At 60.2% G+C, this 57,671-nt stretch carries 50 protein-coding genes (1 of these 50 running past the window's edge); 15 read left to right on the forward strand and 35 right to left on the reverse strand.

The features are described 5' to 3' along the window. From CI603_RS08555 to CI603_RS08610, 12 genes are all read right to left on the reverse strand, one after another. Positions 1-570 (reverse strand): Gfo/Idh/MocA family protein (locus CI603_RS08555; RefSeq protein WP_183122306.1); only part of this gene is annotated, 570 nt, incomplete at its 3' end. 49 nt (positions 571-619) lie between these two features. Continuing rightward, a complete protein-coding gene (iolE, locus tag CI603_RS08560; RefSeq protein WP_220702273.1) occupies positions 620-1,522 on the reverse strand; it encodes a myo-inosose-2 dehydratase in 903 nt (300 codons plus the stop codon). A 27-nt stretch (positions 1,523-1,549) separates the two neighbouring features. Next, a complete protein-coding gene (locus CI603_RS08565) occupies positions 1,550-2,440 on the reverse strand; it encodes a sugar phosphate isomerase/epimerase (RefSeq protein ID WP_121913803.1) in 891 nt (296 codons plus the stop codon). 73 nt (positions 2,441-2,513) lie between these two features. Continuing rightward, entirely contained in the window at positions 2,514-3,383 is an 870-nt protein-coding gene (locus CI603_RS08570) for a sugar phosphate isomerase/epimerase family protein (protein WP_046323108.1), read from the reverse strand. A gap of 27 nt (positions 3,384-3,410) precedes the next feature. Beyond that, the gene (locus CI603_RS08575) at positions 3,411-4,463 is read right to left on the reverse strand and encodes a 3-isopropylmalate dehydrogenase (protein WP_121913804.1); all 1,053 of its coding nucleotides are present in this window, start codon (positions 4,461-4,463) and stop codon (positions 3,411-3,413) included. Between the two features lie 118 nt (positions 4,464-4,581). Next, positions 4,582-5,469, reverse strand: coding sequence for a 5-deoxy-glucuronate isomerase (gene iolB / locus CI603_RS08580; RefSeq protein ID WP_121913805.1), 888 nt, complete (start codon positions 5,467-5,469; stop codon positions 4,582-4,584). 69 nt (positions 5,470-5,538) lie between these two features. Then, entirely contained in the window at positions 5,539-6,081 is a 543-nt protein-coding gene (locus CI603_RS08585; protein WP_121913806.1) for a heme-degrading domain-containing protein, read from the reverse strand. A 93-nt stretch (positions 6,082-6,174) separates the two neighbouring features. Beyond that, on the reverse strand, positions 6,175-6,960 hold the full coding sequence (locus CI603_RS08590; protein ID WP_121913807.1) for a TIM barrel protein: 786 nt from the start codon (positions 6,958-6,960) through the stop codon (positions 6,175-6,177). 76 nt (positions 6,961-7,036) lie between these two features. Then, positions 7,037-8,452 (reverse strand): sugar porter family MFS transporter, encoded by a 1,416-nt coding sequence (locus tag CI603_RS08595; RefSeq protein WP_183122307.1) that lies wholly within the window; start codon positions 8,450-8,452, stop codon positions 7,037-7,039. A 250-nt stretch (positions 8,453-8,702) separates the two neighbouring features. Further along, positions 8,703-9,503 carry an IclR family transcriptional regulator gene (locus CI603_RS08600; RefSeq protein WP_183122308.1) on the reverse strand — a complete coding sequence of 267 codons (801 nt, stop codon included), beginning with the start codon at positions 9,501-9,503 and terminating at the stop codon, positions 8,703-8,705. After that, positions 9,484-10,317, reverse strand: coding sequence for an IclR family transcriptional regulator (locus CI603_RS08605; RefSeq protein WP_121913810.1), 834 nt, complete (start codon positions 10,315-10,317; stop codon positions 9,484-9,486). Before CI603_RS08605 ends, CI603_RS08600 begins: the two co-directional genes overlap by 20 nt. 161 nt (positions 10,318-10,478) lie before the next feature. Then, positions 10,479-11,939, reverse strand: coding sequence for an NAD-dependent succinate-semialdehyde dehydrogenase (locus CI603_RS08610; RefSeq protein WP_121913811.1), 1,461 nt, complete (start codon positions 11,937-11,939; stop codon positions 10,479-10,481). 255 nt (positions 11,940-12,194) lie between these two features. Between CI603_RS08610 and iolD the strand changes: the two genes are divergently transcribed. Further along, complete coding sequence (iolD, locus tag CI603_RS08615; protein ID WP_121913812.1) at positions 12,195-14,069, forward strand: 3D-(3,5/4)-trihydroxycyclohexane-1,2-dione acylhydrolase (decyclizing); 1,875 nt, start codon at positions 12,195-12,197, stop codon at positions 14,067-14,069. 156 nt (positions 14,070-14,225) lie between these two features. Here the strand turns inward: iolD and CI603_RS08620 are convergent, their stop codons facing one another. The 6 genes from CI603_RS08620 to CI603_RS08645 all read right to left on the reverse strand — a co-directional run bounded on the left by CI603_RS08620 (position 14,226) and on the right by CI603_RS08645 (position 22,019). After that, the gene (locus CI603_RS08620; RefSeq protein WP_259465530.1) at positions 14,226-16,868 is read right to left on the reverse strand and encodes an ATP-dependent Clp protease ATP-binding subunit; all 2,643 of its coding nucleotides are present in this window, start codon (positions 16,866-16,868) and stop codon (positions 14,226-14,228) included. Between the two features lie 102 nt (positions 16,869-16,970). Next, positions 16,971-17,975, reverse strand: a complete 1,005-nt coding sequence (locus CI603_RS08625; RefSeq protein ID WP_121913813.1) for a DUF3027 domain-containing protein — start codon at positions 17,973-17,975, stop codon at positions 16,971-16,973. Between the two features lie 68 nt (positions 17,976-18,043). Further along, positions 18,044-18,433: a cold-shock protein gene (locus tag CI603_RS08630; protein ID WP_015022102.1), complete on the reverse strand. Its 390-nt coding sequence runs from the start codon at positions 18,431-18,433 to the stop codon at positions 18,044-18,046. An 86-nt stretch (positions 18,434-18,519) separates the two neighbouring features. Next, positions 18,520-20,334: a HAMP domain-containing sensor histidine kinase gene (locus CI603_RS09205; RefSeq protein ID WP_310886184.1), complete on the reverse strand. Its 1,815-nt coding sequence runs from the start codon at positions 20,332-20,334 to the stop codon at positions 18,520-18,522. 130 nt (positions 20,335-20,464) lie between these two features. Next, positions 20,465-21,223, reverse strand: coding sequence for a response regulator transcription factor (locus CI603_RS08640; RefSeq protein ID WP_121913814.1), 759 nt, complete (start codon positions 21,221-21,223; stop codon positions 20,465-20,467). A gap of 4 nt (positions 21,224-21,227) precedes the next feature. Beyond that, entirely contained in the window at positions 21,228-22,019 is a 792-nt protein-coding gene (locus CI603_RS08645) for a TPM domain-containing protein (RefSeq protein WP_147438307.1), read from the reverse strand. Positions 22,020-22,088: 69 nt separating this feature from the next. On the opposite strand from CI603_RS08645, the gene CI603_RS08650 reads away from it, so the two are divergent. Further along, entirely contained in the window at positions 22,089-22,382 is a 294-nt protein-coding gene (locus tag CI603_RS08650) for a WXG100 family type VII secretion target (protein WP_015022106.1), read from the forward strand. 184 nt (positions 22,383-22,566) lie between these two features. On the opposite strand, the gene groL is transcribed toward CI603_RS08650, so the two are convergent. From groL to CI603_RS08665, 3 genes are all read right to left on the reverse strand, one after another. Next, on the reverse strand, positions 22,567-24,186 hold the full coding sequence (gene groL / locus CI603_RS08655) for a chaperonin GroEL (RefSeq protein ID WP_046323120.1): 1,620 nt from the start codon (positions 24,184-24,186) through the stop codon (positions 22,567-22,569). 318 nt (positions 24,187-24,504) lie between these two features. After that, the gene (locus CI603_RS08660; RefSeq protein WP_015022108.1) at positions 24,505-24,708 is read right to left on the reverse strand and encodes a cold-shock protein; all 204 of its coding nucleotides are present in this window, start codon (positions 24,706-24,708) and stop codon (positions 24,505-24,507) included. A 168-nt stretch (positions 24,709-24,876) separates the two neighbouring features. After that, complete coding sequence (locus CI603_RS08665) at positions 24,877-25,521, reverse strand: LytR C-terminal domain-containing protein (protein WP_121913816.1); 645 nt, start codon at positions 25,519-25,521, stop codon at positions 24,877-24,879. 150 nt (positions 25,522-25,671) lie between these two features. Between CI603_RS08665 and CI603_RS08670 the strand changes: the two genes are divergently transcribed. The 12 genes from CI603_RS08670 to CI603_RS08725 all read left to right on the forward strand — a co-directional run bounded on the left by CI603_RS08670 (position 25,672) and on the right by CI603_RS08725 (position 38,073). Continuing rightward, positions 25,672-26,460 (forward strand): uracil-DNA glycosylase, encoded by a 789-nt coding sequence (locus CI603_RS08670; protein WP_259465531.1) that lies wholly within the window; start codon positions 25,672-25,674, stop codon positions 26,458-26,460. A gap of 36 nt (positions 26,461-26,496) precedes the next feature. Then, a complete protein-coding gene (locus CI603_RS08675) occupies positions 26,497-27,561 on the forward strand; it encodes a MoxR family ATPase (protein WP_121913817.1) in 1,065 nt (354 codons plus the stop codon). Continuing rightward, positions 27,558-28,490, forward strand: coding sequence for a DUF58 domain-containing protein (locus CI603_RS08680; protein WP_121913818.1), 933 nt, complete (start codon positions 27,558-27,560; stop codon positions 28,488-28,490). Before CI603_RS08675 ends, CI603_RS08680 begins: the two co-directional genes overlap by 4 nt. A gap of 50 nt (positions 28,491-28,540) precedes the next feature. Continuing rightward, the gene (locus CI603_RS08685) at positions 28,541-29,020 is read left to right on the forward strand and encodes a hypothetical protein (RefSeq protein ID WP_121913819.1); all 480 of its coding nucleotides are present in this window, start codon (positions 28,541-28,543) and stop codon (positions 29,018-29,020) included. Then, the gene (locus CI603_RS08690) at positions 29,017-30,093 is read left to right on the forward strand and encodes a VWA domain-containing protein (RefSeq protein ID WP_121913820.1); all 1,077 of its coding nucleotides are present in this window, start codon (positions 29,017-29,019) and stop codon (positions 30,091-30,093) included. Before CI603_RS08685 ends, CI603_RS08690 begins: the two co-directional genes overlap by 4 nt. Continuing rightward, positions 30,090-31,118, forward strand: a complete 1,029-nt coding sequence (locus tag CI603_RS08695; protein ID WP_121913821.1) for a VWA domain-containing protein — start codon at positions 30,090-30,092, stop codon at positions 31,116-31,118. Before CI603_RS08690 ends, CI603_RS08695 begins: the two co-directional genes overlap by 4 nt. Further along, positions 31,115-31,666, forward strand: coding sequence for a DUF6466 family protein (locus CI603_RS08700; protein WP_121913822.1), 552 nt, complete (start codon positions 31,115-31,117; stop codon positions 31,664-31,666). Before CI603_RS08695 ends, CI603_RS08700 begins: the two co-directional genes overlap by 4 nt. 208 nt (positions 31,667-31,874) lie before the next feature. Beyond that, complete coding sequence (locus CI603_RS08705; protein ID WP_046323125.1) at positions 31,875-32,201, forward strand: hypothetical protein; 327 nt, start codon at positions 31,875-31,877, stop codon at positions 32,199-32,201. After that, entirely contained in the window at positions 32,198-33,625 is a 1,428-nt protein-coding gene (locus CI603_RS08710) for an alpha/beta hydrolase (protein WP_121913823.1), read from the forward strand. The genes CI603_RS08705 and CI603_RS08710 overlap by 4 nt, the downstream gene beginning before the upstream one ends. 71 nt (positions 33,626-33,696) lie before the next feature. Further along, positions 33,697-35,142 (forward strand): adenylosuccinate lyase, encoded by a 1,446-nt coding sequence (gene purB / locus CI603_RS08715; protein WP_121913824.1) that lies wholly within the window; start codon positions 33,697-33,699, stop codon positions 35,140-35,142. A gap of 2 nt (positions 35,143-35,144) precedes the next feature. Next, on the forward strand, positions 35,145-37,616 hold the full coding sequence (locus CI603_RS08720; RefSeq protein ID WP_183122309.1) for a lysylphosphatidylglycerol synthase transmembrane domain-containing protein: 2,472 nt from the start codon (positions 35,145-35,147) through the stop codon (positions 37,614-37,616). A gap of 169 nt (positions 37,617-37,785) precedes the next feature. Continuing rightward, a complete protein-coding gene (locus CI603_RS08725) occupies positions 37,786-38,073 on the forward strand; it encodes an HU family DNA-binding protein (RefSeq protein WP_015022121.1) in 288 nt (95 codons plus the stop codon). A 98-nt stretch (positions 38,074-38,171) separates the two neighbouring features. Here the strand turns inward: CI603_RS08725 and CI603_RS08730 are convergent, their stop codons facing one another. From CI603_RS08730 to rpoZ, 10 genes are all read right to left on the reverse strand, one after another. Continuing rightward, positions 38,172-39,599, reverse strand: a complete 1,428-nt coding sequence (locus CI603_RS08730) for a proteasome accessory factor PafA2 family protein (RefSeq protein ID WP_121913825.1) — start codon at positions 39,597-39,599, stop codon at positions 38,172-38,174. 3 nt (positions 39,600-39,602) lie between these two features. Next, a complete protein-coding gene (locus tag CI603_RS08735) occupies positions 39,603-39,776 on the reverse strand; it encodes a ubiquitin-like protein Pup (protein WP_395947985.1) in 174 nt (57 codons plus the stop codon). A gap of 54 nt (positions 39,777-39,830) precedes the next feature. Continuing rightward, on the reverse strand, positions 39,831-40,667 hold the full coding sequence (locus tag CI603_RS08740; protein WP_045935548.1) for an inositol monophosphatase family protein: 837 nt from the start codon (positions 40,665-40,667) through the stop codon (positions 39,831-39,833). Positions 40,668-40,757: 90 nt separating this feature from the next. Continuing rightward, entirely contained in the window at positions 40,758-42,266 is a 1,509-nt protein-coding gene (dop, locus tag CI603_RS08745; protein WP_121913827.1) for a depupylase/deamidase Dop, read from the reverse strand. Next, on the reverse strand, positions 42,263-43,825 hold the full coding sequence (arc, locus tag CI603_RS08750) for a proteasome ATPase (RefSeq protein WP_121913828.1): 1,563 nt from the start codon (positions 43,823-43,825) through the stop codon (positions 42,263-42,265). The genes dop and arc overlap by 4 nt, the downstream gene beginning before the upstream one ends. Before the next feature lie 66 nt (positions 43,826-43,891). Further along, positions 43,892-44,866, reverse strand: a complete 975-nt coding sequence (gene fmt / locus CI603_RS08755) for a methionyl-tRNA formyltransferase (protein WP_121913829.1) — start codon at positions 44,864-44,866, stop codon at positions 43,892-43,894. A gap of 45 nt (positions 44,867-44,911) precedes the next feature. Continuing rightward, positions 44,912-45,616, reverse strand: coding sequence for an HAD family phosphatase (locus CI603_RS08760; protein ID WP_110425506.1), 705 nt, complete (start codon positions 45,614-45,616; stop codon positions 44,912-44,914). 101 nt (positions 45,617-45,717) lie between these two features. Next, a complete protein-coding gene (locus tag CI603_RS08765) occupies positions 45,718-48,021 on the reverse strand; it encodes a primosomal protein N' (protein WP_121913830.1) in 2,304 nt (767 codons plus the stop codon). A 92-nt stretch (positions 48,022-48,113) separates the two neighbouring features. Further along, on the reverse strand, positions 48,114-49,334 hold the full coding sequence (gene metK, locus CI603_RS08770) for a methionine adenosyltransferase (RefSeq protein ID WP_121913831.1): 1,221 nt from the start codon (positions 49,332-49,334) through the stop codon (positions 48,114-48,116). Positions 49,335-49,396: 62 nt separating this feature from the next. Beyond that, entirely contained in the window at positions 49,397-49,681 is a 285-nt protein-coding gene (rpoZ, locus tag CI603_RS08775; protein WP_015022131.1) for a DNA-directed RNA polymerase subunit omega, read from the reverse strand. A gap of 178 nt (positions 49,682-49,859) precedes the next feature. Here rpoZ and ilvD point away from each other — a divergent pair, with 178 nt between their 5' ends. Next, positions 49,860-51,719, forward strand: a complete 1,860-nt coding sequence (gene ilvD, locus CI603_RS08780; RefSeq protein ID WP_029678603.1) for a dihydroxy-acid dehydratase — start codon at positions 49,860-49,862, stop codon at positions 51,717-51,719. Positions 51,720-51,804: 85 nt separating this feature from the next. Here ilvD and gmk read toward each other — a convergent pair whose 3' ends face one another. The 4 genes from gmk to nusB form a co-directional block, all read right to left on the reverse strand. Beyond that, on the reverse strand, positions 51,805-52,428 hold the full coding sequence (gene gmk, locus CI603_RS08785) for a guanylate kinase (protein WP_121913832.1): 624 nt from the start codon (positions 52,426-52,428) through the stop codon (positions 51,805-51,807). A gap of 97 nt (positions 52,429-52,525) precedes the next feature. Continuing rightward, complete coding sequence (gene carB, locus CI603_RS08790) at positions 52,526-55,900, reverse strand: carbamoyl-phosphate synthase large subunit (RefSeq protein ID WP_121913833.1); 3,375 nt, start codon at positions 55,898-55,900, stop codon at positions 52,526-52,528. Next, positions 55,893-57,122: a glutamine-hydrolyzing carbamoyl-phosphate synthase small subunit gene (gene carA, locus CI603_RS08795; protein ID WP_121913834.1), complete on the reverse strand. Its 1,230-nt coding sequence runs from the start codon at positions 57,120-57,122 to the stop codon at positions 55,893-55,895. Before carA ends, carB begins: the two co-directional genes overlap by 8 nt. A gap of 196 nt (positions 57,123-57,318) precedes the next feature. After that, positions 57,319-57,671, reverse strand: partial view of a transcription antitermination factor NusB gene (gene nusB, locus CI603_RS08800; protein WP_121913835.1) — the 3' portion only. It continues 352 nt past the right edge of the window; the window shows 353 of its 705 coding nt (coding positions 353-705); its start codon lies off the right edge, out of view; the stop codon is at positions 57,319-57,321.

Here is a 57,671-nt window from a genome sequence, read left to right on the forward strand (position 1 = left end):
GTGGGCGCCAAGATCAAAGAGCGCTCCTCTGGGTTGGTCATGCGTCTTCTGCTCGCGCCAGCCGGTTTCCACATTGGGGCGGAAAGAACCGTACCTGGATTCGACACGTATGATACGGCCCAGGTCCAATTCCTTCAGGTACTTGCTGGCTGTCAGAATTTCTGCATCATGGCGTCGGTTCTGGAAGGCCGCCGCAGGTGTACCGGTAGCCTGAGCCACATCAAGGATCTTGTTCGCCTCCTGACTGGAGCCGGCCACCGGCTTGTCAATGACCACAGGCTTGCCGGCCTGCATGACCCGGGTGGCAAACTCCAGGTGGGTATCGTCGGGGGTGCCTATGCTGACAGCATCGTAACGATCGATATCCTTGAAAAAATCATCGTTATTGTCATAGACCCGGGCCCGAGGATAAAGCTGGTGAACCTGGGCTGTAGCTCGTTCGTTATGTGTTACTACAGCCGACAGTTCCAGCCCCTCAGTCTGATCAATCATGTTGGCGTGAAAGACCCGCCCCACAAAGCCAAAGCCTATAAGGGCAATCTTGAGATTGTGATTTTGCTCTTGTCCCATTATTTACTCCTTCCACACCCTCCCATGATTGCCATGAGACAGAAGGGACTTATACACCGAGATGCTCTCTTAAGTACCGACGTGCAGTAAGGGCGCTCTTCAACGGGTCAGCCTTGGCTGGGTCCTGCTCGGCCTCTACCATGAACCAACCGTGGTAACCCCCATCAAGCAGGGGCTGAAGAACCTTCTTAAAGTCGGTGACCCCATCCCCTGGCACGGTGAACACACCCTCCAAGATGGCCTGGAGGAAGCTCAGCTTCTCGTCCTTGACGCGCTGAAGGACATCAGACCGAATATCCTTCAGGTGGACGTGTCCGACCCTCGAAGCGTAGCGCTTCACGATGTCAACCGGATCCTCCCCCGAAAAGAGCAGATGGCCCACATCGACCAAGAGCTTTACCTTGTCAGGGTCAGTCCCTTCCATCAGGCGATCAATCTCGCTGGTGGTCTGCACACCCGTGCCCATGTGGTGGTGGTAGGAGATTTCCATACCGACGTCATGGGCCAGATCTCCAAATCGATCAAGACCACGAGTCAGTTGATCCCATTGCTGACTGGTATATTCAGGCTTGCCATCGAAGATCGGCGTATGCATTTGGCCCTGAATGGTATTGCCCTGTTCAGCTACATTGATCATCTTTGCACCCAAGGCGTGGAGATAGTCGCGGAAGGCGATGAAACTCCGCTCGTTCTCCTCCCAGGTTTGCGTAGTCAGATAGGCGCTGAACCAGGCACTGGCAATGCTGATCCCCCGCATCTGAAGCTGCTCCTTCAAAACCTTGGGATCCTTGGGGTACTTGTTGCCAATTTCAGTGCCTTCAAACCCGGCCAGAGCGACTTCGCTCAAAATCTGCTGATAGGGAGTTTCGCCACCCAGCTCGGGCATGTCGTCATTGGTCCAACTGATCGGAGCCATGCCCACGCGAATTGCCGTATTCTTGTTTGTCATCATTTCACCCAATCATTCGTCTGCCTGAAGCTACTTGATCATGATGGTCAGCAGGTTTTTCATGGTCTGGGCCACCATGCCCATTTCATGCTCGTTGGCCCTGTCGGAAAACATCTCGGAGCAATACCAGCCGTCATAGCCTGTGGCCTTGATTGCATCAATCCACTCCTGCAGGGGGATGCAACCGCCACCGTTGACCACATTGCGGTGCACATCCTGGTTGGGGACCTCCCGGCCCCTGTCGATTTCCAACCCGTCAGAGACATGGACAGCGGTGATGATCTCCGGCGGTATCTTGGCTACGTCCTCCAGCGTGTCACCGGCAGTCCAGAAGTGCCAGGTATCCACGGTGATGCCGAAGTTGTCCCGGTTGACCTTATCGACAATCTGCAGCAACTGAGAACACCGGCTGATCGGCGCCCAGCAGAGAGGCTCCAGGTAGATGCCCAGCCCGTACTGCTTGGCGATGTCACAGGCCAGCTGAACATTATGCGCTGTTACATCAATGGCCTCCTGCTCGCTTAAACCTAGGGGGCCACGCCAACGCGGATCGTCTTCAGCCAGCTTGCCGGCATTGTAATCCATGACCACGTTCCAATCCACTGGATCCGTGCACATTTGAACGGCTGGAGCACCGATGACCTGGGCTATCTGGCACATCCTTTCAACCTCTTTAAGGTACTCTGCCCGGTCTTCTTCTGACCGCCTGGTGATCCCCTGAATAGCCCCCAGTCCGCTGACCGGAAAACCATCCAGAATTTCAGCTGCATCCTGGGCGGTATAGCCCTGATCGAGAAAACGGTAGAGCTTTGGGCTCTGCATCTCTATGCCGTCGAAGCCGGCCTCCTTGGCAAAGCGTATGTCATCATAAACATTGCCGTAGAAGGTGGTAGTTACGTTCATTGATAATCGTGCCATCATTGACTCCTTTGTTGTGGTGGCTCGGCGCAGGCTTGTCCTGCAACCGTGAGGCTTCCATTGAAGTTCTGGAAACCTACGCTTCCTTGATTAATTGTTCGATGGTCTGACGTTGATACACGGAAGTATCATGGGCGGTCTCGTCCTCGGCGAAGACGTTGGAGACGATCAGGGAATCCTCCCTGTCCAGGAAACCGTTGGTCTTGAGTGCCTGGAAGAGATCCTTGAAATCCACATCCCCGTCACCCACCTTCAGATGCTGGTGGACCCGTGCGTTGGTCCCTGGAGGATTGGAGATATAGCGCAAGCCGTGTGAACGGTTGTGGTCATAAGCATCGGAAATGTAGACCGAACGCAACTTGGTAGATTCCGCCTGGGTGATCTCGTGCACTGCATTCCCGTAGTGGAAGGTGTGCGAGGACACGTAGACGGAACCGACCAGGTCTGAGTTTAGGCCGCGCAGTACGCGATGCGCATCCATGCCATTTTCCACAAAATCATACGGATGGGGGTCAAAGTTGATCACAATCCCCTCCCGCTCAAGCAAGGGTAGTATCTCCTCCATGGTCGAGTAGAAGCCAGCCTCCGACTCCTCATAGCGCTCGGGGATGCCGCTGAACTCACTGTTGATGGTATGGATGCCCAAGATGGCCGCAATCTCGATTGCCCGCTTCCAATTCCGCACAGCCCACTGACGTTCCCGCTCGTCCGGCCATGAGGTCCGGTAGACGGGCAGCAGGGAGACCAGTTCGACGCCGGCGTTCTTGCAGGCCTTAGCCAGATCGTGGACCAGTTCGTCATCAGCCTTAGGGTGGGTGTAGAAGGGCAGGAAGTCATCATGCGGGGCCAACTGCATGTACCGGTAGCCTGCATCAGCCACAGCCTGCGGCAGTTCCAGCAGTTTGTAGTCGTAATAGAAGGGGGTGGGGTCAAGTGCAATCTTCATAAGTATCAGCTTCTTCCTTTTGCCCGCTTACAGGCGGGCAATAATATCCTGAGCAACTTCTTGCGTGGACCTTGACCTGCTTGCATTGGCAGCAACATCTTCTTCCACGGCCCGCTGGATGCGTTCAGCAACCTGGTCATACCCGAAGTGCTCCAGCAGCATGGCTCCAGACAGGATCGAGGCTGTCGGATTGGCGATGCCCTTGCCAGCGATGTCAGGCGCTGAACCGTGAATGGGCTCGAACATCGAGGGGTGTTCGTCAGTGACGTTGATATTGGCTGAGGCCGAGTATCCAATGCCGCCAACCACGGCCCCCGCCTCATCGGTGAGCACGTCGCCAAAGAGGTTGTCGGTGACGATGACGTCGAATCGCGAAGGATCCGTCACCAGAAAGATTGTGCAGGCGTCCGCATGCAGATAGTCCCAGGTCACATCAGGGTACTCCTGCGCCACCTTATCCATGATGTCGAGCCAGAGGGCACCGGCATGGGGCAGGACATTGGTCTTGTTGACCATGGTCACATTGCGCTTGCCCCCACGCTTACGCGCTAAATCAAAGGCATAACGTACCGCACGCTCGACACCGAAAGCCGTGTTAAGCGAGGTCTCGGTCGCGATGGCCTGGTCGGTGCCCCGACGAATATATCCTCCCATTCCGGAGTAGAGGCCTTCAGTCCCCTCCCTGACCACAGCGAAGTCGATCCGTCCTGGATTCTTCAGCGGCGAGTTCACTCCTGGATAGAGTTTGGTCGGTCTCAGGTTGACAGCCTGGTCGAAGCTGAACCTGAGTTTGAGCAGGAGGCCGCGCTCCAGAATCCCTGAACGCACACGCGGGTCGCCCACAGCCCCCAGCAGGATGGCATCCTGCTGCCCGATGGATTCCAGATCCTCATCATTGAGCAGGGTGCCGTCGCGCAGGTAGCGTTCAGCTCCCAGGTCATAGTCCACATAATTCAGCCTTACCTGGTTGCCGACAGCCTTGCCCATGACCGCCTGTGTCTGCGGGGTAACCTCTTTGCCGATGCCGTCTCCCGGGATAACAGCTATATTGATTGTCTTCCGTACGTCATTGTCCGCCATATGCTCAACCTATCATTATCATTTTCTAGTCTAACTAATCAATATTCATAAGTAAACTGTGAGAATCCTGAAAAATCCTATAACATAATTTCGTATAGTGAATTCTCATTCTCATAATTCACTGTTGTTCCTCCATAGGGAGACGCGGATCAAGGGGAAGCGATTCTACCGCCTGGTAGACCCAGTCCTGTCCTGGGTCGATGGTGACCTTCCAGTCACGTTCTCCGCCTCCAGCCATGACATTGAGATAGTAGAGGTCGAAGCCGGGGGCGGCAATAGAGGGGCCATGCCAACCGTAAGGTATCAGGACGGTGTCACCCTGGTGAATCTGGGTGAGAATATCAAGTGGCCTCTCGTCCGAAGCAGACGCGCCCTGGTAGCCAAAGGGCCTCACCCCCGCAGGAGCCCCCGGCAGGGGTTGCATGTCGAAGTAGTAGATTTCCTCCAAAGCAGTCTCATCCGGACCGGCCTGATCATGCTTGTGCACCGGGTAGGAGGACCAGGATCCGCTCGGGGTGATGACCTCGCAGACCAAGAGACGTTCGGCCTGGATATTATCCATCATTCCAAAGTTCCTGGCCTCGCGGGAGATAGGCCCATGGCCGCGCAAGGCGACATCAACATCCTGCGCAGAAACGAATTGGTCCGGAAAATGGAGCGTGGCAGGGGCCGAGGCAACCGCCACCCGACCAGCCTGTACTGCCCGAATGCTCAGGGGGCTGTCACAGCCGATATACACCGTATCTGTAGGGGCGCAAAATACATCATGACGACCACGAAGGTGATAGGTACCCCTGGGAGAGGTCACATCATAGGAACCGCTCAAGGGCACCACCATACGTTCCCAGGCTCCAGCAGGCAGACTCACCTGCTCCCCCTGGTTCAGCCCAGCAACCTGCAGCCCCGTATATTGCCAGCCCAGTACCTCCTGGCTGTCCTGCGCGCCCAGAGAAACTTCCCAGCTCCCCTGCGATGCACTCCCTTTGGGGTATACCCATCGTGTCATATTCATCCCTCCATTGTCTTTTTCGCATATATCGGCTGTGTGCCTGACTCCTGCCTGACTTGCCCGGTCCTATTGGGCTGAGACAAACTCCTTCAAGGTAGCCGTGACCAGGGAATGGTCATAGATCGAAGGCAACCCGGAGACGGCCGTAACTCCGAACACCAGGCCACTGGGCAAAAGGAGTGGGAAAGCTCCGCCATGAGCCGCGAAGTCGTGCGTGTTCCTTCGCGAGCTCACGTCAAAATCCTCCTCCTTCTGCTGGTAGTCGGTGCCCACATAGAGTGAGGCATGGCCATAGGCAAGCACTACATTGCCCTTGCGTTCAGCCCAGGCATCGTTGTCTTCTGCAGCTCCTGGAACGGCCGCGTGGAAAGCCCGCTGCAAACCCAGTCGTATATCGATGGCGACCGGCAACTGGAGACGGTGGGCTACAGCGTAAATGGCGCTGCCTACCTCCCAGGCATCATCCACGCTGAAGTCGCTGAATCGCAGTTCCTTTTCCTGAGACTCAATAAACTGTTTACGCTCGGCAAGCTTGCCCTCATTGGCATCGAATACTGCCTTGTACTCGTTATACCTTTTGACTACTGCGTCAACTGAAATCTGCTTCATTTTTACTCCTTTGACTTTATCTAGGTTGTATTCCAATTCTCATTGGAATTTTGAAAAAGTTGAATTATACAAAGGCCTACTGCTCATGGGGCCTTAATCCCTGCACTGGGCGAAGGCCTTCCCAAAGGCCTGGAGTGCCTTATCGCTGTCGCCTGATGCATACCCCTCCATCCCGATTGGGCCAGTGAAATCGGTCTCGTTGACGGCTTCCGCCACCTGTTCCCAGCGCACTTCCCCGGTGCCCGGCTCGCACCGGCCAGGGACATCGGCCGCCTGGAGCTCACCGATATAGGTGTTGGCCTCCTTGACGGTCTCGATAAGATGGCCATCATCCTCCTGGGCATGGTAGAGGTCCAGCATCAGTTTGAGATTGGGACTGTCGACACGCTTGACCAGGGTCAGCGTTTCATAGCTATGGCAGAAGGGGACGTGCGGATGGTCAACCCGTGAATTGAGATTCTCCAGCAGATAGGTAACTTGGTTCTTTTCGCCCAGCTCGGCAAATCTCGACAAAGTGTCATAGGCGTTGAGCCACATATCCGGAGTGACCCGGTCAATCCACTTGGCCGCCTTGCCATCGACCAGCTCAGCACCGTGGATTACGAGCTTGTCAATGCCCAGATCCTTCAACTCCGGCAGGATCTCTTTGGCGGTCCGCAACATCTCTTCACTGTCATCGGCATAGGCAAGATTGCCATGCACATAGCCTTGAGCACTGTTGATGGGCACCCCGGTAGCCTTCAGCTTGTTCAGGTCATGGCTGTAGTGGGTCCAGATGTCTACCCCGAAACCCATCTGGTCGATGCGCTTGATTCTCTCCTCGATAGGAAGATCCAGGTAGACCATTTCAGCGCATATGGTCAATTGATTGTGAGCCATAGCATTATTCCTTTCCTTATGACCACCCGCCGGCCGGCAGGCGGCCCTGTTCAATTAGAGTGCCCGTTGCTTCAAGTTATGCCGTACGGGCCCTGGCCTCCTGCTCAATCTGCTCCAGACTCTTCCCCCTGGTCTCTGGGATGAAGGCCTTGGTAAAGAAGATGGCTCCGACATTGATGACCGCAAAGATGAAGAAGGTGACCGCTCCCCCGACCGCGTTGAGCAGGGGCAGGAAGAGGAGGGAGATGATAAAGTTTGCCGCATTGATGGCCACATTGGCATACCCCACGCCCTTGCCGCGGACCTTTGCCGGAAATACCTCAGCAATGAGCAGCCAGGTCACCGGCGAGACCAAGCCCTGGGCAAAGGCGAGGTCGAACATGACCAGACCGATAAGAAGCCAGGACATGCTGGTGGACGGGTGGTTGGGGTCAATAAAGAGATAGCAGACCCCCACCAGGGCCAGGAAGACAGAAACCCCGCCCAGACCGACCATCAGTGCAGTCCGGCGGTTTATCTTATCGATAAAACCGAGACCACCGATGACGGCAGCAACAGATGAAACAATCATGACTGGAACCATGGCGATAATCGAGTTATCCGGGTCTATGCCCAAGGTTGAAGAAAACATGGTAGGAGCAAAGAAGTTGATCGCATTGGAGCCGACCAGCTGGTTTATCAGGGCTGCACCAACTCCTGCAATCAAGACCCTACGCAGCCAAGGGGTGGAGAAATTCTCCTTGTCCCCCTCGCTCTCATTCTTTTCCGAAGCCTGGAAGGAGGTAAAGGTCTCCTCCGCCTCAGACTTTGGACGAGTTTCCAGCAAGAGCTTGACTGCCTCGGTTTCCATGCCATGCCTGGCGAGAAAGCTCGGCGTTTCATGGACAAAAACGGCGGTTATGACTAGTAGTACCGCCGGAACCACAGCTGCCCAAACCATGGCATGCCAGTCCGCCTTGACCGCCAAGACAGCGTTGACCAGCGAGGCGAGCAGCTGGGAAATGTTGATCATGACCGAATTGACAGAAACCAACCGGCCCCGCTGTGCGGATGGTGCCATTTCTCCCAGATATATGGGGATCACACAGGATGTCGTCCCCACTGCGAATCCTACGACCATCCGGGAGAAGGCGAAGAAGGCGATATTGGTCGCCAGAGCACACATAAGCGCCCCGACCACCGCCAGGAGTGCCCCGTAGAGAATCAGTCGCTTGCGCCCCAAGTGGTCTGCCAAGTTGCCGCCACAGAAGGAGCCAACAGCACATCCCAGGAGCATGACCGCAGTGATGATGCTCTGATTCCAAGCACTGAGCTGATTATTGGACCCGTCAAAATTCATCGTTACGAGTGCCCCAGACAGGAAGGTTAGCGTATAGCCATACAGTCCCCCGCCGAAAATTCCCACCACGACCATCATGGTGACATAACGTTTGCGGTTGCGGGCCAAGGCTTCGACATCCATGTCTTGGGAGGCCTCTTGAAATGTTCCCATGTTTATCCTGCTTCCCATTAACACCAAATTTGACACCGTTATCAAATTTCGGTCAACATGTTCAGTATACGAAATAGAATGCAAAAAAGAAAATCAAAAAGGCAAAAATCTTATGTTTTTTCAGAAAACTATCCAAAAAGTAGGAATATGGTCAAGACAGTGGGCTTGTTGAGACGGTTTTAACGGCAGAATTAACGGCTGGCAGCCTGAGACGACCTTCGAACGCCACTGCCTCCTTCAGGGCTGGGCATCAGGCCTGAGAATGAGACGAGTTTTCCGAAAGCTGACCTGATCCCAGACGGTCTACATAGGCCGTGAGCTGTCCTGCCAGTTCTTCACAGCGCGGCATCATCGCGTCCGCGAATCCTCCGGTTGATAGGGCTCCAACCACCATGCCATCCTGTTGAGAAAAGATGGGGACACCAATCGAGGCAACACCGATGGTGATGTCCTCATTGGAAATGGCGAATCCTCTCTCCCGAATCTGCTTGATATCCGTACGAAGAGCGCTGGCAGTGACCAATGAGTTCTCATTGTAGCCCGCAAAGGGCGCCTGTTTCAGGTAGTCATTCTGGATCTGCTCATCGGAATAGGCCAGGCAAACCCGGCCAGCAGCACCGGCGAAGAAGGGCAAGGTACCACCCGGCCGCAGGATCAGCGCGTCAATGCTGGGCCCCTGTGCGCATTCCACGCAGACGGTTTCGAAGCCACTGATGACGGTCAGGAAAGTCGTCTGCCCGGTAAGAGTCGTCAACTCAGCCAAGAGTTCATAGGCATTGGGCCATTCAGTCAAGGAGCTGCGCGCCACATCAGAGAGATTGAGCCAGCTTAGACTCAGTGAATAAGTATCATCCTGGTTGGCCTTGACCAGACCGACTTGGACCAATCCATCCAGGATCCTATAGGCGGACGAGCGGGGAATGCCAGAGGCAGCCGCCACTTCCGCAGGCCCGATACCGTTGTTGTCAGCCAGGACGTCGATGATCTTCCCAGCCTTGGAAAGGGCTCCGGTCGGCTCCTGATTGCTGGCCTTACTGCTCGCTCTCACCATCGAACCTTCCCTCTTCGCCATCAACCACATAGCCCAGTCCCTGCGATATCTCCCTAGCAGCCTGGAGCAGGCTGGTCACCTCACGCAAATCGGCACCTGATTCAACCAAAGCCCTACTGGATCGAGACAGCCCGCTATAACAGGCCGCAGCCCTGATGTGACCAGCATGATCGAAGATCGGGGCGGCCAGTGTGAGTGCCCCTGGTACTGTTTGGTCAACATCGTAGGCAAACCCTCGTTGGACCACCTTTTCAGCCATCTGCATCGAACGCTCCCGGAAGGTGGACAGCAGCCCACCCAGGTCAGCGTTGTAGCGATAGTGCTCGATCAGGCGCTCAAAACGCGCTTGATCCAAAAAGGCCAGAAGCACGTTTGAAGGGGCACCCAGACTGATCGGCAACGAATAGCCGATCTGAGGCGAGCGCAATCGACTCTGCCCCAGGAAGGTCATCTGCACGCAGACTGAGCGCACATAGTGGCGGACAAAAAGGCTCCAGCTGCCGTTCGAGCCCTCCTGCCTTTTAAAGACATGCCTGGCGATGCTTTGCACATCCAGCCTCGCCTCGATACGGCCGCCAATGCGCACACAGGCGATGCCCAATCGGTATTCGCCGCGATGCAGGCCATGATCCACCCAGCCCAAGGTCACGAGATTGGACAGCAGGCGGTAGGTGGAGCTGGCAGGCTCGTGCACATAGGCGCTGATCTCATGGATGCTGGAGGGGCCAAGCTGTTCCAGAGCGTCAAGCACCGCCTTGGCCTTAGTCAGGGTGCCAACGCTGTGTCCCGAGTCAGATTCGGTACCCTGCCTCATGGCACCCTCCTTCTTGTCCTAGATAAACCATCCATGCCCAGTGCACATTATATGGTGTCAGCAGGCTATCCTCCTCACAACAGGGCCCACTCCCGATTGGCACTGAGTCGTGCCAACCTGCACCCGACCTCCCGGGTTTGCAAATCGAAAGGCTCAGAGCATCAGGGCACCAGCAGGGTGTACTTGGTAGTCATATATTCAAAGATGCCTTCGGCTCCTCCCTCTCTGCCGACACCCGATTGCTTGACTCCGCCAAAGGGAACCGTGGCATCGGAGAGTACGCCGGAATTGATGGCCAGGACACCGGACTCACTACGGCGCTGCATGAGTTCACTGCGCTTGATCGAACTGGTATAGGCATATGCCGCCAGCCCGTACGGCGTGTCGTTAGCAGCCTGAATGCCTTCCTCGTCGCTGCCAAAACGGCTCACAGCAAGGACAGGCCCGAAGATTTCCTCGGCATATACCCGAGCCTTGCGAGGAACCCGGTCCAGGAGCGTCGGCTGGAAGTAGCGTTCTCCATGCTCATCCCTGTGACCGCCGACAATCAGCTCCGCCCCTTGGCTAACTGCCTCATCGACTAGGCCGCCAATGCGCTCTACGGCCTTGACGTCAATCAGGGGGCCGATATCGGTTGCCTCATCCATGCCGTCACCCACGACCAGGGCCTCAATGCGATCCTTCACCTTGGCCACAAACTCATCGGCAACCCCATCCTGGACCAGAATCCTGTTGGCTGAGGTGCAGGCCTCCCCATAGTTGCGGAATTTGGCCAGCATGACCCCGTCAACAGCCGCGTCAATGTCGGCATCATCAAAGACCACAAAGGGGGCGTTACCGCCCAACTCCATGGAGGTACGCAGCACATTGTCGGCCGCCTGCTTCATCAGCTTGACACCCACAGGGGTGGAACCTGTAAAGCTCACCTTACGCAACCGATGGTCGGCAAAGAGGGCATCTGAAATGTGGGAGGAATGGGAGGTTGTGATGACATTGACCACACCCTTAGGCACCCCTGCCTGTCGAAGAATCTCCACCAACGCCAAGGTGGTAAGAGGGGTCAGCTCGGCAGGCTTGACCACCACGGTATCGCCGGCAGCCAGGGCTGGGCCAATCTTCCTGGTTCCCATGGCCAGGGGGAAGTTCCAGGGGGTAATCAGGTAGCAGGGGCCCACCGGATCGTGGGTGACCAGACCCTTGCGACCGTCTGGCAGGTGGAAAGTCCTGCCATATTCACGCATGGCCTCCTCTGAGAACCACTTGAGGAAGCCGCCTCCGTAGTCCACTTCCCCCAGCGCCTGCTTGAAACTCTTGCCCATTTCCCGGGTCATCAGCTCTGCAAAAATCTCCTTGTTGTCCATCAGGGCCTCATAGGCAGTTTGCAGAATGTTCCTACGTTCTTCGGGCGTTGACTGACCCCAGGACTCTTGTGCCCGGTCAGCACTGTCCAGAGCCGCCAGCGCCTCCTGCTTGTCCCCGTCTGATGCCTGGTAGAGCGTAGAGCCATCGGCAGGGTTTTCCACTGTAAATACCTTGCCACTATCGGCAGCCCTCCACTGCCCGTCGATGAACAAACTCTTTCCCGACTGGGGAAGCACTGACTCGACCTTGTATTTCCACATACCGTCCACTCCTCACTTTCGCCGCTTCTTTGCAACAATTACATTCCTCTGCGCGGATAAGCAACTACAACATACTAAATTTTAGACATTTTGTCCATTTAATGATATTTTTTGCATATGTAGTCAGTAGTATTTGATTCGACAGCCATGACCCAGTCCGGTCCCAGACGGAGGCAGGCAGGGCAAGGACGCCTGCAGGCATGAGCCGGTGGCTATTTGAGGGTATGTATACAAGAAAGCGAAGGATAAAGCGAAATGGTATCAACGATACGATTGACAGTCGGACAGGCCATTGTGCGGTTCTTGGAGGCGCAGCAAGTCACCCGCGACGGGCAGACCAACACCTTCTTCGGAGGTGCCCTGGGCATCATGGGACATGGCAATGTCGGTGGCGTTGGGCAGGCCTTTTTAGAAGAGAAAGAACGAATGCGCTTCATCCAAGGGCGCAATGAACAAGGCATGGGCCACATAGCCGTCGGCTACGCACGGCTCAAAAACCGCATGGGAGCCATGGTCGTGACCACCTCCATCGGTCCAGGAGCCGCCAACCTAGTGACTGCTGCTGGCACGGCAACGGTCAACCATCTTCCCGTCCTCCTGCTGCCCAGCGATATCTTCTCTACCCGTCGTGCCGGTTCAGTCCTGCAGCAGATAGAGGATGAACGCTCCTATGATGTTTCCGGCAACGACTCCCTGCGCCCCGTCAGTCGCTACTGGGATAGGATCAACCGCCCTGAACAGCTCCCGGCAGCGCTCTTGGCAGCCATGGAAACGCTGACGAACCCGGCCAAGACAGGGGCGGTAACCCTCTGCCTGCCCCAGGATGTTCAGGCCGAAGCCTACGACTTCCCCGCTTCCCTCTTCAAGGAACGCATCTGGAGAATCGGCCGGCCCCGAGCGGATGCGGACGCTTTGGCTGCAGCCGCCGAAGCCATACGTGCCAGTAAACGGCCCTTCATTATTGCCGGCGGCGGTACAGTCTACTCTTCAGCCAGCCAGGACTTGACCGACTTCATTGAACATACCGGCATCCCCGTTGGCAGCACTCAGGCCGCCAAGGGGGCTGTAGCCTATGAGCATCCATTGAACGTCGGACCCCTCGGCTCCATCGGACTCAAATATGCCAATCAGCTAGCACGCCAAGCCGACCTGATCATCGGCATCGGAACCAGGTACACCGACTTTACTTCAGCATCGAATACCATGTTCCAGGACCCCTCGGTACGCTTTGTCAATATCAACGTAGCCTCCTTTGATGCCAACAAGGAAGCAGCCATCGCGGTCGTCGGGGATGCCAGGGAGGCAATTCGTGAACTGAGCCGAGCCCTGAAAGACTGGCAAGTACCTTCTGACTACCGCAGGCAGGCGGAGGAGGCTGCAGATGAAGCAAGGGCGGAAGTCGTTCGGCAGACCCAGCATATTCCCGGAGACAACAAGCTCGGTCAAAAGGAGGTGATCGGCATTGTCAACAGTTTCGCCAAGCCTCAGGATGTGGTGGTCAACGCCGCCGGATCCATGCCTAGTGACCTGCAGAAGCTCTGGAGACCAGGATCCCCTCTAGGCTATTCAGTCGAATACGGATACTCCTGCATGGGCTACGAAATACCAGCTGGCCTAGGGATGCGTATGGCTGCACCAGATCGGGAGATCTTCACCTTCATCGGAGACGCCTCCTTCCTCATGTACCACCAGGATGTCCTCACTGCCATTCAGGAACATGAAAAAATCATCATTATTCTGGTCGACAATCACGGGTTCGGTTCCATCAACACCCTCTCCCATCAGGTTGGATCACAGGGGTTTGAAACCCGCTTCTACATGAAGAATGAGCAGGGACTGGAGGACAAGGACCACTACCTGCCCATCGATTTCCCGAAGATATTGGAGGGGTATGGCGTACCCACCTATTGCCCCACTGACGCCGAGGAGCTCAAGGACGCAGTCAAGAAGGCCGTCGATGGCGAGACCATAGCCGCCATCTACGTGACGGTAGACCCTGTTGTCCGCGACAACTCATCCCAGGCCTGGTGGGATGTAGCGACACCCCAGGTGGCCCATATAGATTCCAGCAAGCAGGCCCACCAGGCCTATGAGGAGGTACGCACCAAGGAGCAGAAGCTTTACCTGTAAGTTTCACCCTCTCCAGGTCCAACCTATTGCTGGGCAGAAACCTGGAAATATCAATGATGGGGTGGGGAACACCTTTCGCGTTCCCCACCCCATCATTGTGCTTTACACCTTGGGTCTCTGCTAAACAACCAGAGAGTGCGTCCTTGGCCTTTTTATTTATTCAGCTGAACCTTCTGCCGGTTCATCACCCAAGGGACGCTCTGCCCGCTCTACCTGGGAGGCGTCCTCAGAGAGATCGGCATCTGGGGTGGCAGACACTGGGGCTCCAACCAGTTCAGGCTCCTGGTTCTGTCCATCGGCAGAGCTAGCCGCATGACGGGGTCCCTCGAAGGGCTTGCCCGTGAAGGTGAACTCGCCTAGGATGCCCTCACCTTCTGCGTCAACCTGAACGGACTCGTTGTCCGTAAGTTCGCCCATGAGAATCTTCTCGGAGACCGCATCCTCGATGTCCCGCTGGATGACGCGGCGCAGAGGCCGGGCACCCAGGAGCGGATCGAAGCCCTTCTCGGCCAGCAGGTCCTTGGCCTTGTCGGTCAGATCCAAGGACATGTGGCGTTCGAAGAGACGATCATTGAGCTGAGCGATGTCCAGATCGACGATTTGACGGACCTGAGGCTCGGTCAGCTGCTGGAAGACAATGATGTCATCCAGTCGGTTCAGGAACTCGGGCCTGAACTGCTGCTTGAGCTCACTGGTCACCTGGTCCTTCATCCTCTGATAGGAGGTCTCGGTGTTGCCACTCACGTTGAAGCCGGTGTTTGCTGCCTTGGCGATGTCGCGGGTTCCCAGGTTGGTGGTCAGGATGATAATGGTGTTCTTGAAGTCCACCATGCGACCCTGCCCATCAGTCAGATGGCCGTCGTCCAGCACCTGCAGCAGGGTGTTGAAAATGTCCGGATGGGCCTTCTCGATCTCGTCGAAGAGGACCACGGAGAATGGCTTGCGCCTGACCTTCTCGGTCAGCTCGCCGCCCTCTTCGTATCCCACGTACCCCGGAGGGGCACCGAAGAGACGAGAAGTGGAATACTTCTCCGAGAACTCGGACATATCCACCCGGATCAGGGCATTCTCATCATCAAAGAGGAACTGGGCCAGAGCCTTGGCCAGCTCGGTCTTGCCCACACCGGTGGGCCCAGCGAAGATGAAGGAACCTGCAGGACGCTTGGGATCCTTGAGGCCCACACGGGTACGGCGGATGGAGCGGGACAGGGCGGAGACGGCCTCATCCTGGCCGATGATCCGCTTGTGCAGCTCCTTCTCCATACCCAGGAGCTTCTTGGACTCGGCCTGGGTCAGCTTGAAGACCGGGATGCCGGTGGTCGAAGAGACCACCTCAGCGATCACATCCTCGTCGACAACCATCTTCACGTCGGACTCGCCCTCGTGCCAGGCCTGCTCCTTCTCCTTGCGCTCGGCCTCCAGCTTCTCCTGGCTGTCACGCAGCTGAGCGGCCTTCTCGAAGTCCTGGTCCTTGATGGCCTGGTCCTTCTGGGCGGAGATACGATCCACCTTGGCATCCAGCTCTTTGAGCTCTGGCGGGGCAGTCAGCCTCTTGATGCGCAGACGTGCACCAGCCTCATCGATCAGGTCTATAGCCTTGTCAGGCAGGTTCCTGTCCTGAATGTAGCGTGCAGAGAGCTCAGCCGCCGATTGCAGGGCCTTGTCGGTGATGGTGACGTGGTGATGATGCTCGTAGCGACCGCGCAGACCCTTAAGGATCTCGATGGTCTGGGCGATTGTGGGCTCGGAGACCTGAATAGGCTGGAAGCGCCTCTCAAGTGCTGCGTCCTTCTCGATGTACTTGCGATACTCGTCGGTAGTGGTGGCACCGATGGTCTGCAGCTCGCCGCGGGCCAGCAGGGGCTTAAGCATGTCAGAAGCGCCCAGGGCCCCGTCGGCCGAACCCGCTCCGACGATGGTGTGAATCTCATCAATGAAGAGAATGATGTCGCCCCGGGTCTTGATCTCCTTGAGCACCTTCTTCAGACGCTCCTCGAAATCGCCACGATATCGTGAACCGGCCACCATGGAGCCCAGGTCCAGCGAGTAGACCTGCTTGCCCTTGAGCGTCTCCGGAACATCGCCCTCATGAATCTTCTGCGCCAGGCCCTCGACCACGGCGGTCTTGCCCACGCCAGGCTCGCCGATCAGCACCGGGTTGTTCTTGGTCCTCCTGGACAGAACGACCATGACCCGCTCAATCTCGTTGGCTCGCCCGATGACCGGGTCCAGCTTGCCTTCAGCGGCTTCCTGGGTCAGGTTCCTGCCGAACTGGTCCAGGATGGCCGAACCGGTTTGTCCGCCCTTGTTGGAAACGCCGCCAGCATTTGCCAGATCGCCCTTGCCAGCGTCGCCGCCTTCATGGTTGCCGCGAATCATGTCAATAGTGGCGGTCCGCAGATCGCCCAGATCCACACCCATCTTGATCAACACCTGGGTGCCGACGCCCTCACCCTCACGAATGAGGCCGAGGAGGATGTGCTCAGTGCCAATGTATGAGTGACCCAATTGAAGAGCTTCGCGCAGCGACAGCTCCAAGACCTGACGGGCGTGCGGCGTGAATGGGATGTGCCCATTGGGGACCGCATTGCCCTTACCGATCATCTCCTCAACCTGCTTGCGTGTGGCATCCAGTTCCACGCCCTTGGAGGCCAGGGCCTTGGCGGCAACACCGTCACCTTCCCTGATCAGGCCCAGGAGGAGGTGCTCGGTGCCGATGTAGTTGTGCTGCAGGGTGCGGGCCTCTTCCTGCGCCAGCACAATCACCCGCCGCGCACGGTCGGTAAACCGTTCGAACATACTTGTCCTTCCCTTTGATCCGTAATTCACTCTACAGATTTACGGTGACGTTTATTCTCGGCCCGCCGGTGATTGCGCTCTGAACGCAACGAGGCCTTGGAATCAGTCCTCTGAGCCGTCTTCTGACTCCATCTGCTCCATAAGTTCCACCTCAGGGCGCTCCTCGCGTGGCTTCTGCCTGACCACATCAATATGAAGATCGTCATAGGCCGGCTGGGACTGAACCCAAAGATGGGACTCCTCCTGGGGCTCGATCTCAGAATGCTCACCGCAGCCATGATCCAGGGAGACCACACGCCCGTCGTCCGGGCTCCAACGATTCGCGCACACGCCGAACATAGTCCCCAGATCGCCAGCCAGGGGAATCATGAAACCGCAGGTCTCGCATGCCTTGCCCTTGGCCGTCCGGGTCGATAGGGACTTGGGACCGTGCTGACCCTCGTACCAGCGCTTGGCGGTGGCCGTCCTAGCCTCGGCAGTCATCACGTGCCGGCGGCTCAGAGCGAAGCGATCGACAGCCTCATCCAGGTCGGCGGCAGAGGTCTGTGCATCGAAGGAAACCTGATCATTCGGTTCTTGCTTGTGAACGTCTTTTTCGCCACCTGAGCGGTCTACCAGGCGGAAGACCGCACCGTCAGTCCCCTGACCGGCACCATCAGCATCAACCGAGGCTGATGCTTTCTGACCTTCTTTATTCTCCTCTGAGGTCTGCTCTACTTCAGAATTCTGAGGCACTGCCTGCGCAGGTTTGTATCCGGCTGTCAGCCTGGGATCGTCGGGATCCGTTCCCATGACGTCTGTTACGCTCAGATCCGAGGGCAACAGGCGATCCTTCCAGGGAACCCATGCCGGGGGTTGCAGGGCCGCATCAGTAGGCACCAGCGACGATTCATCCACAGTCCAGGTATCGGCATCCTCATCGCGGTAAAGGGTGACCGACCACTGCCAGCCCTCGTATCCCTTGATGGCCGAGGCGAACCGGTAGTCCCAGACTCCATCCCCAATCGGGGTACGGCCGACCAGTTCACCGACCTCATCGCTGTCGGCAGCCACGCTCAGGGCCACTCGCCTGGCCAGTTCCTCAGGATCCAGGTCCTCTTGAACCATCTATCACACCTTCATCATCAGTGGGACCGGACAAGACCGATCCACATCGGATTCTTCTCGCCGTCCACTCAGTCCGGCACATCAAAGTCATCGGCCACAGCCCTCAGAAGGGTGGCCAGCTTGGCGGATTCGGCCCGACCTGGATAGTGGTGCCGACGCAGGCCATTGCCAGCCGAATCGAGCAGCTTGATCAAATCCTCCACGATGGCGGCCATATCGTCCGGATCGGGTCGTTTGGCGCGCAGGATGGAGGGGGTCGGCCCCACCAGCTTCAGATCCAGGGCCTGGGGGCCCTTGCGGCCCTCAGCCACCGAGAACTCCACTCGGGATCCCTTGCGTATGGTGGATACCCCAGCAGGCAGAGCTGATGAGGGCAGGAAGACATCTCCACCTTGTTCATCCGTGATGAACCCGAACCCCCGCTTGGCGTCGTACCACCGTACTCTCCCGCTGGGCATGCTCTGCCACTTCCTTACGTTGCATCTTGAACAGATATATCCGAAATCAGTCTACCTGACTGAAAAGGGCAGGACGACCCATCTTGTCATGGGCGTACGGGACGGTTGGCGGCAGGATTGGCTTGATCCTCAGCGCCCTCCTGATCCCGCCTGACCCCCTGGGGTATGACGATGGTGAAGGTCAAGCCGCCTCCCTGAGTCTGCGAGGCGCAGATGAAACCTTGATGGGCCTTGACAATGGACTGGACGATAGCCAGTCCAAGCCCCGTACCGCCCTTCTCCCGAGCCCTTGACGGGTCGGCGGTATAGAAGCGCTCGAAGAGCCTGGACCTGGATTCCTTCGGGACACCAGGTCCATGGTCAACCACGCGGATGATGGCATAGTCGGTGCCCACATGGCTGTTTTCTGCCACCTGAATCGCCTCAGTCAGGTGTCCCAGCGAGGACTCAGTGGCATCCAACCTGGTCAGATCCGCTGGAGCGATGGTCGCCTTGACCAGACCCAATCCCACCTGGACCGGCGAATCAGACGGAGTGTAGCGGTGGATATTGCCCACGATGTTGGTAATCACCTGACGAAGGCGGCTGGGGTCGCCTGTCACCTGTACCGAGGGCAAGGGTCCTTCCTGGATATCCAAGCTGACCGATGGACCCAGGTGCCCGCCCACGGTGATTTTCTCCTTGTTGCGTCCCTTGAGGCCTGACAGTCCCTTGCTGGCTGTGGCTGGCATCTCCTGGGGAGCAGGCTGATCCTCGGTATGCAGGCAAACCCTTCCAGTAGCCACCTCTCTTCCCAGATCCAGGGCATGCAGGTCGTCCACCCCGTCTCGAACCAGTCCGGTCAAATCGACCGCCAGGGTCGGGTCGATTCCCCTACCCTCATCCAGGCGAGCAAGCGAAAGCAGATCCGTGACCAGGACCGTCATCCTGGTGGAAGAATCCTCGATGTGCTTGATGGATTTGTCGGCACGCTCCAAAGCCCCTGGATAATCGCGCTGCATCCTGTAGAGCTCTGCATAGCCGTGGATGGCGGCCAGAGGAGTGCGCAACTCGTGACTGGCGTCCGAAACGAACTGCTTCATCTTTTCAGTGGTCTGGCGCTGCTCGTCGAAGGAATGCTCGATTCGCGCCAGCATGGCATTGAGGGATGCCGCCAGGGAGCCCACTTCGGTATTCTCCGGGAAGCTGGGAATGCGTTGGGAAAGGTCGCCGGCCGCTATCTTTGCAGCAGTCTTCTCGATGCGCTTGAGGGGAACCAGAGTGGACTGAATCAGCAGGACCGAAATGATCCCGCCCAGAAGAACAACCACGGCGGAGATGACCATGCAGAAAGCCGTCAGATCGTGCACGGCCTCATCCTGGTCGCTCATGGACAGACCGATGAAGAGCACGCCGCTGATTTCGGAACCGTCCAGTTCATTGCGCAGCTTCCACTGCATAGCCACTACGCGCCAAGATGCCCGGGCACGCTTCATGGTGTCGCGGTCGGGCGAGGCCTGTTTAGAGATCCGCACGTATGCCGGTACCGTGGTCGGCTGGCCAAGGGGTATCGAACCCAGGCTGCCGTCGGCGGGCAGACGCGGGCGGGAGATGACCCCGTTGACCTGCATGGGATTGAGGTCGTCCGAAATGATGTGCAGGTCGTTGTCGCGGATCTGCAGGAAGTAGTCGGTGGGACCCAGGCCGTTCTTGCTCAGATCCTCCTGGCGCAGAAGGGTGGCATTGCGGATGCCCAGGTTGGCCTGGCGGATCAGCTGGGAGTCCGTACGCTTCATCAGATAGTCGTCGGCCATCTGACAGATGGCTACAGAGACGCCCACCGTGCCCACGATGAGCAGGATGAGCATGCTGGCCACAAGTTTGGTGCTTAGGGGAATCGCAGCCAGAGGCGACCTGGGCATGGACCTGCCCCTCGGCTTGCTGGAGTCGGCTCCCCTGCCGGAGTCCGAACCCTTGAACGACCTGGACCTGTCAGCCGACCTCGGGTCGGGAACAGCCGACTGTTCTGTCTTAGGGGTCGGACCCTGGGGACTAGTCGCCATCGCCGCCGTCCGATGCGTTCTGCCTGGGGGCCCGAATCATGTAGCCGATTCCTCGCTTGGTCTCGATCAGCGGGGTGACCTTGCGCTCCCTGCCATGTCCGTCGCTGACGGTGATACCATCCACCTTCTTGCGCAGATAGGAGATGTAGGATTCCACAATGGCCGCATCGCCGCCCCAGTCGTACTGCCAGACGTGGTCCAGAATCTGGGCCTTGCTGAGCACACGACCCTCATTGTCCATCAGGTAGCGCAGCAGCTTGTATTCGGTCGGGCTCAGGTCGATGGGTCGGCCGGCCCTAGTGACGTCGTGGGAATCCTCGTTGATCTCCAGATCGCCTACGCGGATGATCGGGTCGTCCTCCTGATGCTCGCGGGTTCTGCGCAGTATAGCCTTGATTCTGGCCACAACCTCCTCTAGGCTGAATGGTTTGGTCACATAATCGTCGCCGCCCACAGTCAACCCCATGACCTTGTCCTGGGTGTCGTCCCTGGCGGTCAGGAAAAGCACCGGCGCATCGATTCCCTCCTGACGGATACGGGAGGTGACCGTAAACCCATCGATGTCAGGCAGCATGACATCCAGGACGATCAAATCGGGCTGGATGCGCTCAATGACCTGAATGGCCTCGGAGCCGGACGCCGCGGTCTCGACCGCAAAGCCCGCGAAGTGCAGGGAAGCCACCAGCAGATCCCTGATGGACGGTTCGTCGTCGACCACGACCAGTTGTGCTTGCGTCGGTTTGCTCATGGCTTCAGCTTGCCGCCTCTTTCTGGGTATTATCTGAAAGTTCGCTGACTGTCTCGGTCGGACCTGGTTTCTTCTTCACTGAACTGGACCTGCGATGATGAGCCCCGCTTCGGCTGCTACGACGCCACCAAATCGTAACGGCCACGCCCAGAATGACCAGGACCACAACCGTTACCGAAAGAGCGATGATCATGACCCGGTGATGCCTGTGATTTTGCTCAAGAGTCTCCACTTGGGTCATCATGGCCTTGGCCGAGCCCACCCAGTCAGGATTGCGGCTTTTGGTGACCGGCTCCAGAGCAGCCTGCGAGAGCTGATCCACGCTGGATTGGTCCTTGAGCCAGGCCTGCGAGTTGCTGGAGACTGCCACGACCAATTTGCCGTCCTGAGAGGCCACGGCCAGCATAACCGTGTCCTGGGCGGGATTCATTGATTCGAGCACCCGGGATGCCCAGATCTCCGGCTTGACACCCTCATAGAAATGCGGCAGGTAGAGCAGTCGGACCGATACTCCTGTTTGCTCTGCAGTCTCCTTGATCGCATCCTTGACGGATCCCACATCAGAACCCAGCAGATTCTGTGGATCAGTGATCGTGTCGGTCATGGTTCCGGCCCCGGTCTGAGGCTCATCGGCAAAGACCCTGGTCTGTCCAAGGGCGCCTGTCATCAAAACCGTCAAGAGCAGGAAAGCCAGAACCCGCCTCATGGCCGGAGCGCAGCCTGGACTCGCCTTGTGGAGGAAGACTCGTTCGACCACATGGGTCCGTGGACGGGGCAACCGCGTGAACACTGTCATAGTGTCCACAGTAGCGGCTGACGGCATCGGACTCCCCCACCATCACCGCCATTCACGGAAAGGACAACCATGACACGGTTCCAAGTTGATTCAGATCAGATACAGACAGCCTCCGGCGCAGTCAGCGGCTCGATAGGGGCCATCAGAGATGCCGTGGCGGGAATGTACACCAACCTGGACAATCTTCAAAGCGTCTGGCAGGGCTCGGCGGCCAGCCAATTCGCCACAGTGGCCCAGCAGTGGCGCGCCTCGCAAGCCCAGATGGAACAAGCACTTGAAGGCATCCAGGCGGCATTAACCCAAGCTTCTGCTCTTTATGCAGATACCGAAGCCCAGGCCACACGCCTCTTCGCCGGAGCCTGAGCACCGGACCTATGTGCTGGCAGCTCAAAACTATTTGACCACGGCATATCGGGTCCAGATCTGGCAAGCATATGGAAAGACAGACCATAAAAGAGACAGGGGCCTGCGCACCATTCCCGGTGCGCAGGCCCCTGTCCTTGGCGATCACTAGGTTCAGCCGAAAAGCTCAGCCGAACCTCAAGGATCAGTAGCCCATGTCGCCCTGAGGCTGAGCGGCGGCAGGTGCCGGAGGCTCAGGCTTGTTGGCCACGACAGCCTCGGTGGTCAGGAAGAGCCCAGCAATGGAGGCTGCGTTCTGCAGCGCGGAACGGGTCACCTTGACGGGGTCGGCCACGCCGGCCTCCAGCAGGTCCTGGTACTCATTGTTGGCGGCGTTGAAGCCTTGGCCAGCAGGCAGCGAACGGACCTTGTTGATGACCACGTCACCAGAGACACCGCTGTTCTCGGCGATCTGCTTGATGGGGGCTTCGATGGCACGGAAGACGATGGAAGCGCCGGTGGACTCGTCTCCATCCAGCTTGACTTCCTTCTCAGCCTTGGCTGCGGCCTGAACCAGAGCCACGCCACCTCCGGGCAGCAGGCCCTCTTCAATGGCAGCCTTGGCGTTACGGACAGCATCCTCGATGCGGTGCTTACGCTCCTTGGCCTCGACCTCGGTGGCTGCGCCGACCTTGATGACGGCCACGCCGCCGGCCAGCTTGGCCAGCCGCTCCTGCAGCTTCTCGCGATCATAGTCCGAATCGGTGTTCTCGATCTCGGTGCGAATCTGGCCCACACGTGCGGAGACCTCGTCCTTGGAACCGCCACCGGAAACGATGGTGGTCTCGTCCTTGGAGACGATGACCTTCTTGGCAGTACCCAGCACGCTCATGTCGATGGAGTCCAGTTTGAGACCGAGCTCATCGGACACGACCTGTGCGCCGGTCAGGATGGCCATATCCTGCAGCATGGCCTTGCGGCGGTCGCCGAAGCCAGGAGCCTTGACAGCGCAGGAATTGAAGGTGCCGCGGATCTTGTTGAGGATCAGAGTGGGCAGCGCCTCGCCGTCCACGTCCTCGGCCACGATCAGTAAGGGCTTGCCGGTCTTCATGACCAGCTCGGCAATGTGGACCACGTCCTGCTGGCTGGAAACCTTGCCCGAGGTCAGCAGAATGTAGGGATCATCCAGAACGGCGGTCTGATCGTCGTTGTTGGTGACGAAGTAAGGAGCGATGTAGCCCTTGTCGAAGCGCATGCCCTCGGTGAACTCCAGATCCAGTCCGAAGCGGTTGTTGTCCTCGACGGTGACCACGCCATCCTGGCCGACCTTGTCCAGAGCCTCGGCGATCTCATTGCCGATCTCGGGGTCGCCTGCAGAAATGGTGGCGGTGGCAGCGATCTGGTCCTTGGTCTCGACTTCCTTGGACTGGGCCACGAGTTCCTTGACGATGGCGTCAGCAGCCTTCTCAATGCCGCGGCGCAGGGCAATGGGGTTGGACCCGGCGGCCACGTTCTTCAGACCCTCATGCACCAGGGACTGGGCCAGCACGGTAGCGGTGGTGGTGCCGTCTCCGGCGACGTCGTCAGTCTTCTTGGCGACTTCCTTGACCAGCTCGGCGCCGATGCGCTCGTACGGATCCTCCAGGTCGATCTCCTTGGCGATGGAGACGCCATCGTTGGTGATTGTCGGTGCGCCGTAGGACTTGTCCAGCACCACATTGCGGCCCTTGGGGCCCAGCGTAACCTTGACCGTATCGGCCAGCTTGTCCAGGCCGGCAAGCATGCCCTGACGAGCTTCCTCGTCATACTCGATGATTTTTGCCATTGTTGCTTCCTCCGTCATGGCTTGAGGTTTCATGACCCACCGTCGGCGTGGAACGGAACCCGACCGTCAGCTGTCGTGTTATCACTCCCGCACCTCGAGTGCTAATTCAGCAGATTAGCACTCGTCTGGGCCGAGTGCCAACCCGAAGGGAAAATACGCTACAGGCTGTATGTCATATCAGACTTAACGTACCGGCCACGCCTGCAGACAATCCGCACCCTGCACAATCTTGGCTCAGCGTCTGGATATGGGCTGAGGAGCCATAAAAAAGGACCCCGGAATGACCCGGGGTCCCCATGACGAATACAGAAGAGACAATCAGAGCTTGGTGACCTTGGTTGCCTGCAGGCCCTTGGGGCCCTGCTCCACCTGATATTCGACCTTATCTCCCTCATCAAGGGTCTTGAAACCATCGGACTGAATGGCTGAGTAGTGCACGAACACGTCCTCGCCGCCATCGTCAGGATTGATGAATCCGTAACCCTTGCCAGCGCTGAAGAATTTCACAGTGCCTTGTGCCATAACTAACTTCCTTAACATAGGTGCCGCGTCACAACAGATACGAGACTGACCGCATCTGCCTGGTCGGCAAGGTCAGTTTAGGCCTATTTATGAGGCAATTGCAAAACGCCGAGCCGAAATTCTGAATGTTTTGCCGTCATATTTCCTCCGCTGTGCGGCTGACCGGACTCACTGCATGAGGATGGCTTCCACCGGAGTGGAAGCTACAGAGGACTGTTCCACCTGAGTGATACCCAGCAGATTGGCCACCTCTTGGGCAGTGGCCTTGTCGGCCTCGTCACGGTAGCGGACCGTGCTTACGCCAGGCAGTGCATCCTGCGGGTTGGATGCCGTCACCGCAGTGTAACCGGCATTGACCAGAACCTGGCGCTTCTTGCCGGCATACCCGTTGACCCTGGTTCCATTGATGACGGTGACCTGCGTGCCCCGGTTGACCACGGGAGCCGGGCTGCTGCTGGAAGCGCTCGCTGACGGCGACTGGGATGAAGGCTCAGAAGTTTGTTCTTGAGAGGCTTGATCAGTAGCGGTCGCACTGCTTGAAGCAGAAGAAGATGCTGAACGCTTCGGCAGATGGCTGCTGATGACCCGGGATGCTTCGGTATGCGTCTGCTGCCAGGGCAGGGAACCGCTGACCGCAGCCCATACGCCCAGGCCGCACAGCACCGCCAAGACAACCACCAGCAGGTAGGGCAGAACCCTGATCGACAGGGAACGAGGCCCGCGATGTACGCCGACCGGCCCCTTGGGAGGGTTGTCGAACGCATCATGAACCTGAGGGCGCGCCTGCGTCCCATTGTCGCGCGTGCTAGCCATGAACTCTCCTCTGCTCCACCGGATCCTGAACCATTATAAGTAATGCGTCGTCGGGTCAACATTCAACTGACCATTCGACATCCTCCGCCAACCCTGAAATGGCCGAAGCAGTCATGACCGGCCCATATCGCCAAGCGATATAGTGACCTTATGAACAGCAGCCAGCCTATTGCCGCAACCTCCCCTGAGCCGACGAACCGAACCGGTACTAACCCTCCGACCATAGCAGGAGGCCAGGGCCGGCCTCACCGCAAACCTCTGAGCGCACTCGTGGATCCCGGCTGGGCCCGGGCTCTGGCACCTGTCGAACCCAATATTCACCGGATGGGCGACTTCCTCAGATCCGAGCTGGCCCAGGGCCACCGCTATCTGCCTGACAGCAAGAACATCCTGCGCGCCTTTACCATCCCCTTCGACTCCATCAAGGTCCTGATCGTGGGCCAGGACCCATATCCGACCCCCGGGCATCCGGTGGGACTGAGCTTCTGCGTGGACCCTGCGGTCAGCCCCATCCCCGGCTCCCTGCGCAATATCTACGCCGAGCTGAGCTCCGACCTGGGCCTGCCCACGCCTTCCAATGGCGATCTGACGCCTTGGACCAGGCGAGGGGTCATGCTGCTCAACCGCTGCCTGACTGTACGGGTTGGCAAGCCGGCCAGCCACCGGAACAAGGGCTGGGAAGAGATCACCGATGCAGCCATCCGCGCCTTGAACGACAGACGCGACCAGGAGGGCAAGGTCCGGCCCCTGGTGGCCATTCTTTGGGGACGGCAGGCCCAGAGCCTAGAGCCCCTGCTGACCAACGCAGCCATCATCAAATCCCCGCATCCCAGCCCCCTATCGGCCCGGTACGGCTTCTTTGGATCCCGTCCATTCTCCAAGGCCAACCAAGCGCTGGAGGCCATGGGCGCCCAGCCGGTGGACTGGTCCCTGACCTGAGCCCTGCTGGCTGAGTCGTCAGGAAATGCCGTTACCATGTCTGCTATGCCATTATTCCCACCTCGACCCAGTCAGTCCCCATCTGTTCAGCCCGGTAAAGACCGGCAGGTTCCGCCAATCAGCCAGGATGACCTGCAACGTTGCCGTCAGTTGGCCGACCGGATCCGGACCCGCTTTTCAAGGACTCTGGTAGGTCAGGAGAACCTGCGCGAGGCCCTGATCCTGACGCTGGTGGCCTCTGGACACATCCTGATCGAATCCGTGCCTGGCCTGGCCAAGACCACTGCCGCCCAGACCCTGGCCACCTCGGTCTCCGGCAGCTTCAAACGGATCCAGTGCACACCCGACCTGATGCCCTCGGATCTGGTAGGCACCCAGGTCTACGACTTCTCCACACAGCGCTTCTCCACACAGCTGGGACCAATTCATGCCAACTTCGTCCTTTTGGACGAGATCAACCGCTCCAACGCCAAGACCCAGTCGGCCATGCTGGAAGCCATGGCCGAGGGCGCGACCACCATCGGCGGCGAACGCATGGCCCTGCCCCAGCCCTTCATGGTGATCGCCACCCAGAACCCCATCGAAGAAGAGGGCACATACAACCTGCCCGAAGCCCAGATGGACCGGTTCATGCTCAAGGCAGTCATGACCTATCCCGATGCCGACCAGGAAACCCGAATGTTGCAGATGCTGACCACCCGTGGCACCGACATGCCCGGCAAGGACGATCGGGACGCATTGACCATCGCCGATGTGGACTTCCTGAGGCAGAAGGCCCGGCAGGTTCACGTGGCACAGCCCATCATGCGATATGCAGTCGATCTGGCAGCCACCAGCAGGGGTGCTGGTTCGCGGCCCATCCAAGGGCTGGCCGAGCAGGTGAGACTGGGAGCCAGTCCACGCGCCTCCATCGCCTTGGTGCGCATCGGCCAGGCCAGAGCCCTGCTGACAGGCAGGGATTACGTCATTCCCGAGGATCTGAAAGACTGGGCCCATTCGGTGCTCCGTCACCGGATCCTCTTGACCTTCGAGGCCCAGGCAGACGGCATCAGCAGCGACGATATCATCGACCAGATCGTCGACAGGGTGCCAGTGCCATGAGCCGTCGACACCCGTATCGCGACCCGGTCCGCAGACGGATCGAGTCCATGGACACCAGTCTGCGGCTTCCCACGGTACGCAGGGCCTTGGGCCTGTTAGAGGGCGAGCACTCCTCTGGCCGTCGCGGCGGCGGAGATGAGCGTGCCGACTTACGCGCCTATGAATTCGGAGACGAAACCCGCATGATCGACTGGCACGCCAGCGCACGGTTGGGTCGGCCCATGGTCGTGGAGCGCGAACGCCTGGTCACCAGCAAGGTCTGGCTGCTGCTGGATGTCGGCCGAGAGATGTCCGGAACATGCCCTGACGGGGAGCAGGCCATCCAGGTGGCCGCCAATGCCCTGTGCATGTTCGCCTCCCTCTGCCTGCGCCGCAGCGATGAGGTGGACCTGGTCCTGGTCGATTCATCCGCTATCCGCCGCATACCCTGCCAGGGCGGCTTCGCTCGATTCGAGCAGACCCTGGACCGAGCTCTGGAGTCACCGCTGGATCAGCCGCGCAACCTTGAAGCCCTGCTGGGCTACGCCGCTGGCATCCAGGACCGGCAGGCCATGCTGGTCATCGCCACCGACCAGTCGGCATTGAACGTTGACCTGATGCCGACCATCCGCCAGTTGGCCACCACACACCCCTTGAATCTCATCGGAGTGGAGACCATGAATCCTCTGCGCCAGCAGCCCGCTATGGACTCGGTAACGGATGCACCCAGCGGAAGGCAGATTCCGGCCTTCCTGCGCACTGCGAACGGGACACGGGCTGTAGACCTGCACAGGCGCTACCAGATCGAGGCCTTTGGGAGGGAATTGTCCAGAATCGGAGCCTCGCTGATCCGGGCCGACTCCAGTACAACCATGTTTAACAGGTTCATCCACCTGCTTTCAGCCGGCCGGCCGGGCATCCCCATGCGGCGGACGGTGATGGCGGCATGAATGCTGTCGTCCTGATCCCTCTTACGTCCAGTCATGTCCGAATCAGGGTCATGCCTACCATGACCCAACCCACCTGGCTGCTGGCTCTGACGGCGACCGCCGTCATACTGGCCTTGGCCCTGATCACAACGGCCCTTCTCCTGCCCAAGTACCGTCGTCAGAAGGGGGAACATACGGTCCAAGCGAACTTTGACTCCCGCAATGCGTGGCGTCAGCGGATCGATCAGGTGGTGGCCCAGTACGACAGTGGCCGACTGGACCGTGACCAAGCCATGACGGCACTGGCCACCATCGCTCGTGGATTCGCATCCCGTTCCTGGAACAGCGATATGAAAGCCAAGACTCTAGCTGAGATCAAGGCTCAGCCCCGCACGCCGAGCACCCGACAGGGCCTCGACCTGCTTCGGCAGACCATAGATGCCCTTTACCCGCCTGAATTTGCACTCCCCCGGGACAGCACAGGAACCAGCGCCACGGTGAATCAGGCAGCCGATTGGGTAAGGGATCTGATCGAACGGTGGCCGCGATGAGTATAGGCAATCTGTCCTGGAGGTGGCCCTGGCTGCCGGTTCTGGCCTTGGTCCTGGTCCTGGCGTTCGGCCTGCTGGCTTACCCTATGGCGCGTCATGGCAAGCCAGATCAGGAACCGGAAGCTCGGGTCTGGACCTTGAACAGCGACCTCGACACCGAGGAGGGCCATGAGGCCCTTCGGCGCTGGCGGCGATTGAACCGTTGCGCTGCGGTCCTGCTCTCTTTGGCCCTGCTGATGGCTCTGAGCCTTGCCGCAAGGCCCGCCCGGGTCGATCGAACCTTGGAGCAAGGCCATAACCGCGATATTGTTCTATGCCTGGACGTGTCCGGGTCCACCCTGCCCTACGACCGGCAGGTTATCGCCTCCTACCTTGATTTGGTCCGCAACTTCCGGGGCGAACGCATGGCTCTGAGCATCTTCAACTCCACCTCGCGCACCGTCTTCCCCCTGACCGACGACTATGACATGATCACCGCCGAATTGAGCAAGGCGCGGCGGATCCTGGATGGGGTGCAGTCCCAGGACCGCATCGACGCCATGAGCGGACGACAGTACCAGGACATCAGCGATTGGCTGGAGGGCACGCAGAACCGCCGGGACACCACTTCCTTGATCGGTGACGGGCTGGTAGGCTGCGCCGCGCTCCTGCCGCAATTCGCTCCCAAGGACCAGAACGGACCCGCAAAGGCCGGCCAACGGTCGAGCTCCCTGGTCCTGGCCACCGATAACGTAGTCTCCGGCAAACCCACATACACCCTGGAAGAGGCGCTCAGACTTACCTCAGCCGCAGGAATCTCTGTGGACGGTCTCTATTCGGGACCGGACCAGGGCACCAAGGATGAAAGCACCCGGCAGATGCAGCGGCTGATCGAAGCGCAGGGCGGCATCTTCCTGCGACGGCAGGACGGCAACTCCATCAACGCACTTGTCCGCCAGATTGAGCACCGACACGGAGCCGACCCACGTCAACAAGAGCAGTCCAGCCTGGTGGATGCACCCGGCTGGTGGACCTTGGTCCTGGCCCTGGCACTATCGGGATATCTGCTCCTGGCCTGGAGGCTGAAGCGATGAATATACTCAAATCCCTGACCTTTGAGCCTGCCTTGGGATGGGTGGCCGGCGGCCTTCTGGCGGGCCTGCTGTTGCTCCTGGCCATCGCGCTGGTCATCCATGGACTGCGCAAGGGGCAGGATACGGACGCCGATCGCTGGGCCCTGACCCGGCGCACCGCCATGGTCCTGATCCTGGCCCTCATGGTCCTGACTCCCAGCACGGTCAGCAAGACCACTGATAAAGCCATCAACGCCACTGATGTTTTCATCGCGGTTGACGTAACCGGATCCATGGCGGTCAAGGATGCTGGATATGGCAACCAGGAAGGAATCAGCCGACTGGATGCGGCCCGGGCAGCTGTCCACGAACTGACACGCATCTACCCCGATGCCTCTTTCTCGGCCCTGAGCTTCGGCGCTTCGGCCAGCGTCGATCTGCCCCTGACACCCGACGTACGGGCTGTGGACAACTGGGCCAGGGGGCTGGCTACAGAGCCCACATCCCGATCCTCCGGCTCCAGCCTCGATGCTCCGCTGGATCGCCTGAGCCTGGTCTTGAAACAGACCAAGGACCGGCATCCGGACGACCGAATCCTGCTCTACCTGATCAGCGACGGCGAACAGACCGGATCTGATGAACGACGATCCTTCAGCGTCCTCAGGGAAGGTCTGGACGATGCCTTTGTGCTGGGAACCGGCTCGACCAAGGGTGGCATGGTGCCCTTGAGCTCCGATGTCGGCGGAAGCGATGCCGACGGCTGGGTGACGGACCCAAAGACCGGCCAGCCGGGCATCTCCGTCATGGATCCGAAAACCCTCAAGGCCATGGCCGACGAGATGAGCGGCCACTATCAGGCCTTGACCAAGGGGACGACCTTGCGTGAGGGGAGTACGGCTGCAGCTTCCAAGCGCTACCGGGTGACCAAGGTAGACCAGGTCCGCCAGCATGTCACCCCGCTGGTCTGGCCGCTGGCACTGGTGGAGCTGGTCCTGATCCTGATTGAGGTGGGGCTCTGGATTCGCACTTCGAGGAGACTGTTATGAGCAGGAAGTCCCAGCAAGACGCAAGGAGCGGCCGCCGCCTGCGAGTGCGCCTGATTTTGGGTGGCTTGGCCTTGGTTGCAGCCCTGGCCGGAGCCTGGGGCCTGATCAACATCAAAGCCATCGCCACCTATAACGAGGGCACGCGCACGCTGAGCACCAACGTTCGACAGGTCCAAAACCCCCAGGCCGATCCAGCATCCATCAAGGCTTTGCAGGACCAGGCCGAGCATCTCTTTGCCCAGGTCGAACGGCCTGGACCCCTGATTCTGCCACAGACCAGACATGCTGCCGAGGCCAACCGAGCTGCCAACACTGCGCTGACCAGCCGCACGGAGCGTCTGTTCAAGAAGCAGAAAGCCAATAAGGCCCAGGACAGACAGAACGGATCCAACAAGAGCTCCCACTCAGGGCTGACCAAGCAGCAGGAAGCCGAGGTGGAGAATCTGCTCAGACACAACCAACAGCAGAGTCAACCGTCTGCCTCCCCCACGCCGTCAGGCCAGGCGAGCGACAAGAAGGGTCAGGGGAAGAACGTCAAACCCTGGTGACCGGCCGCACACAGCCTTTCGCGTGAGTCGTTCCAACGCCTCCTTTCCAGTAAATCGATCCTCATGCAGACGAACCTCTCTCAGCTATCTGACTGACAGAGTCAAGAATGAGCGGTAAATCCGTCCACAGCCAGATGAATCGGACCTCATTCGACCACATGGCCCTATGGGGATCATTTCAGGATGATCGCTATGTTGTAGTAGAGGCATGTATAGGTCATCCTCATCACTGCCCGCCCTGAGCCCCTTCCTGGAACAATCCTCCTACCTGGCTGATCCGGACTCAGCTGGATCCTGCCCCTGTCATGCACAGGCAGCCCGCTGTCGGACCTTGCTGTCCGACATGGCCCGGCAGTCGCGAGCCACTCTGGTCCATCTGAGTGAATTGGCCGACCAGGCTCTGAGGGTCGACTGGCAAGGGCGGGCCGCTGAAGCCTATCGGGCCCAGGTGCGGGCCATGGATGCCCTCTGCCAGGACCAGCGCGTCCAGGCAGGACGTACCCTAAGCCTGATTGATCAAGAGAGCCGGCCATGAAGCGGACGATAACCGCTGCCCCCGATGCCAATGGCTATACACGCGCCGAACTGGACCATCTGACCGGCATGGCAGACCGACTCAACCAGGCAGGTAGTGCCCTGGCCACCTTGCAGTCCCAATGGGTTCTGACCAATCAGGCCATCCGCAGAACCATGCCGGGACTGCCGACTCTCCCCTGCGCCCAGGCTGCCATGCCGCTGCCGGATCATGCCCATCTGCCCCTGGATTTGATGGTGACCTTCTGCAATAACCAGGCCGAAGCCTGCAGAGATCTGCGCACCCAGCTCCAGTCTGTGGCCGACAAGCTGACCAAGGCCTACGGGCTGTATTCGCAGGCTGAATCATTCATGGACAGGCTGATGAACTCCCTGATGTCCAAAGCCTTGACCGTCTTTCAGCCCATTGCCCCGTTCATGCTGGGATCCATCGGCTTGGGCCTGGGAGCAGCCAAACTGACCGATCACCTGGACGCATCGCAACTCCAGGAATTCCTGGAAACCACGGCCAGCATCCAACAGCCCCTGCTGAACGCCGTCGCATCCGGCCTGTCCTCGGACCATCATGATCCCATTGGCGGATTGGTCACCGGCCCTGGCCTGCTGATGCCTTTGATACTCGCTCATTTTCAGGGTGACCAGATTGCGATGGATACTGTTCATCCACAGGGCAAAGGATTAGGCGAGGCCAATGACATAGCCGGTGCTTTGCACAACCTGGAGACCCTGGGATCCTGCCGGGACGGCATCCCCTATTCCACCATCGCCGTACAGCGCTATCGAAAGGCCGACGGCAAAGACCACTGGCTGGTCTACATACCCGGCACCAGCTCCCATCTGGACTCCCCCATCGGATGGGCCCAGAACATCCAGCTCATGAGTGACAAGGCCTCAGTGCGCGACAGGGCGGCATCCCTGCGTCTAGTAGACCAGGCCATGCAGGATGCAGGGGTGCGCCCGCACGATCCGGTCAGCCTGGTGGGCCATTCCCAGGGCGGCATCGTGGCCGCCACCATGGCCTCGGATCTTTCGGACCGCTACCGCTTTGATCACATCGTGACCGTCGGATCGCCCATTGCCCATCGCCAGATAGAATCAGACACCTGGGTCACCAGCGTGGAGATGCGCGAAGAACTGGTCTCCAGCCTTGATGGAGCAGACAACTCCTCCCGACCCAACCAGCTGACAGTCAGGGGAAGAGCGGGCGGACCTCCCCCTCCAGGCAGCCATCAGACTGGCAGGACAGTGACCACTGCCGGACCCGGCAAGGAATCCACCCACGGTATGGCCTACCAGCAGGCGGCCTGGGCCGATGCCCGAGATCAGAATTCACCGGCAGTAGAACGTCAGGACGACCATTTCGCCCATGCCATCGAGGGCGATCTGCAGGAGACTCGCTACTACCGAGGCAGGCTGCGGCAATGAGCCGGACACGCGCGCCACCAGGAGTGTCCATGCCGTTCCTGCTGGTTGACCCGGTCGTCTAGGCTGGAGGCATGAACCTGAGCCGAATCACCCCAGTCATCCCCCTCAATCCCTTGGACGGACGTTACCGCAGACAGACTGCCGATCTGGTGGAATATCTGAGCGAACCTGCCTTGAACCGCGAGCGCATGCGGGTCGAGGTCGAATGGATGATCATGCTGGCCAACGGCTACCAGGGCAACGGCCAGCATCCGGTTTTACCGGGCGTAGAGCCTCTGACCGAGGCAGAACAGGGCTACCTACGAGCCATACCCGAGGATTTCGATGCCGACGGCATCACCGAACTGGCGGGCATCGAAGCCCAGACGCACCACGATGTCAAAGCTGTGGAATACTACATCGACCGCCGTCTGGAGGCAGCAGCCACAGCACTTGGCCGCGAGTCCCAACTGCCGAGGCTGACACCCCTGGTCCATTTCGCCTGCACCAGCGAGGACATCAACAACCTGGCCTATGCCCGTTGCATCCGAGGCGGAGTCGAACAGGTCTGGCTCCCCAAGGCCACCCGGATCGAGAATCATCTGGCTACCATGGCGGAACAATACCGGGATTTACCCATGCTCGCCCTGACCCATGGCCAGCCGGCCACACCCACTACCCTGGGCAAGGAGATGGCGGTCTATGTCCACCGACTGCACCGGCAGTTGGACCGGATCCGCAATCAGGACTACATGGGCAAGATGAATGGCGCCACTGGAACCTTTGGCGCCCATCTGGCCGCCCTTCCGCAGGTGGATTGGATCGATCTGACTCGGACTTTCATCGTGGAACGGATGGGCCTGGTCTGGAACCCACTGACCACCCAGATCGAGTCCCACGACTGGCAGGCCGAGCTCTTCAGCAACATTGCTCATCTGGGCCGGATCCTGCACAACCTGGCCGTGGATGTCTGGATGTACATCTCCCGCGGCGTCTTCGCCCAGGAACCCGTCAAAGGCGCGACAGGGTCCAGCACCATGCCCCACAAGGTCAACCCCATACGCTTCGAAAACGCCGAAGCCAATCTGGAGATCTCGGGAGCCCTGCTGGACACCCTGGCCACCACCCTGACCGAAACCCGCTGGCAGCGGGACCTGACCGACTCCACCACCCAGCGCAACATCGGTTCGGCCCTAGGATACAGCCTGCTGGCTCTGGACAACCTGGACGGCGGCCTGCAGACCATCCACCCTGACAAGGCCCTGATGGCCCGCGAGCTGGACAGCAACTGGGAGGTCCTGGGCGAGCCCATACAGACGGCCATGCGGGCCGCTGGATTGGCTGGACGTACAGGCATGGATCATCCCTATGAGCAGGTCAAGGAGCTGATGCGGGGCAAGAGGATCGGCCGGGAGGATGTCGAACGCTTCATCGATGGCCTGGACCTGGACCAGGACACGGCAAGTCGGCTCAAGGCCTTGACACCGGCAACCTACACCGGAGCAGCCGGAACCTTGGTGGACTTCGATCGCGACTGACCATGACACCGTCCCAGTCGACCGTTACTCCCGAAGACACTGATTCCGCTGACCCTGTACAGGCAGATCAGGTCGTCATCCGGGATACCCCGCCCCAACGGGTCCATGACGCTGAGGACCTGCTTCGAGCCTTGGCAGCTCTGATCCTGGGAATTCTTGTCACCCTGGCAGCCATCTACTTGAAAGGCATAGCCGCAGGGGTCGAGTCCGACATGCGCCAGGCCGGCAATGCCATGGACTGGCTCATGGACGTACCCACCGCCTTCCTGCAGCAGGCAGTCACGGTGACCGTGGTCCTGGCCGTGCTTATCCACCTGCTGGTCAACAGGGAGTGGGTCCAGGCCATCACTGCCCCCTTGGCCATGTTCTTAGGGTTCGGGCTGGTCATGCTGACCTCCAACCTGATCCTGAAAGCGGGCAACCCCACCCTGATCGCCTCATTCAGCTCCCAGAACGCCATAGGATCGCCCGTTCTGCTGCCTGACTTCTATGCCGGTCTGGCAGCCTTCCTGAGCGCAGCAGGACCCCGTCGACTGCGCAGCTCGGTCAAATGGGGATGGAACGCTCTATACGTCGTGGCCGTCATCATGGTCGCCATATCCTCCAATTCGGCCAGCGGCGTCCTGGTCTCGCTGATCCTTGGACGGATCGTGGGCATGGTCGTCCGATACCTGGCGGGCACGCAGAACAAGGGCGCCTGGGGGCAGGGAGTGGTACAGGCCATAGCCTCCATCGGCATCCATGCCACCAGCCTGGAACGTCAGGATCCCAGCCTGGATGCCGATGGCCAGCCCCTGCCCGCCCTCGACGACGATCTGATTGAGGCCTCCCGCATCTACAGAGCCCAAGACAGGGATGGCCGCACCTACACGGTGTCGGTCATGGACGGCCAGCTGCACACCATGGGCTATCTGATGCAGCTATGGCAGTGGATCAAGCTGTCCGGAGTCTCCATGCGCCGGGACAGGTCGGTCAGAAACTCCATGCAACACCACATGGCTATGCTGGCTGAATTGCGAGACCTGGAGCTGACCGCCCTGCACCCTTATGGCCTGGCTGAGAGCGCGGAATCCTCAATCCTGGTCCTGGAGGATGATGTCCACCTTCGGCCCTTGGAACCCAGGAGCTTGGACACAGACAGGGCCAAGCAACTGATGGACTATCTTCGCCGGGCCAACGAGCGCGGCTTTACACACCGCCGCATACGTCCGGAGACTCTGGCCATGGACCGGTCCGGCTCCATGGTCATCGCCGGCTGGGAGAACGGTGACAGCGCCAGCTCACAGGCCAACATCGCCCTGGACCGGATCCAGCTTCTGGCCTTGATTGCCGCGCTGATCGGTGTAGATCAAGCCATCGAGGCCGCCCGTGCCTCCTGGGGGGCCAAGACCCTGGTGAGCCTGTCGCCCTTCTGCCAGATGGTGGCCATTCCCTCACAGACCCAGGCCCTGCCCGGCTGGGATCGACAGATTCTGACTGACCTGCGCAAGCAGTTGCGGGGCCTGGCTCCTCCTGAGTCGGTGGCGGAGACCAGCCAGGTGACCCTCTCGCGTTTCAGTCTGCGCAGCTTCGTAGCCCTGGCCCTGTTGGTAGTGGCAGTGGCGGTCATCGTCACCCAGTTCAACCTGCCCCAGGTCATCAGTGCCGTCCGCAACGCCAACCCTTGGATGGCCGGACTCTCCTTCCTGCTGGGATCGCTGTCATGGGTGGGCTGTGCCATCACTCTGGGAGTCTTCATCGACCCTGCCAAGCGCGACTTCAGGGGCATCTTCCTGTCCCAGGTCGCCTCCTCGTTCACCTCGGTCTCCATGCCCGCCGGGGTAGGACCGGCCTTCGTCAATTTGCAGTTCCTGCGGCGGGACGGTTATGACAACACCATGGCCACAGCCATCATGAGCGCTGTGGTGGCCGTCCAGTTCGCAACCACCTTCTGCCTGCTGATCGTCATCGGCCTCTTTACCGGCCGCAACACCCTATCCGGTATGATCCCCACCAACACCCTGGTCATCGTCATCGGAACGGTAGCCATCATCGCGGCCCTGATCATGGCCGTGCCTTACACGAGGCGGCTGGTCATGGAGCGGCTGATGCCCATCGTGGCCTCCTATGCCCGCCACCTTGTAGAGATTCTGACTCAGCCCAGGCAGCTGGTGGTGGCCGTGCTTGGGGCCGTGCTGCAGTCTGCCGCCCTGGGTATGAGTTTCTGGGCCGCCCTGATGGCCTTCGGTTGCAGGACCAACGTTTTCGAGACCACCTTCGTCTTCCTCCTGGCCAACACGCTAGGCTCGGCTGTCCCCACTCCTGGTGGCCTTGGAGCCATAGAGGCGGTGCTATTCTCGGCCTTCCGTCTGGCCGGCGTTCCCTCGGGCGTGGCCATCTCGGCCACTCTGGTCTTCCGAGTGGTCACCTACTGGCTGCGCATCCCCCTTGGAGCCCTGGCCATGCGCTGGCTGAGCAGCCATAATCGCATCTGAGGATCCCTTCGGGCAGTCCTAATCCCGTGGACCTCAAAAATCGCTTGATGAAATGTCGGAAACCCCCGGAAAATGCGGTGTTTGGGCCTAATCTGCGGTAATATCAGTCATTGACCGTTGGGCTTTCCCCAAATCAAGCAATGGGAGGCCCCCGAAAGAAGGATGTTCTATGGCATACAACAAGTCTGATCTCGTTTCGAAGATTGCGCAGAAGTCCAACCTGACCAAGGCTCAGGCGGAAGCTGCTGTCAACGCCTTCCAGGATGTCTTCGTCGAAGCCATGAAGTCCGGCGAGGGTCTGAAGCTGACCGGTCTGTTCTCGGCTGAGCGTGTCAAGCGCGCCGCCCGCACCGGCCGCAACCCCCGCACCGGTGAGACCATCAAGATTCCGGCCAGCTATGGCGTGCGTATCTCTGCCGGCTCGCTGCTGAAGAAGGCCGTCACCAACAAGAAGTGAAATCAGCCTTTCTGCAAGGGCCCTGGTATCCATCCACGGATACCGGGGCCCTTCTTGTTATATCAGGCCTGACGAAGCCTCTCACTGCAAACAAAACCTTAGGCACGCGGCTCTGAGGCACTCTTCAGGAAATCCATCAGGGAGCGGTATCGGGACGGGCCCAGGTGGTCGAAGGGGTCGGGCAGGTTCACCTCGACTCGGCGAGAGCCACCCAGGACCAGGTGGCTCCAGTCACATGACCATGTGCGCGTGCCCCGGTCTGCGGCGCGGACGAAGTCGCCACGCAGACGCGCCCGGGTATCCTCTGGAGGTTGATCCATGGCGCGCTCTACCTCGGAGTCGTCGACCGGTGAGCACATGAGCCCATGCCTGACCAAGCCAGGGTAGGATCTTCCCGCGCTCAAATCGTGATAGTCCAAGTCCAGAGCCTGGTCCAGATCGCGCCCGGCACCACGTCGACTCAGCCCCTGGAGCAGCCGCAGCTTGGCGGCCCAGTCCACCCAGTCAGCCAGGTCCTGCCAACGCCCCGCGTCCAACGCATCCAAGGCGATCCTCCAAAGTTGCAAGGCATGCAGAGCCTGGGACCGGTCGATGCCTATATCCTCCTGTTGGTCCACCAAGGCCTTGCAGGCTGACCAATAGGCCTCTTGCAGACCCAGAGCACTGATGCCGCCGGTCTTCGTCGAAGCCTCCAGCTCCAGGTTGACCCGGCCGGTCCGATCCCGGCTGACGGCTCGGACGGCTGCACCAGGATCAGCCAGGGCCCAGTCGGCCAGGTCTGGCCTGCGGCCTTGGCGGCAGGCTTGCTCAATCAGGTTGAGGACCAGGTGAGTGCTGGCCATCTTGAACCAGGTAGCCAGCGGCGACCGGTTGGTATCTCCTACGATCACATGCAGACGCCGCCATCGTTCGGGATCAGCCAGAGGCTCGTCACGGGTGTTGACCATGGGACGGGCGCGGGTGGTGGCCGAGGATACCGCTTCGTCAAGAAAGTCAGCCCGCTGGCTGAGCTGGAACCCATCGGGGCTCAGACGACCCGCCCCGGTGATCAGCTGCCGTGTGACAAGAAAAGGAACCAGACAAGCTCCAATCATGTCCAAGGGGACCCTCCGGTCCAGCAGGTAATTCTCATGGCAGCCGAAGGCATGGCCCTGGGCATCCACGTTGTTGGCAAACACATGAACCTTTACAGGCCCGCCCAGGTTCTCCGACAGGTACTTCCGGGCGCGCTCCGCAAGGTCGGTCATGATTCGTTCCCCGGCCAGCACCTGAGTCAGGGCTGTCAGTGGATCACGGGCCTCTGCCGTGGCATACTCCGGGTGGGATCCCACGTCCAGGTAGAGTCGGGCACCATTGGGCAGATAGATGTTGGTTGACCCGTGCTTCTCAATCAGAGGGCGGAACATGGCCATGGCCACCCTGCCGGCGGCATATGGGCCACCAGCGCCGGTCAGGCTCAGTCCATACTCGGTCTCGATGCCGAATATCCTGCGAAAGTCCGAGTCAGTCCCCTGCCCGTCCGCCATGGATCACTGGCCGCCCTTCTGGACGAAGCCCTGTACATACTCCTTGGCATTGGTCTCCAGGGTGGTCTCAATGTCATCCAGGACGGCATCCAGGTCGGATCCAGCCGCCTGGACCTGTTCCTGTGCCCCAGTCTGCGGCAGATCCTCTTCCTGCTCCTGCTGCTGCCCGGCTGCCATGCGCCGCTCTTGCTGGGATGCCTCAGCCATGGTCGCTCTCCTTCCCTGCGCGGATCAGCGCCCGCTCAGATACGTATTCAAATCCTCCGCGATGAGCCCGTTGGTGGCTACCACGTCGTTGCTGCCCTCCCAGCGCACATGCCCGCCGTCCCAGCGCCAGAGGGTACCCTTGGCCTCTCGGACCACGACAGCCGCCGCAGAAACAGCAGGGATGTCCCAGGAGTGCAGAGCCGGTTCAAAATAGGCGTCGTAACTGCCGTCCGCCACCCGGCACAGATCCAGCGAGACTGGACCGACGCGCTTGATGTCGGCAGGCTTGCCGGCCATGCGCGAGACAATCTGCAGGACCTTTTCAGACTCGTTGGGGAAGTATGACATACCGAAGCTGATTACTGATCCGGTCAGGGTGGTCATAGTGGAAGGGATGATTTTCTCCCGTTTGTCACCCACAATGGTCCGCCGGATCCTAATGGCGCCCTGGCCCTTGGCAGCCAGATAGGTCAGGCCCAGTACCGGCGCATGCACGATGCCCAGAACCGGTGAAGCATGGCCCTTCTCGTCCACGGCAAACAGGGAGATGGTAAGCGTCCATTCGGCCATGTTGCGCACATAGTTGACCGGACCGTCGATGTGGCCCAGACACCAGTAACGGCCGCCTGGACGCCGGTTGCCGGCCTCCTCTTCCCAGAAGCCGTCCATGGGGTCGAGAGCGGCGATCTTGGTTCGGCAGTAGCGAATCAGACGTGTGTCGATGCCCGGCGAAAACTGGGTGCCCTGGCCGATGGCTGAGGTAGAGCGGGGATCGTGGGGGTTGATCTGGTCCTGAAGGGCATGACGGCCGGCCTCCACGGCAATGGTGGCGGCCTGCATGGCCAAATCGCGCAATTCCATACTTCTCTTCTCTTTCAAACGGGTGGTCGAGGCATTGCCGACCGTGGTCCACCGGTGGTCGTCCGGTCGGATATCGGACTATTTTCTGCGCTATGAGCAGTATATGTCGTGGTCATCCCGGCAGGAAGACCGTGTGTGACCCAGCGGATCGGACAGGTCCACAACCCTGGTCCTAGGCTCTCCCTCCGGTCCCTGCTCCTCAAGAATGACACGACTCCAGGAGACGGCCCTGACCGCTTGGGGGCAGCGGTGGAGCAGCTGGGAACGGCACCAGGCCCGGGTCTGCTCCGGCCCCTGGTCCATGGCCTTGGTGATCTGGTCGGGATCCGCCAGTCGCAGGATGGATCCTCTGAGTCGCCAGGGCAGATCACGGCCGGGATCCACCCGTGCCCAAGCCAAATCCAGGGCCGCCAGACGGGGATCCGACCAGTCCAGTATGGCCCGGCGGCGGCGCAGGCGCTCCAAAAGCTGCCATTTGAGCAACCATTCCAATCTTCCTGCCTGATCGGTCATAGCAAGACGGGCCTCGTCGTCGCCCGAACGCACCACAGCCAGATCCTCGAGCACCTGGTCCCAGAGGTTCAAAACCCGGTCGTCGGCACAATCTGGCTGGTCGGCATCCTGTCTGGCCTGGCGGGCCGCATCCAGCAGTGCCTTTTGGATGGTCAGCGCATCGGCGCATCCCCCGTTTGCCAGGGCAAGCGGCTTGGTCAACGTGACATCACGGGAAACCGTGTGCAGGGCAGACACCGGATCATCCAGGGTCCAGCGATCCAACAACTCATCGATTTGGCGGGTCGAATCGCCCTCGGATTCCAAGAGTCCCAGCAGCAGATCGGTGGTCCCCAGCTTGAGAACCAGGGGGGCATCCAGCCGGTTGGCGTCGCCCACAATCACATGGAGACGGCGACTGTCCGGCCCTGCATGCGACTCGTCCCTGGTATTGATGATTGGCCGCCCGAAGGTGGTCTGCAGTCCAATGCGGCTGGTCAGATAGTCGGCGCGCTGGCTGAGCTGGAAGCCGGCCTCCTCGCTCCTGGGTCCCAGGCCCACTCTGCCCGAACCGGTATAAATCTGCCGGGTGACGAAATGAATGGTCATCAGGGCCGCCACTCTGGCGAAGGGCACCGCCCTGTCCATCAAATAGTTCTCATGGGATCCCCAGGCAGCACCCTTGCCGTCCACGTTGTTCTTGTAGAGCGCCAGGCCCCCTGCCCTCTCTGCTGCCTGGGCCATCATCCGATCACCCGCACGGTCCTGGACCAGCGCATCGAAAGCATTCACCGTTTCGGCCGAAGCATACTCGGGATGGGCATGATCCACGTAAATGCGAGCGCCATTGGGGGCTGCCACATCGATCAGCCGTGCACCGGGCGCATCAGTGAGCATGCTCGGCGCGGCAGCGGAACGCGGCAGGCGACCTCCCCTGGCGTCATTTACCGGATCCTCGCCACCGTAGTCCCAGCGGATGTGAGCCAGGTCCGGCCGGGCCGCGGCCCTTACCAGACGCAGGGCCAAAGTACGTGGATCAGCGCCGGGATCCTGGGGGTCAGCAATGGCATATTCCGTCTCGGTGCCCATCACCCGCCCGGCACTCATGACCGCTCCCCTGGCCCATCGACGGGGCGAACCTCTTGGACCTGCCCTGGGCGCAGTCCGGCCAGATCGGCCCAACGGTCCGGGTCCTGGCCGCGAAGCTCTTCCATAGTGTCCTCATACTGCCCATGGACCGCCCTCAAACAGAGCCCACGGTCAAGACCCACCTGTCGACCCTGTTCGATTGAGGCCTTGACCGCCATGGTCTTGACCCGGTCAACCAGGTTATGCAGCATGGCACCGGAGACCACGGACTGAAGGTAGAGGGGCTTCCATCGGCCTGTGGCATCCATGATATTGCCCAGCAGATGGTCATCATCCCGGGCGAAGAGCCCGTCGACCAGCACCTGGATCAGATCCTCCGGACCGGCATCATCCTCCATGGGCATGTCTGAGCCCAGATACTTGCCCAGGATGGCGGCTGACCTGGTTCTGTCGGGGCGATCGATGCGGATCTTGACATCCAGCCGTCCCGGGCGCAGAACCGCCGGGTCGATCATGTCGATGCGGTTGGAGGCGCCGATGACCATGACCTGGTCCAAGGACTCGACACCGTCCAGCTCGGTCAGGAACTGGGGGACGATGGTGGTCTCCACATCCGATGAAATGCCTGACCCCCGAGTGCGTAACAGAGCATCCATCTCGTCGATGAAGACCACCACTGGTCCACCCTCGCCTGCCAGGCTGCGGGCCCGGGCGAAGAGACGGCGGATCAGCCGTTCGGACTCGCCCACGAACTTGTTGAGCACCTCGGGGCCCTTGACCGACAGAAAGACCCCGTGGCCATCGCTCTCCTGAGCCAGGGCGCGGGCCAGGGCCTTGGCAATCATGGTCTTGCCATTGCCGGGCGGCCCATAGAGCAGAACACCCTTGGGGGCCTGAAGCCCGTAACGACGCATCAGATCGGCATGCTGGAAGGGCAACTGGACAGCATCACGGATACGCTCAATCTGCCTGTCCAAGCCGCCGATATCGGAGAAGTCCACGTCAGGAGTCTCCTCCAGCAGCATGTCGGATTGGTCCGACTCAGGCAGAACAGCCAGGGCCATTGAACAGCTTTCGTCCATGAGCAAGGCGCTGCCTGCCTCGATAGGCTGGTCCTGCAGAGATCCTGCACGTGCGGCGACGCGGGTCTGCCCGGAGGGGTCTTCCACCAGCAAGGCACCGGATTCCAAGGTTTCCCGCAGCGTGCGGACCTGCCCAGTCACCGGCTGATCACCCACACGCACCACCACCATATCGGCGTTGAGCAGAACCTCCTGGCCAGCCCTGATCCGCTCGGCGTGGATATCAGACGCCAGGGGCACCACCATCCGCCTGGAACCGTTCAGAATCAGCAGGCGGGCCTGTTGTACCCCCTGGCTGTCATAGGCAACAGAATCAACGCCCAAGGCCAGAGCAACCGTCAAGGGCGGCTGACCCAGCTGGGCCAACTGGCTCTTGGCCTTGGCCAGCTCCTTGGCAGCCCTGGTAAGCGCCGTAGCCAGGGCACGGTTGCGCCGCTCGCCAGCCTGATCCTGGTCATTTGCATCGTCGGCCTGGTCAACATCATCGGACTGCATGGCTTCTCTCCTTCGTCCGTCCCTGGAATTCCCGCTCGGCCTGGACAGCCAGCCTGGCGGGAGGGCTCAGCTGCAGCTGGCTCCCTCTTCCAACCGAGCTCCACGGGCCCAGTCCATAGCCTTCATGGCACGCTTGCCAGCAGCCTTGACCATCTGCAACTCCAGGGGCAGGGTTTTGGTGCCCACCCAGAGGTGGCGACGGTCCATGGCGAGCCGCCCAGGCTCCAGATGCTCAGGAAGCCCGGGCTCGTCCCCCCGGGCCGGTGCCGCCCTGAGCACGGTCAGCCCTATCTGCTTGTCCTGCGGGTCATCGCCTTGCTGATACAGACACCAAGCTCCTGGCTCTGGGCTGCATGCTCGAACCTGCCGATCCAGGGCAAAGACGGGCACGTCGAAGCGCATGTGAGCATCCTGGTGGGTGATTTTGGCGGCCACCTGATAGGCGCCCTGCGTCTGCTCCTTGGGTTGAATCCGACCTTCAGCAAGGGCCTCCAGGCTGGCAGCCAGCAGGTGGGATCCATCCTCGGCCAGCCGATCCAGCAGCTCGCCCGAGGTCTCGTGCGGTCCAATCTCCACCGTGGACTGAGCCAGGATGGGCCCTTCATCCATGCCGGCCGTCAGCCTGAAGACCGTGGCCCCTGTGATGGTATCCCCGGCCCAAATGGCCCTCTGGACCGGCGCTGCCCCCCGCCACTGCGGCAGCAGGGAAAAGTGCAGGTTATACCAACCACCTTCAAAGGCATCCAGGACCGACTGACGCAGGATCCGTCCGTAAGCCACGACGGCCGCACAGCTGGCACCCGTTTCCTGCAACCGCGCCGGAAAATCCGGATCGGATGGGTTGTCTTCAAGAACGGGGATCCCCAGCTTCAGGGCTTCAGCCTTGACTGGACTGGGATGCAGATGCCTTCCACGCCCCTGGGGAGCGTCGGGTCTGGTAAGCACGGCAGCAACCCGGAAATGCTCCTGGTCGGCCGCCAGCAATCTCAGAGATGGCAAGGCGACCTGGGGTGTGCCCGCAAACAGCAATGTCATGACCATATCGGCAATCTCCTTTTCGTCTGACGGCTTTGGACCACTACACTTTCACTGCACCTGAGGAATGTTCACTCCTGCCTCGATCAGGGCGGTGCGCAGCCCGTAGGGGTCACTGAATCTTAGGCTGCGGATGCCGGCCTTGTTTGCACCGACTACATTCATACCCTTGTCATCCACGAAGAGGGCCCTGTCAGCCTGGATTCCGAACTGATCCAGGGCATACCGGTAGATGGCCGGGTCGGGCTTGAGCATGTGGATGGGCCCGGAGACCACCACCCCATCCAGCCTATGCAGGAAGGAGTCGCCGTCCCAGGCGTGATGGAAGAGCTCGGCACTCCAGTTGGTCAACCCCCAGACACCCAGGCCTGCCGCTTTCAGATCCTCCACCAGCATGCGGGCACCGGGCACAGGGCCGGTCAGTGAATCGACGAAGTGGTCACAATAGTAGGCGAACATGTCATCCCAAGGGGCTCCGCAGTTGGCGGCTACCCAGTCAAGGGCCTGGGCGCAGGTGGCTCCGCCGTCCATCATGTTGTTGGCCCGGTAGAAGCCGGAACGGCTGTCGTCCAGCATGGCCTCAATACTCTTGTGCCCGTATCGGGCCACCATGGCCATCTCGGGCTGCCAACGAATCAGAACGTTGCCGAAGTCAAAGATGACCTGTTCAATGGGTTGACCTTGGGCCTGAGCCGCTTCCTGCTCAGCCTTGATCACATCTGCCTCAACCCGGATCTCGCCCGGCCATCCCTTCATGACTTTCCGCCTTTCGTGAATTCGTCCATATGCGCCTCTGCCTGCGCCCCCTCATGAAACCACGCCGCATAGACCCTGTACATATCCGCCTGAAGCGACAATCAGGTCAGATCCTTGGGATCCATCCGGAAGCGCAGCTCTCCTCGCCCGCGACCGGCCACGTATTTGGCCTGAGCCTGCTTGAGATCCTCAGCCAACTTGTCCCGGCGGCTGGTGGGTACCCGAACCAAGGCTCGGACCCTGTCCTGGGTTCCCTCCAGATAGCCGGCTTTCAGCGTGGAGGGCGCAGGTATGGGCACAGGCCCAAGCAGGGCAGGAACAGGTTCAGTGCCAGCATCTGTGACAGCCTCCTGACCCGGCACAATCCCGACTGCGTCAAGCATCCAGACGACGGCCTCCCTTTCACCCCAGATCGCAGCCATGCCGACCGCAGGGGGCATGGCAGTCAGCCGGCGGTCCTCCAAATCGGCGGCGGCGAGCACCGGTCCCTGCCAGGTCATCAGCGCCTGGGCCAGCTGGGGATCGCACTCCCCCAGCAGGAGCACCTGACCTCCCTGGGCCCGGGAGCGACAGAAGGAAGCCACGCGCATCCAGGCTCCCAGGGTGTCCATGCGCGCATCGATGCCAGGGGCATACAGGCTGGTCCAGGCATCCAGAATGGCTACGGCCCGGTATCCTCTCGACAGCCGGGGAAGATCAGGATCGTTTGTATCTGCTTTGTTGCCAACGACACCCGAGCCGACCACCCTGGGCTCGGCGCCCGGAGTGGCAATGACCAGACTGGGACGATCCCGGACGCTCTCTACCACCCCGCGGGGCTGGCTGGGCGAAGAGATGACGATGGGCACATTTCTGAAGAGCATGCGCAGCTCCTGCGCCGTCCCAGCGGCGCCTACCCTGACGACCCGAAGCCGTGAACCCCCACAATCCGGACAGGACCAGTCCGTAGCCGCAGCACCGCACCAGGCGCATCGGGGCGCACCAGGCCGTCGTGCCCGCAGGGGTCCGGTACAGCGCGGGCAACGAGCCTGATGATGGCAGCGAGCGCAACTCAGGCTTTCGAATATGCCGTCCTGAGGGATGGACAGCAGAACCGGACCACGCTCCAAAGCTTTGTTTATAACGGCGACAGCGGTATGCGGAACCCGGGCGCCCACGGTCGGGTCGGCCAGATGGCTCAGTTCCTCCCGGTTCAACCAGCGAATCCAAGGAAGCAGGGTCGTCACCGCGGACCGGTCAAGCGTCAAAGCGGTTCCTGGACCAGTCACGCCAGAGTCCGCCTCGGTGGCCTCGGGCAGACTCTCCCAGTGGGAACGCACGCTTCTGGCACGGGCCATGGCCAGGAAGACACCGCCGTGGGCACGCGCCCGGAGCCTCAGCACCCCGCGGGCATTGGCATATGGCATCATCCCATCGGCGTACTGGTAGCTGGCATCGTCCATAAGAGCGAAGAGGGCAGGGCCCTCCACCGGGGCGTACATGGCGGCCCGCAACCCGATGGCGCAGCGGACCTGACCGGAAGCAAGAGCAAGATAGGCCCTGTAGCGCTCGGCGGGAGCCATGCCGCTGTCCAGAATGGCGAAATCACCCGACCAGCCGCGTGCCTTCTGTTGGCCCGGACCTGCTGCGACAGAAGGACCAAAGGGACGCAGTCCCAGTTGCTGGAGAACTGCAGACAGGTGAGCCACCTGACGGGTGCCCGGCAGTACCATAACCGCCGATCGACCGGCCAGCAGTGCGCCAATCAGTACCCTGGCAGCCAGAAGGGCGGCCTGGTCCATACCGGGCAGAATATCAATCAGAAAGGCAGCGAAGGCATCCTCTTCCAGCGACTGATCCAATTTCTTCAGCCCCTGATAGCCCGGATCAAGTCTCTGTTTCAGGTCCTTCTGTCGCTGGGCCAGTCCGGCCACCCAGCTGGGGTCGGATGCCAACCGGGGTTGACCGGGAACCAGCTGCTGCTCCTTGTCGATCCGGGCGACGCGAGGGGGCAGGGCCAGACGCAGAATGTTGGCTTCAGTGCCCCCATAGGCTCTGGCGATAGCAGTGATGTCCGCGCGCAAAGAAGATGAGATCAGGCTGCGATCCAGCAACACCCGCTCCAGATAGCGCAGGGATGCGCTGGGAACCTGGCTGTCCGAGACACGTTCCCAGATGATGCCGTTGACTCTGCGCGCCCCAAATCGAACACGAACCAGGCATCCCGGCTGTGCATGATCGGCCTGGTCAGCATCCACCAGATAATCGAAGGTCCCGCCCAGATGAGTGGCCTGGACATCCAACACCACCCGTGCCACGGGGGATTCATCGGCTGGTCGGCGCGGGGGCCTCTTTCGACTGCTGCTCGTACGACGACGCGGGGCAAGACCATCCAGGGCGGGCTGACTGATGGCCTGCGAATCCATGGCTGATCCCCTCGCTTTCACAATTAAGAGAGCCGCGGTGGATTCCCCAGTTGATGACCCGGGAACCCGCCGTGGCTCTTGATGAACAGCTGCTACCTGGTCATGCCGATGGCGGCCTTAAGCTCGCCAACCTTGTCCACCTGCTCCCAAGTGAAGTCGGGGTCCTCCCGGCCGAAGTGCCCGTAGGCTGCAGTCTTGGCGTAAATGGGCCTCAACAAATCCAGCTCATCGATGATGGCGGCAGGCCGCAGATCGAAGACCTTGCGCACGGCCTCCTGGATCTGCTCCCGGCTGACCCCCTGCTCGGTGCCGTAGGTCTCAACGTTGACGCTGACCGGATCGGCCACACCAATGGCATAGGCCACCTGGACCTCGACCTTGTGCGCCAGTCCAGCGGCCACGATGTTCTTGGCCACCCAACGCGCTGCGTAGGCAGCGGACCGGTCGACCTTGCTGGGATCCTTGCCGGAGAAGGCGCCGCCTCCATGATGGGCCGCACCGCCATAGGTGTCCACGATGATCTTGCGTCCGGTCAGTCCTGCGTCAGCCGCAGGGCCACCCAGAATAAAGGAGCCGGTTGGATTGACCAGCACCCGGTAGCCCTGGTGTTCGAGAGCCTTGCCGCAGACGCGATCCAGTACAGGGGTGATGACATGTTCCATCAACTGCTCCTGCAGCCAGTCATGCCCAACCTCAGGATCGTGCTGGGTGGAGATGAGGACCGTATCCACCCGGCGGGGGCGGTCATCCTGATCGTATTCGATGGTGACCTGCGTTTTGCCGTCAGGCCGCAGGTGGGGAATGATTCCCTCCTTGCGCACCTGTGCCAGCCGGAAGGCCAGCTGGTGGGCCAGGTAGATGGGCAGGGGCATGAGCGTGTCGGTTTCATCGCATGCGTACCCAAACATGACTCCCTGGTCGCCGGCCCCCTGGGACTGGTAACGCTCCTCACGGGTGGCGGCGCTCTCCTGGCTGGCCGACAACCGCTCCACGCCCTGGTTGATTTCCTTGCTCTGCTCGCTCAGAGCCACGGTCACGCCGCAGGAATCCGCATCCAGACCAATATCTGAGGAGGTGTAGCCGATCCTGCGCAGCACGGACCGGACCTGGGACTGGATGTCCGTATAGCCCTGAGACGATACTTCTCCGAAAACGAAGAAGAGGCCAGTGGCCGCCGAGGTCTCCACAGCCACATGCGAATGCGGATCCTGGGCGATCAGATCGTCCAGAATGGCATCGGAAATCTGGTCGCAAACCTTGTCTGGATGGCCCTCGGTCACTGATTCAGCCGAAATCAGCCGTCGCTCTGTCATTTCATTCACCTTTGTCTAGAAACCGTCATCGCCCGAGGACGCTGTGTCGAGAGTCGAGAAGCTCAGTTGCCTTCGCTCAGATCGTCCTCGCCCAGGGTCTCCTCAAGCAGGCCCTCATTGATCTCGCGGAAGGCGATGGACAAAGGCTTCTCCTGGTTCTGGTATTCGACCAGGGGGCCGACGTTCTGCAGCAGGCCCTCGTTGAGCTGTGTGAAATAGGAATTGATCTGACGGGCCCGCTTGGCCGCGAAAATGGACAACGCGTACTTCGAATCGGCGTGCTTCATGAGGTCGTCGATGGGTGGATTCGCAAATCCCTGCGGATGGGGCTCGGTACCGAATGCCATAAGATGTTTCTCCAATTCGACTGGATGAACCATTCATTCAATCTGTATGATTTTACCGCCCGGGCTCGATTTTAGCCTTGGATGCTTCTCTGCCGGGAAAAGCAGTGTGAACACGCCGGAAATTCCAACATGTGGTCATGTTCGAGCCGTCACCGTCCCCGTTCACTTGAATAAAACTATGCAGATGCGATCAGCCAAATTAATGAAGGAACGAGAGTTCGCGGGCGCCCGTGCTCTCTATCGTGCCGCTGGCGTCAAGGGCGAGGACTTCGGCAAGCCCATCGTGGCCATCGCCAACTCCTTCTCCGAGTTCGTGCCCGGCCACGTCCACCTGAACAAGGTAGGGCGCCTGGTCTCCAAGGCCGTCAAGGAAGCCGGCGGCATCCCCCGCGAGTTTAACACCATTGCTGTGGACGACGGCATCGCCATGGGCCATACCGGCATGCTTTATTCTCTGCCCAGCCGTGACCTGATTGCGGACGCTGTGGAGTACTCGGTCAACGCCCACTGCGCCGACGCCCTGATCTGCATTTCCAACTGTGACAAGATCACCCCAGGCATGCTCATGGCCGCCTTGCGTCTGAACATTCCCACGGTATTCGTTTCCGGGGGCCCCATGGAAGCCGGACGTACCGTCATGCCCGATGGAACAGTCCAAGAGAGCACCGATCTGATTGACGTCATGTACGCCTCGGCGGATGACAGCATTGACGATGCGGGTCTGCTGGCCCTGGAGAAGACGGTCTGCCCAACCTGCGGTTCCTGCGCCGGCATGTTCACCGCCAACTCCATGAACTGCCTGACCGAGGCCATGGGTCTGGCCCTGCCCGGCAACGGCACCACCCTGGCCTCACACACAGCCCGGAAGATGCTCTTCGAGCGGGCCGGCAAGCTGGTCGTCGAGATCGCCAACCGCTACTATCAGGATGACGACGACTCGGTCCTGCCGCGTTCCATCGCCACCAAGAAAGCCTTCGAAAACGCCATGACCATGGATGTGGCCATGGGCGGATCCACCAACACCGTCCTGCACATCCTGGCCGCCGCACAGTCGGCGGATGTGGACTTCACCCTGGACGACATCGAGCGCATCTCCCATACGGTCCCCTGCATCTGCAAGGCCTCTCCCTCCGGAGACTGGGAGATATCGGACGTTCACCGCGCCGGCGGCATCTGCGGCATCCTGGGCGAGCTGGACCGTGGCGGTGTCCTTCACCAGGACACGCATTCCATCGACTACCCCGATCTGGAGTCCAAGCTGAACGACTGGGACATCATGCGCCCCACCTGCCTGGATCAGGCCAAGGAGCTCTACCATGCAGCGCCCGGGCACATCACCTCCCCCGAGCCTTTCAACCAGTCCAAGGAGTGGGAAGACCTGGACACCGACCGCGTCAACGGCGCCATTCACGACCTGGACCACCCGGCCGTCTCTGAAGGCGGCCTGGCTATACTGCGCGGCAACCTGGCCCCCGATGGCTGCGTGGTCAAGACCGCAGGCGTGCCCAAGGAAATCTGGAACTTCCGAGGACCGGCCCTGGTGGTCGAATCACAGGAGCAGGCCGTTGAGGTCATACTGAACGGCACCCTGCACAAGGGTCAGGCCCTGGTCATCCGTTACGAAGGACCCAAGGGTGGCCCGGGTATGCAGGAAATGCTCTATCCGACCTCATTCGTCAAAGGCAAGGGAATCGGCAAGGACGTGGCCCTGCTGACCGACGGCCGCTACTCCGGCGGCTCATCTGGCCTGGCCATCGGCCATATCGCTCCTGAAGCAGCCAACAAGGGCCCCATCGCCCTGATCCGCAACGGCGACATGATCCGCATCGACATACCCAACCGGCGTGTAGATGTCGAGCTGAGCGACGAGGAACTCGCCCAGCGCCGCGCAGAACTGGAGGCCGGCGAAGGTTATGTGGCCCACAGGGACCGCAAGGTCTCGCTGGCGCTGAAGGCATACGCCGCTTTCGCCCGCTCTGCAGACAAGGGCGCCACACGCGACCCGGATCTGATCAACCGGTTGTCCGGTCTGGACTGATAGATCAAAAATCCCCCAATCGGGCTCTCATCCGATTGGGGGATTTTTGACTCTTCTGGAGTAAGGCCAAGTACAGGCCTGATGCTCAGAGACCGTATTCCTTGGCGATTACCGCCCAGAGAGCCTGGGCGGCTTTATCCACGTTGTCGTTGACTATGACCTGGTCGAACTGATCCTCAGAGGCCAACTCCACCTTGGCGGTCTCCAGCCTTCGGGCCCGCTGCTCCTCATTTTCAGTTCCCCGCATGTTCAGCCTGGTGACCAGATCCTGGAATGAAGGCGGCGCCAGGAACACATAGAAGACTTCCAGGCCCAGCTCCTTGGCACGTTCGCGAACTCGGTGCGCCCCCTGCAGGTCAATCTCCAGAATTGTGGGCACCCCTGCCGTCAGATGGTCCAGGACAGGCTGCAGCGGGGTGCCATAGTGGGACATGCCATGCACCAGGGCGGTCTCCAGAAAGTCTCCGGCGGCTTCCCTGCGGGCAAACTCCTGCTCGTCCATGAACCAGTAGGTGATGCCGTCCTTCTCGCCCGGACGCGGCGCCCGGGTGGTGGCCGAGACGGAGACCCAGACCTCCGGGTGGGCATGACGCAGGGCTGCTTCCACTGTGCCCTTGCCTACGGCCGTGGGCCCTGTCAACACAATCAGCCGACCGCCCGTCTTCCCTGGCCCCCCGGTCTGTTCTCCCGAAGGGTCCTGACTCGACATATCGGCACCGCTGATCGCTGACACGGCCACTTCCTTTCCTCAAGGTCATCCTCCGGCATATCTGGACCGGAACATGGGTCAATCATATAGCCAGAACCTACCTGGCCTTCTCCAGCTCAAGCAACCGGGCCGCGTGTTCCTGGATGCTCATGACCTCGTAGTCGTCCTTTTTGACCACGTCAATGGCCATCAGGGCGGCCGAGAATTCGGTGATGGTGGTGAACTGCGGCAGATCGGCAGCTATGGCGGCGACCCGGATCAGATAGCCGTCAGAGCGCGAACCCCTGGAACTGGGGGTATTGAGGATCATGTCGATGGCCCCATCCTCAATTAACTGGACCGGATTGCGGCCCATGTGCCTGACCCCATCAGCATCAGTGAAGGGCCGACCTTGCTCCTCCTCGTCGCTGATCTTGTCGACAACAGCCACGTCAAAGCCGTACCGGCGCAGGACGGAGGCCGTGCCACTGGTGGCGCAGATGCTGAAGCCCTGCTCCAGCAGACGAGCGGCCAGCATGGGCAACTGACGCTTGTCCGCATCATTGACCGACAGGAAGGCGACCCCGCCGGAGGGCAATCCGCCCTGGTAGGCGGCCAGCTGGCTCTTGGCGAAGGCGTGGGGGAAGTCCCGATCGAAGCCCATGACCTCTCCGGTGGAGCGCATCTCCGGACCCAGCAGAATGTCCACGGTCCGACCAACCGGAGTGCGGAAGCGTTTGAAGGGCAATACCGACTCTTTGACCGCCACAGGCTGACCTACACGGACCATGCCGCCGTCGCCGACAGGCAGGAGCAGGCCATTGGCTCGTTGCTGCTCGATGGTCTCCCCCACCATGATTCGCGCCGCAGCCTTGGCCAGTGCCGTACCTGTGGCTTTGGAAGCGAAAGGAACCGTCCGGGAGGCGCGGGGATTTGCCTCGATCACATAGAGGGTGTTGGCCATGAAGGCATACTGAACATTAATTAGCCCCTGAACGCCGCAACCTTGGGCTATTGCCAGGGTGGCCTGCCGCAAGCGGTTGATCTGGTCGTCGGAGAGCGTGGAGGGCGGCAGGGTGCAGGCGGCGTCACCGGAATGGACTCCGGCCTCCTCCACATGCTCCATGATCCCGCCGATATAGAGCTCCTGTCCGTCATAAAGGGCATCCACATCGATCTCGATGGCATCCTGAAGGAACTTGTCAATCAACAGAGGCGAGGGCAGCCGGCCGGAGACCACCGTATCGGCCTTGGCCTCCTCTAGGGCGCGATCCACGTAGGTGCCCAGCTGCTTGTCGTCATAGACGATCTCCATGCCTCGTCCGCCCAGTACGTAAGAGGGCCTGACCAGAACCGGATAGCCGATGGCATGTGCCGCATCCCTGGCCTCATCCAGGGAAAGAGCGGTGCCATACCGGGGGGCGTTCAGATGCTCCTTGCTGAGCACCTGGCCGAAGAGCTCACGGTTCTCGGCCAGGTCGATGGACTCGGGGCTGGTCCCCAGGATGGGCACCCCGGCTGCCTTGAGCCTGGCCGCCAGAGACAGGGGCGTCTGACCGCCCAGCTGGACGATAACCCCTTTGACAGGTCCCATGGCCTTCTCGGCCCGGTAGATCTCCAGAACATCCTCGAAAGTCAGCGGCTCGAAATAGAGCCTATCCGACATGTCATAGTCGGTGGAGACCGTCTCGGGATTGCAGTTGACCATGATGGTGTCATAGTCCTTGCCCAGCTCCTGGACGGCGTGCACGCAGGTGTAGTCGAACTCGACCCCCTGGCCGATCCGGTTGGGCCCCGAACCCAGGATGATGACCGCCTCGCGTTCACGGGGTCGCAGCTCGGACTCGTCGGCGTAGCAGGAGTAGTAGTAGGGCGTGACGGCATCGAACTCAGCTGCGCAGGTATCCACAGTCTTGTAGACAGGATGAAGGCCGAAGGCCCAGCGAAGCTCCCTGACGACCGCCTCGCCCTGGTCGCCCATACCGCGCAGGTGGGCGATCTGCAGGTCGCTCAGTCCTGATTGCTTGGCCCGGCGCAGCAGGTCATCGTCCAGGACCTCGGATTCGCGCACCTGAAGGGCCAGGTCATTGATCATGCTGATCTGTTCCAGGAACCAGGGATCGATCCTGGTGGCCTGGTGGACCTGCTCCACAGTGGCTCCGCCCCAGAAGGCCCGCTGGATCTGCAGGTAGCGGTGCTCGGTGGGGGTGTGCATGGCCTCCAACAGCTGGTCAGTCTCGGCCTGGTCAGGCCGTGGACCATCCCAGGAGAAGGTCATGTGCCGTTTGTCGATGGAGCGCATGGCCTTGCCTAAGGATTCGCGGAAGTTTCCGCCCAGCGCCATGGCCTCGCCCACGGACTTCATCGAGGTGGTCAGGGTAGTGTCCGCCCCGGGGAACTTCTCAAAGGTGAAACGCGGGATCTTGGTGACCACATAGTCGATGGTCGGTTCGAAGGAGGCAGGCGTTGAGCGGGTGATGTCGTTCTCGATCTCATCCAGAGTGTATCCCAGGGCAAGCTTGACCGCGATCTTGGCGATGGGGAAGCCGGTGGCCTTGGATGCCAGAGCCGAGGAGCGCGAAACACGGGGATTCATTTCGATGACGATGATCCGGCCATTCTTTGGGTTGACGGCGAATTGGATATTGCAGCCGCCTGTATCCACCCCCACGCCGCGGATGATGGCGATGCCGATGTCACGCATGCGCTGATACTCACGGTCTGTCAGGGTGAACACCGGGGCCACAGTGATGGAGTCACCGGTGTGCACGCCGACCGGGTCCACGTTCTCGATGGGGCAGACCACAACCACATTATCCAGGCGGTCGCGCATGAGCTCCAGCTCATACTCCTTCCACCCCTCGATGCCCTCCTCCAGAAGGATCTCATCGGTTGGCGAATAATGGATGCCGGCACCGGCGATCCGCCTCAGCTCCTCACGATCATGGGCGATTCCAGAGCCCAGGCCGCCCATGGTGAAAGAGGGACGAACCACGAGAGGGTAACCCAGTTCGGCGGCTACTGCCTCGGCCTCATCCAGGCTGTGGGCAATACGGGACTTGGCCGACTCGGCGCCGGCCTGGTCCACCACCTGCTTGAAGAGCTCGCGGTCCTCTCCCCTGTCGATGGCCTCCAGCGAAGCGCCGATCAGCTCAACCCCATAGCGCTCCAGCACGCCAGCCTTGCCCAGCTCCACGGCAGCGTTCAGAGCGGTCTGACCGCCCAGGGTGGGCAGCAGCGCATCAGGCCGCTCCTTGGCGATGATCCGCTCCAGGAAGGGCAGAGCGATGGGCTCGATGTAGGTGGCATCGGCCATCTCGGGGTCCGTCATGATGGTGGCGGGATTGGAATTGACCAGGATGACACGAATCCCCTCTTCGCGCAGCACCCGGCAGGCCTGAGTCCCCGAATAGTCGAACTCGGCCGCTTGCCCGATGACGATGGGCCCCGAGCCGATAACCATGACTGAATGGATGTCCTGCCGCTTAGGCATGTGCCTTCCCTTCCCTGGCGTCCTGCATCAAAGTGACGAACCTGTCAAACAGATAGGAGGCATCGTGCGGACCAGCCGCCGCCTCCGGATGGTACTGAACGGAGAAGGCCGGAATGTCCAAACACTCCAGACCCTCGACCACGCCGTCGTTGAGATCGACATGAGACACCCGGACACGGCCATATCGGCCTTCACCATAGGGTGAGGGCACTGGGTCCCCCTTGGGCGCCTTGACTGCGAATCCGTGATTATGAGCGGTGATCTCAACCTTGCCGGTGCTGAGATCCATTACCGGCTGATTGATGCCGCGATGACCGAATTTCAGCTTGTAGGTCTCGAAGCCCAGGGCACGGCCCAGAAGCTGGTTGCCCAGGCAGATGCCGAAGAATGGCAGTCCGGCATCCAAAACCTGCCTGAGGAGCGACACCTCCTCGTCTGCGGTCGATGGGTCGCCTGGACCGTTGGAGAAGAAAACCCCGTCAGGCCGCAGGGCCTTTATCTGCTTGATAGTGGTGTCGACGGGGAGTACGTGGACCCTGCACCCGCGCTCAGCCAGCCTGTGAGGGGTCATGGATTTGATTCCCAAATCCACCGCCGCCACCGTACAGACAGGCTCTTTCGGCTGACGGTCTCCTACTGGTTCGACGATATAGGACCTGTGCGTGCTGACCTCGCCGGTCAGATGGGACCCGCTCATCTTGGGGGCCGAACGGACCTGGTCAAGGAGTTCCTGCATGGTCCTGGGCCTGCCGCCGCCGTTAAGCATTGGGTCCGGGCCTGAAAAAATACCGGCCCGCATGACACCTGCAGAACGCAAGTGTCGCACGAGCCGGCGGGTGTCTATGTGACTGATACCGACGATGCCCTGATCGACCAGCTGGTCATGGAGACTGCCCCGGGCCCGCCAGTTGCTGACGTTGGGGCTCGGTTCCCGGACTACATACCCTGCCACCCAGATCCTGTCCGACTCCCCGTCCTGGTCATTGACACCGGTATTACCGATGTGGGGGAAGGTCTGCACAACAATCTGCCGAGCATAGCTGGGATCCGTCAGGGTTTCCTGATACCCCGTCATTCCGGTCGAGAAAACAATTTCACCTATGGTAGTGCCCACCGCTCCGAAGGCTCTCCCCTCATACACTTCCCCATCCTCAAGGATGAGCAAGGCACGATTGGAGAAACGGCTATCGGAGGTGATGGTGTTGGTGTCTTTCAGGTTCACCGAACCCCCTTGATTACCGCGGATATTCGCACCCATATTAATGACCCCTATGGATTATTTCGGCCGAACCAGCCAAAAAATGGTTGGGCAAATCTTCCAGAATAGACTGCTGGTTAACCGGTCTGAACATGGCAAAAGGCCGACCTGATGCCCTGATAGTTAGCGGGCATCGGTCGGCCTTTATCCGAATCATTGCTCAGTTGTCCAAAGGACGATCCGCATCGGGGGGCAGCTCCTCCGGCAGGGTCAGTTTCAGCTGGTCCAAGCTGGGGGCCGACTGATCGACAGTATCGTCAGGAACATGACCGGATTCCTCTCCTTCAGATCCGCTCGCTGCCGGTGCCGAATCGCTGTCAGCATGGGCATCCTCAGAGGAAACGGGCTCGGAGGCTACAATCTCTGCTTCTGCTTTATCGGATTCATCATCTGAAACATTTGCATCGGCTTCGGCATCAGCCAGGGCAGCGATCCGATCGGCTTGCTCACGACGAGCCTGATGCTCATCCTTCTCCTGCTCCAGGGCGCTGAGGACGCCGTGGATGAAGGAGG

This window comes from Bifidobacterium sp. wkB338 (genome assembly GCF_003688325.1).
GTDB classification, from domain to species: domain Bacteria; phylum Actinomycetota; class Actinomycetes; order Actinomycetales; family Bifidobacteriaceae; genus Bombiscardovia; species Bombiscardovia polysaccharolytica.

Coding starts and splice junctions, on each gene's coding strand:
- CI603_RS08645 (WP_147438307.1), bottom strand. CDS start 22,019: ATGACAGTGTTCACGCGGTTGCCCCGTCCACGGACCCATGTGGTCGAA.
- CI603_RS08570 (WP_046323108.1), bottom strand. CDS start 3,383: ATGAAGATTGCACTTGACCCCACCCCCTTCTATTACGACTACAAACTG.
- purB (WP_121913824.1), top strand. CDS start 33,697: ATGAACCTGAGCCGAATCACCCCAGTCATCCCCCTCAATCCCTTGGAC.
- CI603_RS08675 (WP_121913817.1), top strand. CDS start 26,497: ATGTCTGCTATGCCATTATTCCCACCTCGACCCAGTCAGTCCCCATCT.
- CI603_RS08665 (WP_121913816.1), bottom strand. CDS start 25,521: ATGGCTAGCACGCGCGACAATGGGACGCAGGCGCGCCCTCAGGTTCAT.
- ilvD (WP_029678603.1), top strand. CDS start 49,860: ATGCAGATGCGATCAGCCAAATTAATGAAGGAACGAGAGTTCGCGGGC.
- CI603_RS08660 (WP_015022108.1), bottom strand. CDS start 24,708: ATGGCACAAGGCACTGTGAAATTCTTCAGCGCTGGCAAGGGTTACGGA.
- CI603_RS08690 (WP_121913820.1), top strand. CDS start 29,017: ATGAGTATAGGCAATCTGTCCTGGAGGTGGCCCTGGCTGCCGGTTCTG.
- CI603_RS08710 (WP_121913823.1), top strand. CDS start 32,198: ATGAAGCGGACGATAACCGCTGCCCCCGATGCCAATGGCTATACACGC.
- fmt (WP_121913829.1), bottom strand. CDS start 44,866: ATGGTCATGACATTGCTGTTTGCGGGCACACCCCAGGTCGCCTTGCCA.
- CI603_RS08640 (WP_121913814.1), bottom strand. CDS start 21,223: ATGAGCAAACCGACGCAAGCACAACTGGTCGTGGTCGACGACGAACCG.
- CI603_RS08630 (WP_015022102.1), bottom strand. CDS start 18,433: ATGCCCAGCGGGAGAGTACGGTGGTACGACGCCAAGCGGGGGTTCGGG.
- CI603_RS08650 (WP_015022106.1), top strand. CDS start 22,089: ATGACACGGTTCCAAGTTGATTCAGATCAGATACAGACAGCCTCCGGC.
- CI603_RS09205 (WP_310886184.1), bottom strand. CDS start 20,334: ATGCCCAGGTCGCCTCTGGCTGCGATTCCCCTAAGCACCAAACTTGTG.
- iolB (WP_121913805.1), bottom strand. CDS start 5,469: ATGACACGATGGGTATACCCCAAAGGGAGTGCATCGCAGGGGAGCTGG.
- metK (WP_121913831.1), bottom strand. CDS start 49,334: ATGACAGAGCGACGGCTGATTTCGGCTGAATCAGTGACCGAGGGCCAT.
- CI603_RS08565 (WP_121913803.1), bottom strand. CDS start 2,440: ATGATGGCACGATTATCAATGAACGTAACTACCACCTTCTACGGCAAT.
- CI603_RS08595 (WP_183122307.1), bottom strand. CDS start 8,452: ATGGGAACATTTCAAGAGGCCTCCCAAGACATGGATGTCGAAGCCTTG.
- CI603_RS08575 (WP_121913804.1), bottom strand. CDS start 4,463: ATGGCGGACAATGACGTACGGAAGACAATCAATATAGCTGTTATCCCG.
- CI603_RS08765 (WP_121913830.1), bottom strand. CDS start 48,021: ATGGATTCGCAGGCCATCAGTCAGCCCGCCCTGGATGGTCTTGCCCCG.
- CI603_RS08730 (WP_121913825.1), bottom strand. CDS start 39,599: ATGGCGGACGGGCAGGGGACTGACTCGGACTTTCGCAGGATATTCGGC.
- CI603_RS08590 (WP_121913807.1), bottom strand. CDS start 6,960: ATGGCTCACAATCAATTGACCATATGCGCTGAAATGGTCTACCTGGAT.
- CI603_RS08695 (WP_121913821.1), top strand. CDS start 30,090: ATGAATATACTCAAATCCCTGACCTTTGAGCCTGCCTTGGGATGGGTG.
- arc (WP_121913828.1), bottom strand. CDS start 43,825: ATGCAGTCCGATGATGTTGACCAGGCCGACGATGCAAATGACCAGGAT.
- CI603_RS08705 (WP_046323125.1), top strand. CDS start 31,875: ATGTATAGGTCATCCTCATCACTGCCCGCCCTGAGCCCCTTCCTGGAA.
- CI603_RS08725 (WP_015022121.1), top strand. CDS start 37,786: ATGGCATACAACAAGTCTGATCTCGTTTCGAAGATTGCGCAGAAGTCC.
- gmk (WP_121913832.1), bottom strand. CDS start 52,428: ATGTCGAGTCAGGACCCTTCGGGAGAACAGACCGGGGGGCCAGGGAAG.
- CI603_RS08600 (WP_183122308.1), bottom strand. CDS start 9,503: ATGGTGAGAGCGAGCAGTAAGGCCAGCAATCAGGAGCCGACCGGAGCC.
- CI603_RS08605 (WP_121913810.1), bottom strand. CDS start 10,317: ATGAGGCAGGGTACCGAATCTGACTCGGGACACAGCGTTGGCACCCTG.
- dop (WP_121913827.1), bottom strand. CDS start 42,266: ATGAGTGCCGGGCGGGTGATGGGCACCGAGACGGAATATGCCATTGCT.
- CI603_RS08625 (WP_121913813.1), bottom strand. CDS start 17,975: ATGGTTCAAGAGGACCTGGATCCTGAGGAACTGGCCAGGCGAGTGGCC.
- rpoZ (WP_015022131.1), bottom strand. CDS start 49,681: ATGGCATTCGGTACCGAGCCCCATCCGCAGGGATTTGCGAATCCACCC.
- CI603_RS08670 (WP_259465531.1), top strand. CDS start 25,672: ATGAACAGCAGCCAGCCTATTGCCGCAACCTCCCCTGAGCCGACGAAC.
- carB (WP_121913833.1), bottom strand. CDS start 55,900: ATGCCTAAGCGGCAGGACATCCATTCAGTCATGGTTATCGGCTCGGGG.
- CI603_RS08700 (WP_121913822.1), top strand. CDS start 31,115: ATGAGCAGGAAGTCCCAGCAAGACGCAAGGAGCGGCCGCCGCCTGCGA.
- CI603_RS08740 (WP_045935548.1), bottom strand. CDS start 40,667: ATGGAATTGCGCGATTTGGCCATGCAGGCCGCCACCATTGCCGTGGAG.
- groL (WP_046323120.1), bottom strand. CDS start 24,186: ATGGCAAAAATCATCGAGTATGACGAGGAAGCTCGTCAGGGCATGCTT.
- CI603_RS08760 (WP_110425506.1), bottom strand. CDS start 45,616: ATGAAGGGATGGCCGGGCGAGATCCGGGTTGAGGCAGATGTGATCAAG.
- iolD (WP_121913812.1), top strand. CDS start 12,195: ATGGTATCAACGATACGATTGACAGTCGGACAGGCCATTGTGCGGTTC.
- CI603_RS08610 (WP_121913811.1), bottom strand. CDS start 11,939: ATGTGGAAATACAAGGTCGAGTCAGTGCTTCCCCAGTCGGGAAAGAGT.
- CI603_RS08720 (WP_183122309.1), top strand. CDS start 35,145: ATGACACCGTCCCAGTCGACCGTTACTCCCGAAGACACTGATTCCGCT.
- iolE (WP_220702273.1), bottom strand. CDS start 1,522: ATGATGACAAACAAGAATACGGCAATTCGCGTGGGCATGGCTCCGATC.
- CI603_RS08685 (WP_121913819.1), top strand. CDS start 28,541: ATGCCTACCATGACCCAACCCACCTGGCTGCTGGCTCTGACGGCGACC.
- CI603_RS08680 (WP_121913818.1), top strand. CDS start 27,558: ATGAGCCGTCGACACCCGTATCGCGACCCGGTCCGCAGACGGATCGAG.
- CI603_RS08585 (WP_121913806.1), bottom strand. CDS start 6,081: ATGAAGCAGATTTCAGTTGACGCAGTAGTCAAAAGGTATAACGAGTAC.
- CI603_RS08620 (WP_259465530.1), bottom strand. CDS start 16,868: ATGTTCGAACGGTTTACCGACCGTGCGCGGCGGGTGATTGTGCTGGCG.
- CI603_RS08735 (WP_395947985.1), bottom strand. CDS start 39,776: ATGGCAGCCGGGCAGCAGCAGGAGCAGGAAGAGGATCTGCCGCAGACT.